Origin of the sequence: Streptomyces endophyticus (genome assembly GCF_035798155.1) — a bacterium.
GTDB lineage: Bacteria > Actinomycetota > Actinomycetes > Streptomycetales > Streptomycetaceae > Streptomyces > Streptomyces endophyticus.
Window position 1 is genome coordinate 1 of sequence record NZ_JAOZYC010000127.1, and the last position, 57,192, is coordinate 57,192.

Sequence of the window (57,192 nt, forward strand, 5' to 3'; positions counted from 1 at the left end):
TTGCCGCCGTCGACGACGATGTCGCCCTCGGAGAGCAGGTCACCGAGCTCGTCGACGGTCGACTGGGTCGCGGCACCAGCCGGCACCATCACCCACACCACACGCGGGCCCTTGAGCTTGCCCACAAGCTCCTCGAGGCTGTGGACGTCCGCGAGGTCCGGGTTGCGGTCGTAGCCGAAGACGGTGTGGCCCGCGCGGCGGATGCGCTCGCGCATGTTGCCGCCCATCTTGCCGAGGCCGACGAGACCGAGCTCCATCAGTGGTTCCTTACGTTGCGACGAGGCGTGAGGTGGTGCGGGGGCGGTACGAGAGCACGCGCGCGTGGCGTCTCGTACCTGCGTCCGAGCCTAAACCCGGACGCTCCCGCACACCTGTGGGCATAGTCGCTCGGGCGAACCCGGGCGGCCTGCCCCTCAAGCTCCTCAGCCGGAGAGCCGCACCGGCATGATCAGGTACTTGTACGCGTCGTCCGCCTCGGCGTCCACGGCCGGCTTGCCGGAGAGCAGCGCGGGCTTGGTGGACGTCGTGAACGACAGCTGGGCGACCGGGGAGTCGATCGCGCTCAGGCCGTCCAGCAGGAAGGTCGGGTTGAAGGCGATCGAGATGTCGTCGCCGTCCAGGTTGGCGTCGACCCTTTCCACAGCCTGTGCGTCGTCGCTGGAGCCGGCCTCCAGGATGAGCACGCCCTGCTCGAAGCTGAGCCGCACCGGGGTGTTGCGCTCGGCGACGAGGGCCACGCGCTTGACGGCCTCCACGAAGGGGGCGGTCTCGATGACGGCCACGGAGTTGAACTCCGTCGGGAACAGCGTGCGGTACTTCGGCAGGTCGCCCTCGAGAAGGCGGGTCGTGGTGCGGCGGCCCGCGCCCTCGAAGCCGATGAGGCCCTCGCCCGCACCGGAACCGGCGAGCGCCAGCGTGACCGTGTCACCGCTCGTGAGCGCCTTGGCGGTGTCCAGGAGCGTCTTGGCGGGCACCAGGGCGACCGCGGAGGCCTCCGGGTCCTCCGGCTTCCACAGGAACTCGCGGACGGCGAAGCGGTAGCGGTCGGTGGACGCCAGCGTCACCGTGTCGCCCTCGATCTCGATGCGCACACCGGTGAGGACGGGCAGCGTGTCGTCACGGCCGGCCGCGATGGCCACCTGGGAAGCGGCGGCCGCGAAGACCTCACCCGGGACGGTGCCCGTGGCGGTCGGCATCTGCGGCAGCGCCGGGTACTCCTCCACAGGAAGCGTGTGGAGTGTGAATCGCGAGGAACCGCAGACAACGGTCGCTCGTACACCGTCTGTGGAGATCTCCACCGGACGGTTGGGCAGAGCACGGCAGATGTCGGCGAGCAGGCGACCGGAGACGAGCACCGTGCCCTCCTCGTCGATCTCCGCGTCCACCGATACGCGTGCCGAGACTTCGTAGTCGAAGCTCGACAGGCTGAGTGCGCCCTCCTCGGCCTTCAGCAGAAGGCCCGCGAGGACGGGCGCAGGCGGTCGTGCCGGGAGGCTGCGAGCCGCCCAGGCCACTGCCTCCGCGAGTACGTCGCGTTCCACCCGGATCTTCACCGTAAGCCGCCTCCTGCTGTTGCTGGCTGCTCTCGCCCTGCTTGGTCTTCGGTCTGCCGTCTGCATCGGCAGACGTGGTGTCGCTCGGCCCACTGACGGGGAGGACACCGGGGACCAGTCTGACGCACGGCACTGACAGTCGTTGCCCGCCTCGGTCAAGTCACGCCGAACCGAGGTCGAGGTGCTGGAAGCGAGTTGTGCACAGCCCCGTCTTCGAAACGAATTCTCAGCTCTTACTAGTTGGACGTAGTAGTAGGGGCTGTGGAAAGCGTGGATAACCTCTAAATCGCAGGTCAGAGGCGGTTTTTTGTCCACCGAGGCTGTGGGCGGAGGCGGTGGACAACCGGCTCTCGCTGTGGACGGCGGAAAGTTCTGCACACTCGATGCACAGCCTTGGGCGACTTCTCCCCAACGCCGTCCCCAGCTTTACCCCGGTTCTCCCCAGCCCAACCGACCACCTTGGTGTGACGCCTTTCACTCGCGGAGGTGAGATGGCGCGTCGCGTTGCCGAACAGTGGACAGCCGTGTGGAGAAGCTCTTGATCGCTGTGCACAACAGCCGCGAGCCTGTGGGTTGCCGGTGGACAACGTCATGCACAGCCTGTGGAGAAAAAATCTGTCCACAGTCTGTGGAGATCACTTTTCCACGAATCCACAGGCCTCTGACCTGGCTTGATGTCCTGTCACCCGGGGGCGCTGTGGATGCAGTCTGGACAACTTTCCAGTCCCCAGGGTGTGGACCGCAAAAACCCGGCAGATCTGTGGAGAACACCCGTAACGCGGCGGGGAATCGAACACCGGCCGAGCGCACGGTGACCTTGGACCGGTGGACGGCTCGACGGCAAGCCCGTCCGCAGGCACGAAAAAGGGCGCTCCGGGAGTCGTTCCCGAAGCGCCCTGCGGGTCGTAACCGGTCTGCTGTCAGCCGTTCTTGATGCGGTTGGTGAGCTCGGTGACCTGGTTGTAGATGGAGCGCCGCTCGGCCATCAGCGCGCGGATCTTGCGGTCCGCGTGCATCACGGTCGTGTGGTCGCGGCCGCCGAACTGAGCGCCGATCTTCGGCAGCGAGAGGTCGGTCAGCTCGCGGCACAGGTACATCGCGATCTGCCGGGCCGTCACCAGGACGCGGCTGCGCGAGGATCCGCAGAGATCCTCCACGGTGAGCCCGAAGTAGTCCGCGGTCGCCGCCATGATGGCCGGAGCCGTGATCTCGGGAGCGGCGTCCTCGCCACCGGGGATCAGGTCCTTGAGGACGATCTCAGTCAGCCCCAGGTCCACAGGCTGTCGATTGAGCGACGCGAACGCCGTGACGCGGATCAACGCCCCTTCCAGCTCACGGATGTTGCGCGAGATGCGGGACGCGATGAACTCGAGCACTTCCGGAGGCGCGTTGAGCTGCTCCTGCACCGCCTTCTTACGAAGGATGGCGATACGGGTCTCCAGCTCCGGTGGCTGGACGTCCGTGATCAGGCCCCACTCGAACCGGTTGCGCAGCCGGTCCTCCAGGGTCACCAGCTGCTTGGGCGGCCGGTCACTGGAGAGCACGATCTGCTTGTTCGCGTTGTGGAGCGTGTTGAAGGTGTGGAAGAACTCCTCCTGCGTCGACTCCTTGTCCGCGAGGAACTGGATGTCGTCGACAAGAAGGATGTCCATCTCGCGGTACCGCTTGCGGAAGGAGTCGCCCTTGCCGTCACGGATCGAGTTGATGAACTCGTTGGTGAACTCCTCCGAGCTCACGTACCGCACACGCGTGCCCGGGTAGAGGCTGCGCGCGTAGTGCCCGATGGCGTGCAGAAGGTGCGTCTTGCCGAGGCCCGACTCCCCATAGATGAACAGGGGGTTGTACGCCTTGGCCGGCGCTTCGGCGACGGCGACCGCGGCCGCGTGTGCGAAGCGGTTCGACGCGCCGATGACGAACGTGTCGAAAAGGTACTTGGGGTTCAGACGTGCCGTCGGCTCACCAGGGCGGGTCGCCGGCGCGGGCTGGGCCGCCAGGGGGCCGGGCGCCCCACTGGGCACGCCACGACCGCCAGGGCCGTGCCCACCGTCCTGGTTCGGACGGCCGCCCATCCCCGGCTTGCCGGGCTCACGCCGCTGCTGCCGCTCGCGCGAAGGCTCGTAGGAACCGCGCTCCTCATAGGACGACCGCTCTTCATATGAAGAGCGGTCCTTGTAGGAACGGTCTTCATAAGGTCGCTCTTCGTAAGAAGAGCGGTCCTCGTAGGAGGAACGGTCCTCATACGAGGGGCGACCGTCCCCCTTCTGCTCGTACGGAGGGCGCTCCTGCTGCTGGTCGTAGCGACCGCGCTCCGGCTCGTACGGCTGCTGTTGGTCGTAGGGCGACCGCTCCTGCTGCCGGTAGTCGTGCTGCGGCTGCTGTGTGGGCGTCGCGTACGGGTCCCGCTCCGGGAAACCGAGCCGGGGCTGCTGCCAGTTGTACTCGTCCTGCTGCGGACGCGGCCAGGCGCCCGGCTCGGGGCGCTGGTAGTCCGGGTAGGCGGGACGGGCGGTCGGGAGCTGGTCGGGCCGGGGCGCCTGGGGCTGTTCGGCCCGCGGGCCCTGGCCGTGCTCGTCGGCGCCGCGGCGCTCGTAGCCCTCGTAGGTCTCCCGGTTCTCGTACGTCTCCCGGTTGTCGAACGCGTCGCGCGGCTGGCCGGGAGACGGCTGCGGCTCGGGGGCCTCGTAGCGGTGCTGCGGGGCCGGCGGGGGCGTGGGGGCGGGCGGCTCGCCCATGGAGTCGTCGACGGTGATCGCGATCCGGATGGGGCGGCCGCACTCGCGGCTGAGGGTCTCGCTGACGACCGGGGCCAGTCGGCCCTCGAGTACGCCCTTGGCGAATTCGTTCGGAACGGCGAGGAGCGCGGTGTCGGCGACGAGTGCCAACGGCTGACAGCGCCGGATCCAGTGCTCGTCCTTCGTCTCGACGCCCTGCCCGCGGTCTTCCCCGAGGAGTTGCTCCAGAACTCGTGGCCACACTGCGGCAAGATCGGCAGGTACGTCAGCCACAGGGCACGCTCTCTCGCTGGTCCCACGAACGTGTGATTCCTGGGACGGATCGGGAAGAAAATCGGGTGGGGCGGTGAGAAGGGAACGAATCGGAGTTCAGCCACGGTAGTCAGCGCGACCGCTGCGGTTCAAGTTGTTGTCCCCAGCCTGTGGACAGTGTCCCTCGCATGACGTCGGTTTGACCGGATGGCGTAGCCGCGCGTACCGTGACCAGGTCGAGTTGTCGATGGCTGCTGCCGCCTGCCTCCGATGGGCAAGGTCACGATCCACAGTTCTTGCGGACCGTGTAGCGGTGCACTCGGGCGTATTCGCGAGCTACTCGTGGGCGCACGGTGACAGCCAGACGATGTCCCGCCACCACACGTTTTTCAGGAGCCCCCGAGTGAGCAAGCGCACCTTCCAGCCGAACAACCGTCGTCGTGCCAAGACCCACGGCTTCCGCCTTCGCATGCGGACCCGCGCCGGTCGTGCGATTCTCGCCAACCGTCGTGGCAAGGGTCGCGCCAGCCTGTCCGCCTGATCTCGTAATCAGGTTATGACGTGCTGCCTACCGAGTATCGGCTGAGGCGGCGCGAAGATTTCGCGACCGCGGTACGCCGGGGACGTCGGGCCGGACGCCCGCTTCTCGTCGTTCACCTACGTAGCGGTTCAACGGACCCGCACGCGCCCAGGGAGACTCTCTCCCCGCCGCGTGCGGGTTTCGTCGTGAGCAAGGCAGTGGGTGGCGCCGTCGTACGGAACGCGGTGAAGCGCAGGCTTCGGCACCTCATGCGCGACCGGGTGGCTTTGTTGCCCCCAGGTAGCCTGGTAGTCGTACGCGCGTTGCCCGGAGCGGGCGACGCTACCCACGCACAGCTGGCCCAAGACCTGGATGCCGCCCTACAGCGGCTGCTGGGAGGGGGCGCGCGATGAAGTACCCACTGCTCGCCTTGATCAAGATCTATCAGTGGACCATCAGTCCATTGCTGGGTCCGGTGTGCAAGTACTACCCGTCGTGCTCCCACTATGGCTTCACGGCCATCGACCGGCACGGGGCAATCAAGGGAACAGCGCTTACCGCCTGGCGGATCCTTCGGTGCAATCCGTGGTCGCTGGGCGGCGTCGACTATGTTCCGCCACGCAAGCGTCCGCGCTGGCACGAGATGCTGCGCGAGGCATGGCGCGGGGACAAAAAAACGGCCCCCGCCGTTGAGGGCGACAGCCCCTCTGCACAGGACAATAAGTCCGGAGCGACTTCGCCCAACGCCCAAGGAGCCTGATCAGGGACATGATTTCCGATATCGTCAACGCTGTATCAGGCGTTTTCGCGTTCCTCACGACCCCGGTGTCGTGGGTCATCGTCCAGTTCCACACGGTCTACGGGGCGATCTTCGGCCCTGATACCGGCTGGGCCTGGGGCCTGTCGATCGTGTCCCTGGTGGTCCTGATCCGGATCTGCCTGATCCCGCTCTTCGTGAAGCAGATCAAGTCGACCCGGAACATGCAGCTGCTCCAGCCTCAGATGAAGGCGATCCAGGAGCGCTACAAGAACGACAAGCAGCGTCAGTCCGAAGAGATGATGAAGCTGTACAAGGAGACGGGTACCAACCCGCTCTCCTCGTGCCTTCCGATTCTCGTGCAGTCGCCGTTCTTCTTCGCCCTGTACCACGTGCTCGCGGCCATCGCCGAGGGCAACACCATCGGCGTGATCAACCAGTCGCTCCTGGACAGCGCCCAGAAGGCGCACATCTTCGGTGCCCCGCTGGCCGCCAAGTTCACGGACAGCGCCTCCGAGGTCCAGGCCATGGGCGCCTCGCTGACCGACGTCCGCGTGGTCACCGCGATCATGATCATCATGATGTCGGCGTCGCAGTTCTACACGCAGCGCCAGCTCATGACGAAGAACGTCGACCTGACGGTGAAGACGCCGTTCATGCAGCAGCAGAAGATGCTGATGTACGTCTTCCCGCTGATCTTCCTCTTCATGGGCATCAACTTCCCCGTCGGTGTCCTCGTCTACTGGCTGACCACCAACGTGTGGACCATGTGCCAGCAGATGTACGTGATCAACCGGAACCCCACGCCGGGTTCCAAGGCTCAGGCCAAGATGCTCGAGGGCCTGCAGAAGCACGTCGTCGAGCACAGCGCCACGAGGAACAAGCGCGAGCGGAACATCGTCAAGGCGATCGTTGCCAAGGGCCGCGACCGCAACGATTACGAGCGCAAGTTCATCAATGGGCTGAGCAAGGCCGGCCTCGCGGCTCAGACCGACGGCACCGTGGCCAAGGGCTCCGCGGCCGCGGAGGAACTGGACGAGGACGGCCTGCCGAAGGGTGCGAAGCGCCAGCAGCCCAAGCGCCAGTCCAAGTCGCAGCGCCAGTCCGGTGGCTCGACAGCCCAGGGCTCGGACAAGGACGACTCCCCCTCCTCGGAGAAGACCTCGCTGGAGAAGGAGGACGAGCCGCAGGACGCGAAGCCGCAGTCCAAGGCCAAGCAGTCCGGTGGCGCCAAGCCCGCGGGCGGCTCACAGCAGCGCAGCAAGGCCAAGTCCGGGCAGCGCAAGGGTGGCCCGCAGCGGCCGAAGTCCCCGTCCAAGAAGTAAGACCTCGACGTAAGACGTTGGCGCAAGCCTTGACGCAAGAAGGAGCCCATCCCGTGACGGAAGGCACCACCGCCGCTGCTGAGGGTGGCGACACCCTGACCCGCCTCGAGCAGGAGGGTGAGATCGCCGCGGATTACCTCGAGGGTCTGCTGGACATCGCTGACCTCGACGGCGACATCGACATGGACGTCGAAGCCGACCGGGCCGCCGTGTCCATCGTCAGCGATGTGAGCAGCCGCGATCTGCAGAAGCTGGTCGGTCGCGACGGAGAGGTCCTCGAGGCGCTCCAGGAGCTGACCCGCCTCGCGGTGCACCGGGAAACCGGGGACCGCAGCCGCCTGATGCTGGACATCGCCGGCTACCGCGCAAAGAAGCGCGCCGAGCTCACCGAGCAGGGCGCCAAGGCCGCGGCCGAGGTGAAGAACACCGGTGAGCCGGTCAAGATGAATCCGATGACGCCCTTCGAGCGCAAGGTCGTGCACGACGCCATCAAGGCGGCCGGCCTGCGCAGTGAGTCCGAGGGCGAGGAGCCGCAGCGCTTCGTCGTCGTGCTTCCTGCCTGAGCGGCAGCACGTCGCCTTCCGGCCCCGTCTGTTTCGCAGGCGGGGCCGATCTTTGTCAGCCTGTTAGTCAGCCACTTACTGCGGTAGAGCGGTACGGAAGGACGGTCCCCGTGACGGAGGCAGCAGAACTCCCCCCGGCCCCGGAGCAGGCCCGGGTGGTATTCGGCGAGCGCTTCGCGGACGCGGTCCGGTACGCGGAGCTTCTCGCTGACGCGGGAGTGCAGCGCGGCCTCATCGGCCCGCGCGAGGTGCCGCGTCTGTGGGAGCGGCACATCCTGAACTGCGCCGTGCTCTCTGAGGTGGTCCCCGAAGGCGTCACCGTGTGCGACGTCGGTTCGGGTGCGGGTCTACCGGGGATTCCGCTCGCCCTGGTCCGCCCGGACCTGAAGATCACTCTGCTGGAGCCGTTGCTCCGTCGTACGACCTTCCTGACCGAGGTCGTAGAACTGCTCGGGCTCGACCATGTGACCGTGGTGCGGGGACGGGCCGAAGAGGTCCTTGGCACGTTGACGCCCGTCCATGTCGTCACCGCTCGCGCCGTGGCTCCGCTGGACCGGCTGGCCGCGTGGGGCGTCCCGCTGCTCCGGCCGTACGGGGAGATGCTGGCGCTCAAGGGCGACACGGCCGAGGAAGAGCTGAAGAGCGCGGCTTCCGCCCTGAGCAAGCTCGGCGCGGTGGAAACGTCGGTCCTGCATGTCGGCGAGGGCATGGTGGATCCCCTGTCCACCGTCGTGCGCGTAGAGGTCGGGGAGAGCCCCGGCGGCGTGCGTTTCGCGGCGAAGCGCGCCAAGGCGGCCCGCACGGGGCGTGCCCGGCGCAGGCGCTGACGCACCCGCAGTACTGCACAAAAGCTGTCAAACGTACGCATCTCGGGGTGTCGCGCGGGAGCGCGTCGTGCTGCGGTGCATCGTGTTTCACGTGAAACGTCGCTCACTGCTGCAGGGCATCATCAGTCGCGGCCGCGCGGCGGCTGCTCCCCGCGACCAAAAACCCCTCGGATCCCTCGATACGGACACGGAGTTGTCCACAGAGGGGGATTCGTCCACAGAAGCACGGGCCTCGCTGGTTCTTGACCCCGAAGGCATGGGAGGCTCTGTTCATTGTGAGCCTGAAGTCGAGGAGAGTGAATCCTTGCGGTCCGACGCCAACATCGCGGGACCGATGACCGACCCGGTCCCCGGTCCCCGTACCGAATCGGCGGGGGAAGATGTTTCACGTGAAACACCGCCCCCGATGGACGACACACCCATCGGTCGCGCTGCCCAACTGGCAGTAGAAGCTCTTGGCCGTGCGGGCGAGGGCCTGCCACGTCCCGAGCAGACCCGCGTCATGGTGGTGGCCAACCAGAAGGGCGGGGTCGGTAAAACCACGACAACGGTCAACCTTGCCGCCTCACTTGCGCTGCACGGCGCACGTGTCCTGGTGGTGGACCTGGACCCACAGGGCAACGCCTCCACGGCTCTGGGCGTCGACCACCATTCGGAAGTGCCCTCCGTTTACGACGTGTTGGTCGACAGTAGGCCGCTCTCCGAAGTCGTCCAGCCCGTCCCTGACGTGGAAGGCCTCTTCTGCGCCCCGGCCACCATCGATCTCGCCGGTGCGGAGATCGAGCTGGTCTCTCTGGTCGCGCGGGAGAGTCGACTGCAGCGCGCCATCCAGGCGTACGAGCAGCCGCTGGACTACATCCTCATCGACTGCCCACCGTCGCTCGGGCTCCTGACGATCAACGCCATGGTTGCCGGTGCGGAGGTACTGATCCCGATCCAGTGCGAGTACTACGCACTGGAGGGCCTCGGACAGCTGCTGCGGAACGTGGACCTCGTGCGTGGGCACCTCAACCCCGCCCTGCACGTGTCCACGATCCTGCTCACGATGTACGACGGACGCACTCGGCTGGCGTCCCAGGTCGCAGATGAAGTCCGTACTCACTTCGCTGGCGAGGTCCTTCGAACGAGCATTCCGCGCTCGGTGCGTATTTCGGAGGCCCCGAGTTATGGGCAGACCGTGTTGACCTACGATCCAGGGTCGAGTGGGGCACTCTCCTACCTCGAAGCGGCGCGAGAGATGGCGCTGCGCGGGGTCGGGATTCACTACGAGGCCCAGAACGCCCACACGGGCACTCAACTTGACCAGCAGAGTACGTCGGAGGGGATTCAGTGAGCGATCGACGGAGGGGACTTGGCCGAGGACTCGGCGCGCTGATCCCGGCTGCCCCCACACCCGAGAGGACGGGCCCGGCCACGCAGGCGGGAGGCGCGTCGGCGTCTCCTGCTTCGGTGCCGGTGCTGACGACCGAGCGTGGAGTGGCGGCCGCGAAGGTGGCTGCGCTGTCACAGCCGCCTGTTTCACGGGAAACCGAGGAGCTGGCGGCCGCGACAACCGAGGACTTCGAGCGTCCGGCGGGAGCGCATTTCGCCGAGCTGCCGATCGACGACATCACGCCCAACCCGCGCCAGCCGCGTGAGGTGTTCGACGAGGACGCTCTTGCCGAGCTCGTCACGTCCATCAAGGAAGTCGGCCTGCTGCAACCTGTCGTCGTACGACAGGTGGGGTCCGGCAACTACGAGCTCATCATGGGCGAGCGGCGTTGGAGGGCCTGCCGAGAGGCGGGGCTCGAGCGCATCCCGGCCATCGTGCGTGCCACGGACGACGAGAAGCTCCTCCTCGACGCGCTCCTTGAGAACCTGCACCGTGCACAGCTGAACCCGCTGGAAGAGGCTGCCGCCTACGACCAGTTGCTCAAGGACTTCAACTGCACGCACGATCAGCTGGCCGACCGGATCGGCCGGTCCCGCCCGCAGGTGTCCAACACGCTGCGGCTGCTGAAGCTTTCGCCGGCCGTCCAGCGCCGCGTGGCCGCAGGTGTGCTGTCGGCGGGGCACGCGCGAGCGCTGCTCTCCGTCGAGGACTCCGAGGAGCAGGACCGGCTGGCCCATCGCATCGTTGCCGAAGGGCTCTCGGTGCGGGCCGTCGAGGAGATCGTGACCCTCATGGGGTCGGGGCCCAAGAGCAACGCACGGGCCAAGGGGCCGCGGGCCGGTGCCCGGGTCTCCCCGGCGCTGAGCGATCTCGCCACGCGGCTCTCGGACCGCTTCGAGACGCGGGTGAAGGTCGACCTGGGGCAGAAGAAGGGCAAGATCGTCGTCGAATTCGCCTCGATGGACGACCTGTCGCGCATCCTCGGCTCCCTCGCGCCCGGCGAGGGGCCGGTGCTCCAGAACGGTCTTCCGGAGGAGACCGACGGCGACGAACAGGACTGACCACCGCCCTGTGGCGACCCGAGAGCGGGCCGTGTTCCGGCATGTACCGGAACACGGCCCGCTCTTTGCTTATCTACGGTATCGAGCGAATCCCATCGTGGTTACGATGCGACGAAAGAGCGCATCCACCCGGCGGCACCTCATACAGGAGGCGGGTCATGCGATCGGTGAGTCGCACCGGATTGATGACCGCAGGTCTCGGCCTGGGAGCGGTCGGCGGATTCGTCGGCAGCTTGCTCAGGGAACGGAGCGTTCTGACGGCCGCCCGCGCAGCGGCGGGCGAAGGAAGCGAGGAACTGCCTTCATGGGGCGTCGGCTCGTACCGCTCACGCTGGACAACCTCCCGGACCTCCCCAAGCGTTGCCGTTCGTGTGTCTTCTGGGAGCTGGACGCGGTCAGCGGCCAGGCCGCGGTAAAGGCGGGCACGCCCGAACTGGAGAAGGAAGCGTGGATCTCCGCCGTCCTGCTGGAGTGGGGCTCCTGCGGACGCGTCGTCTATGTGGATGACGTTCCGGTCGGCTTCGTGCTCTACGCGCCCCCCGCGTACGTCCCACGCGCCACTGCCTTCCCGACAAGCCCGGTGTCCCCCGACGCCGTTCAGCTCATGACGGCCTGGATCTCTCCCGACTATCAGGGGCAGGGCCTGGGCCGGGTCATCGTGCAGACCGTCGCGAAGGATCTGTTGCGCCGGGGCTTCAAGGCGATCGAGGCCTTTGGGGACGCCCAGTGGAAGGAACCCGCCTGTCTGCTTCCCGCGGACCATCTGTTGGCGGTTGGGTTCAAGACCGTGCGGCCCCACCCCTCGCATCCGCGGCTGCGCCTGGAACTGCGGACGACGCTGTCCTGGAAGGAAGACGTCGAGATGGCCCTGGACAGGCTTCTGGGAGCCGTGCAGAAGGAACCGGCACTCCGGCCGCTGTGACAGGAGATGGGCCCTTACAACGGAAACGGGCCGACCCCGATAGGGTCGGCCCGTTCGTGTTTCACGTGAAACAACGACCGCCGTCTGTAAGACGGCGCCGCATGATTACTCGGCGATGAAGTCCTCGAGGTCGCGCACGATGGCGGCCTTGGGCTTGGCACCGACGATGGTCTTGGCGACCTCGCCACCCTGGTACACGTTCAGGGTCGGGATCGACATGACGCCGTACTTGGCGGCCGTGCCCGGGTTCTCGTCGATGTTGAGCTTGACGACCTCGATCTTGTCACCGTGCTCGGCGGCGATGGCCTCGAGCGACGGCGCGATCTGGCGGCACGGGCCGCACCAAGCGGCCCAGAAGTCCACCAGGACGGGCTTGTCGCTCTTGAGGACGTCCTTCTCGAAGGTGTCGTCCGTGACGTTCTTCAGGTTGCCGGCCACAGCAGGCTCCTCATTTCTTGGGGGATTACGTGAGTGGGAGTTCAGTTCAGACGCTGGCGGTCTGGGTCTTCTCGGGCTCGGCGGCCTCGCCGTCGGCGAGCGAGGCCAGGAAGCGCTCGGCGTCGAGAGCGGCGGAGCAGCCGGTGCCGGCCGCCGTGATCGCCTGCCGGTACGTGTGGTCCACGACGTCGCCGGCGCCGAAGACGCCAGTGAGGTTCGTGCGCGTCGAGGGCGCCTCGACCTTCAGGTAGCCCTCGTCGTCGAGCTCGAGCTGCCCCTTGAACAGCTCCGTGCGCGGGTCGTGGCCGATCGCGATGAACAGACCGGTGACCGGCAGCTCGGAGGTCTCGCCCGTCTTCAGGTTGCGCAGCGTCAGGCCCTCGAGCTTCGGGTCGCCCTTGACCTCGGCGACCTCGCTGTCCCAGATGAACTTGATCTTCGGGTCGGCGAAGGCGCGCTCCTGCATCGCCTTCGAGGCGCGCAGGGTGTCGCGGCGGTGCACGATCGTCACGGAATTGGCGAAGCGCGAAAGGAAGGTGGCCTCCTCCATCGCGGTGTCGCCGCCGCCGATCACGGCGATGTCCTGGCCCTTGAAGAAGAAGCCGTCACAGGTTGCGCACCAGGAGACGCCGCGGCCGGAGAGCGCGTCCTCGTTCGGGAGGCCGAGCTTGCGGTGCTGGGAGCCGGTGGTGACGATGACGGCCTTCGCGCGGTGCACGGTGCCCGCGGTGTCCGTCACGGTCTTGATCTCGCCGCTCAGGTCGACGGCCACGATGTCGTCGGGGACGAGCTCGGCGCCGAAGCGCTCGGCCTGGCCGCGCATGTTGTCCATGAGCTCGGGGCCCATGATGCCGTCCTGGAAACCGGGGAAGTTCTCCACCTCGGTCGTGTTCATCAGTGCGCCACCAGCGGTGACGGCACCCTCGAACACGAGCGGCTTCAGCGACGCGCGCGCGGTGTAGAGCGCCGCCGTGTAGCCGGCGGGCCCGGAGCCGATGATGATCACGTTACGGACGTCGCTCACGGCTTGATTCCTCGTCTCTGCGGGACTGCTGCGTACTGCCAGGGGAGGCCATTGGGAGGACTCTCACCCCACCCAACGGATCCTACGGGGCATGCATTCCCGACGTGCCCGGCCACACCTAGCGAGTGCTCTTGAGCGCCCCGGAGCCGTGGTCGTAATCGTGCTTGTACAGCAGCGTGCCGGCTGAGGAGGAGGACGAGTCGACACAGGAGGAATCGACGACGAAGGCCGTGACCTGGTGGGCCGGATCCGTCTTGTGGGGCAGCACGACGAGGTAGGCCTTCTTCCCTTCGTACGTGCCTGTCTGCGCGGCGAGGGGGTCCTCGTTCCGGTGGGTTCCGAGCTGGATGCACGGGGGCACCGAGACGGCGCGTTTCTGCATCGGAGCCTTCGTCCCCTGCGTACTGGGCCCTGCATCTTCCGTACTGAGCGTCGAGGAGCCGAGCAGCGTCGTGACCTTCGTCTCCAGAGTGTCCTTGGCGAAGGTCGACGCGCCATGGCTCTTCCCCACGACCGGTGAGCCGCCCTCGTCGTTCTGGATGAAGAGGGCTCCTACACCGATCGCGGTGACCGTCAGGACGGCCCCGAGGACGGCACCAGTCCGCCTCCGGTTGCCACGTGCCTTGCGTCCCGGGCCGGTGGCTCCGTGCGGGTGTCCGGCAGGACGGTCGGCCGCGGTCGTTGTTTCACGTGAAACGGGACCCGTTTCACGGTCCTCTTCGAAGGCCAGGGCGGCATTGATCCGGCTCGCGATCTCCTCCGGCATGCGCGGCGGGGCCGATACGGCACCGAGCGTGCCCCGAATCTCTTCCAGGGACGCGAGGACATCGGCGCAGAGCGCGCAGCCGTCGAGGTGCTGCTGGACGTCGGTCGTACGAGTGGGAGGCAACAGACCCTCGGCGAGTTCGGAGATCTCGGTGACCTCCGGGTGCTCTGCCGTGTCGGTCGTGGATGTCACGCTCGCCCACCTCCGCCCTTCACCGCAGCCGAATCGGCAGGTCCTGTCTCGTCACGAGGTCCCGCTGCGGGTGGGACGGATGTCCCCTGCGCCCGGTTCCTTCCAGGGGGCGGGTTCTCGCCACCTTCCTGGCTCCCGCTTTGCGGGCGGAGGTGTGTCAGCAGCGGAAGCAGTTTGGCTCGGCCGCGCGCGCAGCGGCTCTTGACCGTGCCGGTGGGCACGTCGAGGATCCGCGCGGCCTCGGCGACCGGGTAGCCCTGCATGTCGACGAGGACAAGGGCCGCGCGCTGATCGCTGGGCAGGACCGAGAGCGCCTCCAGGAGCTGACGGTGCAGATCGCCCCGCTCGACGGGGGCGTCCGCGGACTCGTGCGGCTCCAGGAGCTGATCCAGCCGGTCGGCGTCGTCCACGGGCGCGGTCTTGCGCGAGGCCATCTTGCGAGCCCGGTCCAGGCACGCGTTGACGGTGATGCGGTGCAGCCAGGTCGTCACCGCGGACTGGCCGCGGAAGGTGTGGGCGGCGCGATAGGCCGAGACCAGCGCATCCTGCACCGCGTCCGCGGCCTCCTCCCGGTCCCCCAGCGTCCGCAGGGCCACGGCCCAGAGGCGGTCGCGGTGGCGTCGGACGAGTTCACCAAAGGCGTCCTTGTCGCCGGCGACATGACGGGCGAGGAGGTCCTGATCGTTCGCTTCGCCGTAGGCGTCGTCCACTGCCGAACCCCCTCCCCGTGGTGAGCCGTGCCGTCAGCCGGTGAACTCCACATCGGTGATGCCCTGCTTGAAGCCCGCGCTGCTGTAGCCATCCTGGCCTGCGCGGGGCAGGGCGGTCAGCCAGACGAGCAGATAACGCGTCTTGACCGGGTCATTGGCCGTGATCTTGGCGGAGGTGGTCTTCGAATCCGTCGTGGATCCGATCTGCTTCAGGCCGGACACCGGGCCCGGATCGAGGGACGGCGAGGCGTACAGGGAAACAGTGGTGTGGTCACCGCCGTATCGGAGCCCTATCGATGCGGCCGAGACGTCCTTGGCGGAGCCGAGGTCGTAGACGATGCCGACGCCGGGCTTGATGACCATCTTCGGGCCGTCGACGAAGGACTTGGTCCGCCAGTACGTCGACGTGCTGTTGTCGTACGTCTTGTCGACTTCGCCCGGAGCCTGGGCGTCACCTTCGGCGACGAACTCCTTGGCGCTCTCGATGGAGATCGGCTTCGCGTCCTGCTTGCTGCCCTTGCCGCTGTCGTCCGAGGTGTCCGTGGATCCGGAGCTGCCCGCGGTGCCACGGTCCATGAGGGCGTCGGCGAGCTGCCAGCTGCCCAGGCCGAGGGCCGCGATGAGCAGCGCGGAGACGGCCCACTTGAGGGCCTTGCCGGTACGGCTGTGCAGCGGGGGCGGCGGCGTGGGGACCGGCTGGGTGGCGCGTGGGGCGGAGCGGCCGTAGTTCCCCTGCTGGTACGTGGTCCGCTGGTACTCCGGAGGTGCCGTGAAGGCGGGCTCCGGCGGCCGGATCCTGGGCATCTCGCCGATGGCCTTCACCAGGTCCTCCGGCATGGTGCACGGCGGCTCCTGGCGGGACGCGGTCGCCCCGTCGTTCGCGAGCGCGCGCATGGACAGCTCCGCCAGACCGCGGTGGACGCCGGCGCGCACCTGGTCGGGAGCGATGAGGCCGACGCCCTTGGGCAGACCGGAGAGGCCGTAGGCGTCGTCCTCGTACGGCCAGCGCTGGGTCAGGGAGGCGTACAGGAGCGCGCCGATCGCCTCGGTGTCGGCGCGCTGCGGGGTATCGCAGGTGATGCCGCGCAGCGCCGCGTTCACGGCGAGGCCGCGGATGCGCCACTGCCCGGAGGAGGTGCGCAGCACAGCGCTCGGCGTGAGGCGCAGATGGGCGAGGCCCTCACGGTGGGCGGCCGCCATGGCGTGGGAGACCTGGTTGACCATCTGGTACGCGTCGTGCGCCTCGAGAGGGCCGACGGCGAGCAGGGCGGTCAGTTCCGTGGCATCGGGCAGCCACTCGTGGACGACGTAGACGAGATCGTTCTCCTCGACCGCGTCCAGCACCTGCACGAAACGGGGGTCGCCCAGAAGGGCCGACGAGCGGGCGGCGGCGAGCACCGGACGCCCTCTGGGGTGATCGGCGGGGAGGATGTGCACGCCGACGGCGCGGCGGAGCTTCTCGTCCACCGCACGCCAGCTGCTGAAACCGTCCAGACGGGTGACGCACTCTTCGAGCCGGTAGCGTCTGGCGAGCTTGTGCCCGCTGTGCAGCTCGGGCGGTGACGCGGCGCCGGGGCTCAGATGAGTCCCCGTCTCCGCGGTGTCCACGGCCTCCTCGCGCTCCGGCGCGTCCTGCTCCCCGGTATCGACCACCCCGTCGGCCGTGGCCTGCCCCGCCTTGGCGGTCAGCGGCTCATCACCACTGTTGTCGGCCACGTCGACGGCAGCCGTGCTCCGTTCCGCCACCGTCGTTCCTGCCTCCCCATCCGTTGCACTCACTCCGACGCCAAAGCCAATTGTGCCCACAGTCCGGCGCTATGCACGACACGCGATGGCCACCGATGGTTGCACGCACTTCCGGCCGACTCAGCGGCCGAGACGACCGCGGACCATGCCGACCAGCGAATTCAGTTCTTCAATCCTCATCTTGCGGGCTGCCACGTAGAAGACGCCGAGCAGCGTCACACTGCCCACGACCAGCGCCGCGATCGAGCCGAGCACACCGTGGCCCAGTGCCTGCGTGACCGCGTACCCGATTCCGCCGCCGACGACCGTCGCCGGCAGCGACGCGAGGCAGAGCCGGGCGTAGGTACGGACGACGTGCGCGCCGTCCAGGTCGCCGCCGAGCCGGTTGCGCAGCCGCCGCCAGGCCACACCGACGCCGATCGCGTACGCGATGCCGTAGGCGAGGGCCATGCCGACCACGGCCCACTGAGCGGGCAGGATCAGGTAGCAGATGCCTGCTGCGGCGGCGTTGACCGCGGCGACGATGACCGTGTTGTAGAAGGGCGTGCGGGTGTCCTCGTAGGCGTAGAACCCGCGCAGCACGACGTACTGCACGGAGTACGGAATGAGGCCGAGACCGAAGGCCATGAGGATGTAGCCCATGGACTGGGCGGACTCGACGCCGCTGGAACCGAAGAGCAGGGTGCACATCGGGACGCCGAGCGCCACGAACATGAACGAGATCGGGACGATCGCCACGGCCGAGGTGCGCAGGCCGGAGGAGATGTCGTCGCGGACCGCGCCGGGGTCGCCGTCGTGGGCGGAGCGCGAGATGCGCGGCAGCAGCGCGGCCATGACCGAGACGGTGATGATCGCCTGCGGCATGCCCCAGATCAGTTGGGCGTTCGAGTAGCCCATGATGCCCGAGCCGGCCTGGCCGGACGCCTTACCAGCCGCCGTGGCGAGCTGGGTGACGACCAGGACGCCCGCCTGATTGGCGAGGACGAACAGGACGGTCCACTTGGCGAGCTTCATGGCCTTGCCGAGGCCGTGGCCCTTCCAGTCGAAGCGCAGGCGGAAGCGGAAGCCGGTCTCGCGCAGGTACGGGATCATCGCGAGGGACTGCACGACGAGGCCGAGCAGGGTGCCGATGCCGAGGAGGCGGATGCCCTCGTCCGGGATGGTCGTGACGCCCATCTGCGATTCGGCCGCGGTCCCGTAGACCCAGATGAACGTGCCGAACGTGACGATCATGACGATGTTGTTGAGGACCGGGGTCCACATCATCGCGCCGAACTTCCCGCGCGCGTTCAGGATCTGGCCCATCACCACGTGGATGCCCATGAAGAAGATCGTGGGCAGGCAGTAGCGGGCGAAGGCGATACCCACGCTGTTGGCGTCCGTGTCGCTGGCCACTGTGTTCGACATCAGGTGGATCAGCAGTGGGGCAGCGAAGACGACGACCGCGGTGATGGCGGCGAGCGCCACCATGACCAACGTGAGCAGGCGGTTGGCGAAGGCCTCGCCGCCGTCCTCGTCCTCCTTCATCGCGCGCACGAGCTGAGGTACGAACACCGAGTTCAGGCCGCCGCCGACGGTGAGGATGTAGATCATCGTCGGCAGTGTGTACGCGACGGTCCAGGTGTCACCCAGCAGTCCGGCGCCCAGCGCCGCGGTGATCACCATGGTGCGGACGAAGCCGGTGAGGCGTGAGACCAGCGTGCCCGCCGCCATCACCGCGCTCGACTTCATGATGTTGGAGGCGCGGCCGCCCTTCTTCGCCGCGGGCGCCGGTGCGGGGGTCGCGGCCGGTGGCGGCGGGGGCTGCGGAGGACCGAGCTGCGTGGTCGGGTTGTCGACGGGCTCGGCCGGCGGGCGACCCCCGCTGTGGCCGGGCTGCTGGTCGCGGAACAGGTGCGCGAAGGCGTCCGGTTCGTGGCTCTCCTCCGCGGAGTGCGTCACCAGGTCGTCGACGCCCACGAACTGTGTCGTGCGGGCATCGTCGCCGTACGGCAGATGCTGTGTGGGGCCCGCCGGCTCCGGCGCGGGCGTCTGCGCCCACACGCGGGGGTCGGGCTGGTACTGCTGCGCGGGCGGCGGCGCGTACAGGGGCTGGTGCGCCTGCTGCGTGCCCGGGGGCGGCGGAGGATGCGCGGCGCGGTCGTACAACGCCTCGGTCACCGGGTCTTGGGCGGTCAGGTCGTGCGCCCGGTACGGATCCTGCTCGTACGCGTCCTGAAGGTACGCGTCCTGCGGATACGCGTCGGGGGCAGGCTGCGGCGGCGGCACCTGTCCCTCGGGCTGTGGTGAACCGGCGTACGGCCGGCCATCGCCCGAGGCAGAGCCGCCCGAGCCGTGGCCACGCTCACCGTCGTACGGCGCGTTCATGGTTACCCCACCTCATCGTCCCCGGCCCAGCGGCCCCGACATCGCTCAACGGTCCACTCTCTCACCCGTTCCCGACGGGTCCGTGCTTTCCGGAGCGGTGTCAGCCGTCGGGTCACTCGGCTGCTGCGGAACGTCTGCCCGTGCGGTGTCGGCCGGGTCTCCGTCCGGCTCGTCGCCCGCTTCGTCGTCCGTGGCCACGGAATCGCCCTCAGGGGCGTCCTCGTCGGGCTGCGCGGCGGCGGCCCGCTTGCGCTGCTGGTACATCCGGTAGCCGGCCAGGACGAGCAGCAGGACACCGCCGGCGATGACGAGCATCACGGTCGGGGTGACCTCGGTGACGTCGACCTTGAAGGCGAGCGGTTCGCCGTAGGGCGCACCGTCCTGCGTGTACAGCTGGGCGTGCACCGTGATCGGGCCCGTCGCCTTGGCCGTGGTCGTGAACTTCACGGACTGGCTGTGCCCGCTGGCGATCTTCACTTCCTGGTCCTGGAAGGTGTCGCCGCCGATCTTGAGGCGGGTGCCGTTGCCCGAGGTGAGGCGGAGCGTGAGGTGGTCGACGTCCTGCCACAGGTTGTTCTGCACCGACACCGGGATCGTCGCGCTGCGCCCGGAGAGCTTCACCTCGGACTTGTCGATCAGCGCCACCTGTTCGGTGAGGCCCGACAGATACGAGGAGACGCCGTCGCGGAAGCTCCCCGACATGCCCGACTCGGCACGCCACGACGTGGACATCTCCCGGTCCATCGCGCGGCCGAACGGGGTCACCACGCGGGACTGGTCGGTGAGGACGACCTGGAAGTTCTCGAGGTCACGCTGGGTCGCCCGGATCTGCTCGAAGGCCGACCGCGACAGCTCCTGCTTGCGCAGTGACGAGGGGTACGCGTGCGGGACACGCGTGGTGGCGGCGGGGTCGGGCTTCGCCTTCGCGGCGGCCGACAAGGTCTGGGGCTGCGACCAGGTGCCGTCCTGCAGTGCATGCAGCGCCTTGGCCATGGTCTGGGCCTGGCTGGCGGTGGGCATGCGCTGCGGGGCCACGACGACGCTGCGCTGCTTGTCCGTCTGCTTGTTCAGCATCAGGGACTGCGCGAGGAACTTCTGGATGGCGAGCGTGGAGCCCTCGGCGCCCGTCATGTCGCCCTGGAAAGCGGTCGACAGGCGGCCGTCGGCGACCACGGCCGAGGCGCCGCCGCCGATCGGGCGGGCGGCGGACGGCGTGTACGTCAGGCCTGCGCTCTCCGGGAAGTGGTCGCTGCGCGCGATGATCTTGTCGGCGCCCGCGGACGTGGCGACCTTGACGATGTCCCGGTCGACGGCGCCTTCCGCGGGCCATGCGTAGGACGTGTCCGGCTTGGTGTGCAGGATCGTCTGCACGGTCAGGGTGGCGGCGTCCGTGGCGTCCTTGAGGTGACCGAGGGAGCCGGTGACCTTCGTGCCCGTGTGCGCGAGCGAGGCAAGATCCGGGTCGGCGAACGGAAGCGTTACCACCTTCTGGCCCTGCACGGCGGTCTCCAGGTCGCTCAGCCACTGCTTGGCGTCTGCCTGGTTCTTGCCCGGCCTGAGCTTTCCGTTGGCGCCCTTGACCTTGTACGGCTCCGTCATGGCGTCGACCGACGCCAGCAGGTCGGGGTCGATCACCCAGGTCACGTCGAGTTCGCTGCCGAGGGCCAGCATCTGCTGGAGGCGGCCGCCCGGACCGATCTGCTTCGCCAGGTCGTTGTCGTCAAAGACAGGCGTCTGCTGTTCGTTCGCGCCCGTCTCGGCGGTGAGATGGGAATCGGAGATCAGCGGCCACAGGGCCGTCGTCCGCATGCTCGTGTCGGCGTTGCTCGGCTGCCAGGGCAGGAAGGTCCGCTGGATGCCGAGTGTCTGCTGGTACGGCTGCGCGGCGGTCTGTCCCATCAGGGCGACGCTGAGCTGGTAGACGCCGTCGGCGCCGAGGTGCAGCGCCTTGACGGGGACGGACAGCTTGAAGTCCTGCGCGACGCCGGGCGCCAGCTTGGCGAACTTCTTGCCGTACTTGCGGGAGATCTCGCTGCCGTCCGCGGCGCCGCCCGTGCCGTTCTTCGCGGCCTGGTCGACGGCTGTGCGGCCGCTGTACGACGTGCCGACCCGCAGGCCCACGTGGGCGCCCGTGACCGGCTGCTTGCCCTTGTTCGTCACCGTGCCGCTGACCGAAACGGTGTCGCCGTCCGTCGGCGCGCTGGGTGAGAGAGAGTTCACGGCCACATCGACCGTGCTGGTCCCTGTCGAGCTCGAGGCGGCGGTGGCCGGGGTGGCGGCACCGGCCGGGGCCGCGGCAGGCAGCAGCGGCAGCGACGCCAGGAGCGGCGCGGCCGCGAGCAGGGCCCCGGTGCGCCGTAGCAGTCGCCGAGCAGGTGAGGGGCTCACCGTTGAGAAGTCTGCCGCCTCGGCCACGTGGTCGTCCGTCCCTCGTCGTCGTCGGTGGTCGCAGATGTGTCCACGCATGGTAACGAGGAGCACTGTGGCTGAGTGCCACGGTCTGCCCGGCATGATCGTGGGGGCAAGAGTAGGGGGCCGCCGATGTGCTCCTGTCGCGGGCCCGGCAAACGGTTCGGCCCCGGCGGCCCGGGCCACGTACCCTGTCCTGTTGTGCCGAACGCCAATGAAGACAACCCCAGCGCCCTGAGCCAGGTGCAGCACCGCGCGGTCAGCGAGCTGCTGCGGGTCTCGCCTGTCGCAGACGACCTCGCCCGCCGATTCCAGGAGGCCGGGTTCTCTCTCGCCCTGGTCGGCGGTTCGGTGCGGGACGCACTGCTCGGCCGGCTCGGCAACGACCTGGACTTCACCACTGATGCCCGCCCCGAGGACGTATTGAAGATCGTGCGTCCATGGGCCGACGCGGTCTGGGAGGTAGGGATCGCGTTCGGCACCGTCGGTTGCCAGAAGGATGGCTACCAGGTCGAGGTCACGACCTACCGCTCGGAGGCGTACGACCGCACCTCGCGCAAGCCCGAGGTGTCGTACGGCGACTCCATCGAGGAGGACCTGGTCCGCCGGGACTTCACCGTCAACGCGATGGCCGTGGCGCTCCCCGAGAAGGAATTCATCGATCCGTACGGCGGCATCAGCGACCTCTCCGAGCGCGTGCTGCGTACGCCCGGCACTCCGGAGGACTCCTTCTCCGACGACCCGCTGCGGATGATGCGGGCCGCCCGCTTCGCCGCTCAGCTCGACTTCGAGGTCGCTCCTGAGGTCGTCGACGCCATGAAGGCCATGGCGGGCCGCATCGAGATCGTCTCCGCGGAGCGAGTACGTGACGAGCTCAACAAACTGATCCTCTCCGCGCACCCGCGCAAGGGCCTGATGCTGCTCGTCGAGACCGGTCTGGCCGATTCCGTACTGCCCGAACTGCCCGCTCTGCGCCTGGAACGTGACGAGCACCACAGGCACAAGGACGTCTACGACCACACGCTGATCGTGCTCGAACAGGCGATGGCGTTGGAGACCGAAGGCCCCGATCTGACGCTGCGCCTCGCCGCGCTGCTCCACGACATCGGGAAGCCGCGCACTCGCCGCTTCGAGAAGGACGGCCGCGTCTCCTTCCACCACCACGAGGTGGTCGGCGCCAAGATGACGAAGAAGCGCATGACCGCGCTCAAGTACTCCAATGACTTGGTGAAGGACGTCTCGCGCCTCGTCGAGCTGCACCTGCGCTTCCACGGTTACGGCACCGGTGAGTGGACGGATTCCGCTGTACGTCGTTACGTACGGGACGCGGGGCCGCTCCTCGGCCGGCTGCACAAGCTGACCCGTTCCGACTGCACGACGCGCAACAAGCGGAAGGCCAACGCGCTTTCGCATGCGTACGACGGCCTTGAGGAGCGCATCGAGAGGCTTCAGGAGCAGGAGGAGCTGGACTCGATCCGGCCGGATCTCGACGGAAACCAGATCATGGAGATCCTCGGCGTCAGCCCGGGCCCGGAGATCGGGCAGGCATACAAGTTCCTGCTGGAACTGCGCCTCGAGAACGGGCCGATGGAGTACGACGCGGCCGTGTCGGCGCTCAAGGAATGGTGGGCCGAACGCTCTCAGGACTGATACGTGCGGAACGCGTCGGGCGCTGTTTCACGTGAAACAGCGCCCGACGCGTATCTGGAGACGCGTATGGGGAGAGGCAATGTTTCACGTGAAACGCCGCTGCCCGCGCAGTGTCAGAGCGGTCGCTCCGTAGAGGACCGACACCAGGACCACGAGAGGGACCGAGCGGCCGTCCGGAGGCAGCATCAGCGCCGCCACTCCGGCTGCGCCGACGAAGGAGACGTTGACCAGCACGTCGTAGACGGAGAAGATCCGGCCGCGGAAGCCGTCGTCGATGGAGGACTGCACGACCGTGTCGGTGGCGATCTTCGCGGCTTGTGTGGTCAGGCCCAGGACGAACGCGGCCACCACGATCGGCGCGGGTTCGAAGGTGAGTCCCAGGGCGAGTTCGAGTACGGATGCGGTGCCGGCGCAGAGGACGATCCATCCGGCCGCTCCGAACCGCCCCACGGCTGCCGGGGTGATGACTGCCGCGACGAAGAAGCCGGCCCCCGAGACGCCCATGGCGAGGCCGAGCAGGGCCAGGCCTTCGGACTCCGTGGACGACCATGCGTACCGGCACAGCATGAGCACCATGACGAGCAGGGCGCCGTAGCAGAACCGCATCACCGTCATCGCGGCAAGGGTGCGCGCGGCGGGCGGGCGTGAGGCGAGGTGCCGGACACCGGCGGCGAGATCCCGGGCGGTGCCGGTCACCGCGGCCCCCAGGCGCGGCTGGATCAACTCCGGGTCGGGGCCGAGGAGTTGTGCGTCCATGCGCAGAGAGGCGAGCGCGGCGCACAGGTACAGCAACGCCCCGATGAGCACCACCGCGGCATCCGAGTCGTCGGCGATCAGCCGCACGCCAAAGGCGAGGCCTCCGCCCAGCGTCGCCGCGAGTGTCCCTGCGGTGGGTGAGAGGGAGTTGGCCATGACGAGGCGCTCTGCGTCCACGACGCGGGGCAGTGCGGCCGAGAGCCCGGACAGAACAAAGCGGTTGACCGCGGTGACGCACAGCGCGGACGTGTAGAAGAGCCAGTCCGGGGCGTGGCTCAGCATGAGGGCGGCCGTCGCGGAGGCGAGCAGCACCCGCAGCAGGTTGCCGTAGAGGAAAACCTGGCGGCGTCGCCAGCGGTCGAGGAGGACGCCCGCGAAAGGGCCCACAAGGGAGTACGGGAGCAGCAGTACGGCCATGGCCGACGCGATCGCGGCGGGCGATGTCTGCTTCTCCGGCGAGAACACCACGTAGGTGGCGAGCGCCACCTGATACACGCCGTCCGCGCCCTGGGAGAGCAGCCGCAACGTCAACAGACGTCGGAAATCGCGCAGGCGCAGCAGTACGCGCAGGTCACGGACGACAGACATGGGGCACAGCCTCACATATGAGGCGGGCCCCCGGCGCGCACCATATGTGCGAGCCGGGGGCCTCAACAGCCTTCAGGAGGTGGGTGTTTCACGTGGAACACCCGGACCGTCCTTCAGAGCGAGGTCAGCGCTCGACCTCGCCCTTGATGAACTTCTCGACGTTGTCGTAGGCCTCGTCGTCGAAGTACTGCACCGGCGGGGACTTCATGAAGTACGAGGACGCGGAGAGGATCGGGCCACCGATGCCGCGGTCCTTGGCGATCTTCGCGGCGCGCACGGCGTCGATGATGACGCCCGCGGAGTTCGGGGAGTCCCAGACCTCGAGCTTGTACTCCAGGTTCAGCGGGACCTCGCCGAAGGCACGGCCCTCAAGGCGGACGTACGCCCACTTGCGGTCGTCGAGCCATGCGACGTAGTCGGACGGGCCGATGTGGACGTTGCTCTCGCCCAGCTCGCGGTCGCGGATCTGCGAGGTGACGGCCTGCGTCTTCGAGATCTTCTTCGACTCGAGGCGGTCGCGCTCCAACATGTTCTTGAAGTCCATGTTGCCGCCGACGTTGAGCTGCATCGTGCGCTCGAGGCGGACACCGCGGTCTTCGAAGAGCTTCGCCATCACGCGGTGCGTGATGGTCGCGCCGACCTGCGACTTGATGTCGTCACCGACGATCGGGACGCCGGCCTCGGTGAACTTGTCCGCCCACTCCTTGGTGCCGGCGATGAAGACCGGGAGGGCGTTGACGAACGCGACCTTGGCGTCGATGGCGCACTGGGCGTAGAACTTCGCCGCGTCGTCGGAGCCGACGGGCAGGTAGCAGACGAGAACGTCGACCTGCTTGTCCTTGAGGATCTGGACGATGTCGACCGGGGCCTCGGGGGACTCCTCGATCGTCTCGCGGTAGTAGCGGCCCAGGCCGTCGAGCGTGTGGCCACGCTGGACCTCGACGCCCTTGTTCGGAACGTCGGCGATCTTGATGGTGTTGTTCTCGGAGGCGCCGATGGCGTCCGAGAGGTCCAGGCCGACCTTCTTCGCGTCGACGTCGAACGCGGCGACGAACTCGACGTCACCGACGTGGTAGTCGCCGAACTGGACGTGCATCAGGCCCGGGACCTTGGTCTCCGGGTCGGCGTCCCTGTAGAACTCGACGCCCTGCACCAGCGAGGCGGCGCAGTTGCCCACGCCGACGATGGCTACGCGAACCGAACCCATTCCGGTTGCTCCCTGTGTGTACTCGGTGAAGCCCTGACCGGGCTTCACGTGGCGGTGTCGTCGGACGGATCCGGCCGGGTGCTGTCCCGGTGCCGGGGCAGGCCGCCCGTCTCTCCAGATGTGTCCTGCTGAGCCGCGTCCCCCGGGCCGGAGCCTCGTTGGTCACGGCCCGCGCGCTCGCTCTCGATGAGCTCGTTCAGCCAGCGCACTTCGCGCTCCACGGACTCCATGCCGTGCCGCTGCAGCTCGAGCGTGTAGTCGTCCAAGCGCTCGCGGGTGCGGGCGAAGGAGATGCGCATCTTCTCGAGGCGCTCCTCCAGACGGCTGCGACGGCCCTCGAGGACGCGCATACGCACGTCCCGCGACGTCTGCCCGAAGAAGGCGAAGCGCGCGGCGAAGTGCTCGTCCTCATATGCATCGGGGCCGGTCTGCGAGAGCAGGTCCTCGAAGTGCTCCTTACCTTCCGCCGTCAACCGATAGACGATCTTGGCGCGACGCCCTGCGAGTGGTGCCGCGGGGGTGTCGTCGGGTCCTGAGCCCGGTTCCTCGATCAACCAGCCGTTGGCGACCAGCGTCTTGAGGCAGGGGTACAGCGTTCCGTAACTGAAGGCGCGGAAGATTCCGAGTGAAGTGTTGAGTCGCTTGCGCAGCTCGTAGCCGTGCATCGGGGACTCGCGGAGCAGTCCGAGTACGGCGAACTCGAGGATGCCGGAGCGTCGGCTCATCGTCGCCTCCTCTCTGCCGCGGTCCCTTGTATCGACTCTTTATGTCGAGCTGATGTATCGACTCGATACATCTAGACGATAGAACTGCTCCTCGGCTGCGGCAAGTGCGATCACGGTGAACGGCGTCACATCACCGATTCGTAGGAATCGAGTTGCCTGATTTGGGGTGAAGTTCGGCCCTAGGAGGGTTTTGACGGTGCGTAGTCTGTCCGCCATGCAGACCACCGGGAACCGAGTGACGCCTGTGAGCGTCGTCGTCCCTGGTGTAGTGCGGGTGAGTGCCGAGAGAGGCGCATCCGTACTCCGGGGGGACCGGAAACCCGACGCCGTTTCCAGGCGCGCGACCTCGCGCCTGCCCGAGGAGTAGTCGTTCGATGAGCGAGCACCGTCGCAAACCGCCGCAGCCGCAGGGCGGTGGGCGCGCCGCGGCCCGTCGCGGAGCATCCGGAGCACCATCGGGCCGCCGCGCGGCACCGCGTGGGGGCTCCGCCTCGCCCGCCGCTTCCTATGACCCCCCGAGTTCAACGGGCCCGTACGGGAGTCCGGAGGAGGACCGCCCGTGGGGAGGCCGAGCCGAAGCCCGTAAGGCCGCCCAGCGCGGCGGCCGACGCAAGTCGTCCGATGGCGCCGCAGGCGGTGGCGGTGGTCGCCGCGGTGGCGGCGGCCCCGGTGGTGGCGGCCCGTACGGTGCGGGGCACGGCGGCCCGGAGAAGAAGAGGTTCGTCGACTACCCGCGTGCGTACAAGCACGGCTGGCGCCGCTGGGTGCCGTCCTGGCGCCTGGTGACCGGCATGTGCGTCGGACTGTTCGGCAGCATGATGGTCGTTGCCGGTGTCGCGTACGCGCTGGTGGGTGTGCCCGACCCGGCCAAGACGGCGACGGCGCAGAACAACGTCTACTACTGGTCCGACGGAACGCAGATGGTCGCCACCGGTGGCGAGACCAACCGGCAGATCATCAAGTACGAGGACATCCCGAAGTCCATGCGCTACGCCGTCATGTCGGCGGAGAACAAGACGTTCGAGACGGACAAGGGCGTTGACCCCATGGGTATCGCCCGTGCCGTGTTCAACATGGCCAAGGGCGGCGAGACGCAGGGCGGCTCGACCATCACCCAGCAGTACGTGAAGAACGCGATGCTGGACGACCAGTCGCAGACGGTGGCCCGAAAGTTCAAGGAGCTGTTCGTCTCCATAAAGGTCGGTCGGACGGTCGACAAGGACGACGTCATGGCCGGCTATCTGAACTCGGCGTACTACGGACGCGGTGCCTACGGCATCCAGGCCGCGGCCCGCGCCTACTTCGACGAGGACGCCACGAAGCTCGATGCGAGCCAGACCGCCTTCCTCGCATCGGTGCTGAAGGGCTCGACGTACTACGACCCGGCGGGCTCGCCCGGCATCGACCCGGTCAACGCGACGCCGGAGAAGAACCGTGAGCGTGCCACGAAGCGTTGGTCGTGGATCCTCGGCGAAGAGGTCAAGGACGGGCACCTGAGCCAGAGCAGGCGAGCCCAGTTCACGAACTTCCCCAAGCTGGAGAGCCCGCGCGCCAACGCGCAGCTCGGCGGCCAGACCGGCTATCTCGTCGACCTCGCCAAGTCGAACGCCGTCAAGGTCAGCAGCGGCGAGATCACCGAGGACGACCTGCAGAAGGGCGGCTTCGAGATCCACACCACGTTCAACAAGAACAAGGTGAAGAAGCTCGAGAACGCCGTGAAGAAGGTCCGCAAGGAGAACCTCGAGAAGAACCGCAAGGTCAACGGGAAGTACGTGGACCGGCACGTCCAGTTCGGTGGTGCCTCCGTCAGCCCCAAGACCGGTGCGATCGAGGCCATCTACGGCGGTGAGGACGCCACCAAGCACTTCACCAACAACGCCGATGTCACCGGCGCCCAGGTCGGCTCGACCTTCAAGCCCTTCGTCCTCGCGGCCGCCTTCAAGTACGGCGTCAGGAACCCGGAAGGGCCCGAGGTCCAGGACGAGACCCAGCGCAAGATCGCCTCCCCCAAGAGCCTGTACAGCGGCAAGAACGGGCTCAAGATCAAGGACTGGAAGGGGGACATCTGGACGAACGAGAAGGGCAAGCAGTGGAACCAGACCAACGACGGTAAGCAGTCGTACAACAAGCCCAGCTACCAGATCGATCTGCGCGAGGCCATGCGCGAGTCCGTGAACTCGGCCTATGTGCAGCTGGGCATGGATGTGGGTCTGGACAAGGTGCGTGCGTCCGCCAAGAGCGCGGGCATCCTGGACGACAGCTTCGCCGACTCCAACTACCCCTCGTTCTCCCTCGGTACCTCCGACCCGAGCGCGATCCGCATGGCGGGCGCCTATGGCACGTTCGCGACCAGTGGCCAGCAGAACGACCCGTACTCGGTGACATCCGTCGACCGTGAGGGTGAGAACGTCTTCCGGCACGAGACCAAGCCGAAGCGCGCCTTCGACACGAAGGTCGCCGACAACGTGACCGACGTCCTCAAGACCGTCGTCGACAAGGGCACGGGTACGGCGGCACGGCTGCCGGGCCGCGACGTGGCCGGCAAGACCGGTACCACCGACGGCAACAAGTCGGCCTGGTTCGTGGGCTACACCAAGCAGCTGTCCACCGCGATCACGATGTACCGGATGGACGACAACGAGAAGTCCCAGAACCGCAAGTTCCTGGAGATGTACGGAACCGGTGGTCAGGAGAAGATCCACGGTGCGTCGTTCCCGTCCGAGATCTGGCACGACTACATGGCGCAGGCTCTGAGGGGCCAGCCGAACGAGCCGTTCCCGACGCCGGAGCCCATCGGGACGCTCGTGGGCGCGACTCCGAGTCCCACGCCGACCCCGTCGGCCACGGCGACTCCGTCGGAGACCGCCTCGCCGTCCCCGTCGACCAGCGAGACCTCGTCGCCGTCCCCGTCGCCCACGGAGACGTGCAGCGACTGGGACTGGGCCTGCAAGAACGAAGACGGCGGGGCCACCGGGGGTGCGGACACCGGAGGCACGACCGATGGCGGTGCGTCGTCGACGCCGAGCGACGGGAGTACCGACGACACCGGAGGCCCGGGCAATGGAAATGGCGGCGGCCTTTTCGGAGGCCCCGACAAGTAGCCGAGCCGGTCTCAACGCAGCGTGTTTCACGTGAAACGCTGTGTGTTCCACGGCGACGAGGGCCGTCACACCCATCGGGTGTGGCGGCCCTCGCCCCGTTCTCAGCCTCGTACGGCAGGATGTGCCGCATGCCCAGTGCAGAGACGACGAGCGCGAATCCGCAGCAACCGGAACGGGATCCGGAGCCCGAGCAGGAGCAGGTACGGCCGACCAGAGAGGACGAGGTCGCGGCCGTCGGAGCCGAGTTCCTCGGCGGGCCCATCGGGCGACGGGCCCTGCTCGGGGCCTCGTGGTGGACGCCTGCCCGGGTGATCGCACTCGTCATGCTCGGCATGTTCGCGCTCGGCATGATCCAGAAGTTCCCCTGCTACGACGGTGCCTGGTTCTACGGCACCAGCTCCCAGTACACACACGCCTGTTACTCGGACATCCCGCACCTCTACCAGGGACGCGGCTTCGCCGATGGCCTCGTGCCGTACTTCGACAAGCTCTCCGGCGACATGGACTATCTCGAATACCCGGTGCTCACCGGTGTGTTCATGGAGGTCGCCGCGTGGCTGACGCCGGGCAGCGGCTCCATCCAGCACCAGGAACAGGTGTACTGGATGGTCAACGCCGGGATACTGATGATCTGCGCGGCGGTGATCGCCGTGTGTGTCACCCGCACGCACCGCAGGCGTCCCTGGGACGCGCTGCTGGTCGCCCTGGCGCCCGCCTTCGCGCTGACCGCCACCATCAACTGGGACCTCTTCGCGGTGGCGCTCACGGCGGCCGCGATGCTGATGTGGGCGCGGGGCAGGGCTTTCGCCTTCGGCATCCTGCTGGGGCTCGCGACGGCGGCCAAGCTGTATCCGGTGCTGCTGCTCGGACCGCTCTTCGTGCTGTGCTGGCGGGCGGGCAGGTGGCGGGAGTTCGGCAGGGCGGCCCTTGGCGCCGCCGTCTCGTGGCTGGCCGTGAACCTGCCGGTGATGATGCTGGCGCCCGAGGGCTGGTCGAAGTTCTACACGTTCAGCCAGGAGCGCGGAGTCGACTTCGGGTCCTTCTGGCTGATCATCTCCCAGCACCGGGACACGCCCCTCGACACCAACGTCGTCAACACCCTCGCCACGACGCTGATGGTGCTCGCCTGCCTGGGCGTCGCGGCGCTGACGCTCACCGCACCCCGCCGGCCACGCTTCTCACAGCTCGCGTTCCTGGTGGTCGCGGCCTTCATCCTCACCAACAAGGTCTACTCGCCGCAGTACGTCCTGTGGCTGATCCCGCTCGCCGCGCTCGCACGCCCCAAGTGGCGGGACTTCCTGATCTGGCAGGCATGCGAGGTCGCGTACTTCCTGGGGATCTGGCTGTACCTCGCGTACACGACGAGCGGGGACAAGCATCAAGGGCTGCCCGAGGACGGATACCAACTGGTCGTCGCGGCACACCTGTTGGGCACGCTCTACATCTGCGCGGTCATCGTGCGGGACATCTGGCTGCCGGAGCGGGATGTGGTGCGCCGCTCCGGCGAGGACGACCCCACGGGTGGTGTTCTGGACGGCGCCAAGGACGTCTTCGTACTGGGGCAGGCGGCCCGTCCGAGGCGGCATCGGCACGCCGCCCGTTCCGCGGAAGGGTCGGCCGCGGTCGATTGGGGTCGTTCGCCGGGGAGCTCACTCTGAGCGAACGCGCTCGTTGAAGGCAACGAAAAGCGGGTCGGGCACCTCATGGGTGCCCGACCCGCTTTTCGTAGTCCGTAGACCCGGCACACCCTCCGTAGAGGCGTGCTCAGTGGTCAGCGATCCACGATCCGGTCGAACTGCGTGGTGGTGTGCCGAAGATGGGCCACCAGTTCCTCGCCGACCTGCGGCTCGGCGGCGTCGGACGGCACGAACAGGATCGACACCTGCATGTGCGGCGGCTCGGCGAACCAGCGCTGCTTGCCCGCCCAGACGAACGGCGCCAGGTTCCGGTTCACCGTCGCCAGGCCGGCCCGTGCGACGCCCTTGGCGCGCGGCATCACGCCGTGCACGGCCTTCGGGGCCTCCAGGCCCACACCGTGCGACGTACCGCCGGCCACGACCACCAACCAGCCGTCCGAGGGGGCCTTCTGCTGGCGGTAGCCGAACCGGTCGCCCTTCGCCACGCGCGTGACGTCCAGGACGGCGCCGCGGTACTCGGTCGCCTCGTGGTCGCCCAGCCACAGCCGCGTACCGATACGCGCACGGAAGTGCGTCTGCGGGAACTGCTGCTGCAGGCGGGCCAGTTCGTCGGCCTTCAGGTGGCTGACGAACATGGTGTGCAGCGGCAGGCGGGCCGCGCGCAGCCGGTCCATCCAGCCGATGACCTCCTCGACGGCGTCCGTGCCGTCGGTGCGGTCGAGCGGCAGGTGGATCGCGAAGCCCTCGAGACGTACGTCCTGTATGGCGTGCGCGAGCTGCGGCAGGTCCTGCTCGGTGACGCCGTGCCGCTTCATCGAGGACATGACCTCGATGACGACGCGAGCGCCGACGAGGCCGTGCACGCCGTCGACGGAGGAGACGGAGCGGATGACGCGGTCGGGCAGCGGAACCGGTTCCTCGCCGCGCCGGAACGGAGTCAGGACCAGCAGGTCACCGCTGAACCAGTCCTTGATCCGGGCGGCCTCGTACGTGGTCCCGACGGCAAGGACGTCGGTACCGAAACGGGTCGCCTCCTCGGCCAGTCGTTCGTGGCCGAAGCCGTAGCCGTTGCCCTTGCAGACGGGGACGAGCCCCGGAAACTGCTCGAGCACCTGCTTGTGGTGTGCCCGCCAGCGCGCGGTGTCGACGTAGAGCGTGAGCGCCATGGCCGGTCCCGGAACCTTTCGTGGAGAGTACGGAGCTAGGTCAGATTGTGCCGGGCGCTCAGCGCCGCGACATGTAGATGTCGAGCGCCTTGTGCAGCAGCTTGTTGAGCGGGAAGTCCCACTCGCCCAGGTATTCGGCTGCCTGGCCGCCCGTACCGACCTTGAACTGGATCAGGCCGAAGAGGTGATCGGTCTCGTCCAGCGAGTCGGAGATGCCGCGCAGGTCGTAGACGGTGGCGCCGAGCGCGTAGGAGTCCCGCAGCATCCGCCACTGCATGGCATTGGACGGGCGCACCTCGCGGCCGATGTTGTCGGAGGCGCCGTAGGAGTACCAGACGTGCCCGCCGACGACGAGCATCGTCGCCGCCGCGAGGTTCACGCCGTTGTGCCGCGCGAAGTAGAGCCGCATCCGGTTGGGGTCCTCGGTGTTGAGGGCCGTCCACATGCGCTGGAAGTACGACAGCGGGCGCGGCCGGAAGTGGTCGCGCGTGGCCGTGATCTCGTACAGGCGCTGCCACTCGGCGAGGTCCTGGTAGCCGCCCTGGACGACCTCGACGCCGGCCTTCTCGGCCTTCTTGATGTTGCGCCGCCACAGCTGGTTGAACTGCTTGTGCACTTCTTCCAGGGAGCGGTTGGCGAGCGGCACCTGGAAGACGTAGCGCGGCTGTACGTCACCGAAGCCGGCGCCGCCGTCCTCGCCCTGCTGCCAGCCCATGCGGCGGAGCTTGTCGGCGACCTCGAAGGCGCGCGGCTCGATGTGGTCCGCCTCGATGTCGCGCAGGCGCTTCACATCCGCGTCCTGGATGCCCTTCTTGATGGAGGGCGCGTCCCAGCGGCGAATGATGACCGGCGGGCCCATCTTCACGGAGAAGGCGCCCTGCTGCTTCAGATGCGCGAGCATCGGGCGCAGCCACTCTTCGAGGTTCGGGGCGTACCAGTTGATGACCGGGCCCTCGGGCAGGTACGCGAGGTAGCGCTTGATCTTGGGGAGCTGGCGGTACAGCACCAGGCCCGCACCGACCATCTCGCTGGTGCGCTCGTCGAACCAGCCCAGGTGCTCGGAGCGCCACTCCGCCTTTACGTCTGCCCATGCGGGGACCTGCATGTGGCTGGCCGACGGCAGGCTCTGGATGTACGCCAGATGCTGCTCTCGGCTGATGGTCCTCAGGGTCAGGCTCATTCGGGGCGCTCCTCGGGCTGGTGTGTCCCCATGGGTACAGGGGCTCCGGCTCTCGCGCCGAAGCCTACTGCGCCCTGTGAGCGCCCCGACCGGCCGTATGGGAGGTCGGTGGTGAAGGCGGCCTTGTGGCGGCCTCCGAGGCGGACCGCCTCAGCCGATGACCCCGCCGAAGAGACCTCCATGGGCCATACCGATGAAGAAGCCGATGGCCGACGCTCCCAGGCCCAGGATCAGGCCGAACCGTTCACGGGTCGTCTCGGAGACGAACTGGCCGTAGGCCCCGGCCAGGATGCCGACGAGCCCGGCCCAGGAGCTGAGGAGATGGAGATCGGTCCAGAGCGAGGAGATGATCGCGATCGCTCCGAGCACCACGGTCACCCCGAGCAGGGTTTCCGGCAGCGGGTGGGGCTTGCCGTCCGTGGCGAAAAGGGAAGAGGAAGCGGTGCTGTTCGGACGCAATACTTGTGCCATGGGGCACCTCCTGCGGAAGCGGCGCACGGTAGCGCCGTACACACCCGATGTGTACAGATTGCGGTCTTCGGCTGCCGGATTTCAACCGGAAGCAGAGGTGCGGGTAGTCTGTACGGTCTGCACCGGTGTCTGTTAGCGCCCCCGACCAGGGGCTGAGCCGCTGATCAGCGTGGATCCGCTCGGCGGGGCCCGATTGTCAGTGGTGGCCGATACCGTTGCTTACGCATAACAACCCTCCTGCCACGGAACGACCGTGGCCGCTGAGTCCAAAGGAGGTGGGTTCCACATGCGTCACTACGAAGTGATGGTCATCCTCGACCCCGATCTGGAGGAGCGCGCTGTCGCCCCCCTGATCGAGAACTTCATGTCTGTCGTCCGTGAGGGCGACGGCAAGGTGGAGAAGGTCGACACCTGGGGCCGTCGTCGTCTCTCGTACGAGATCAAGAAGAAGCCCGAGGGCATCTACTCGGTCATCGACCTGCAGGCCGAGCCTGCGGTCGTCAAGGAGCTCGACCGCCAGATGAACCTGAACGAGTCGGTCCTCCGGACCAAGGTCCTCCGTCCCGAGACCCACTGAACTTCCTAGTTCAGCGGTACTCGGGATTCGAGTAGCAGCAAGCAGCCAGCAGCAAACCCGCCGAGAGGTTCCCCCATGGCAGGCGAGACCGTTATCACCGTCGTCGGAAACCTGACCGACGACCCCGAGCTGCGCTTCACCCCGTCCGGCGCGGCCGTCGCGAACTTCACGATCGCGTCGACGCCCCGGACGTTCGACCGTCAGACCAACGAGTGGAAGGACGGCGATGCGCTGTTCCTCCGCGCGTCGATCTGGCGTCAGGCCGCGGAGAACGTCGCCGAGTCGCTGACGCGCGGTATGCGCGTCGTCGCTCAGGGACGTCTGCGGCAGCGTTCGTACGAGACCCAGCAGGGCGAGAAGCGGACGGTCGTGGAGCTCGAGGTCGACGAGATCGGCCCCTCGCTGCGCTACGCCACCGCCAAGGTCACCAAGACCCCCGGTGGCGGTCGTGGCGGCCAGGGTGGCGGCGGCTTCGGCGGCGGCCAGCAGGGCGGCGGCGGTGGCGGTTGGGGCGGAAGCTCCGGCGGCTCCGGCGGCTCTGGCGGCGGCTACTCGGACGAGCCCCCCTTCTAGGGATCACTCCCTTTCAGGGTGGGGCTCGCATCCCACACTTCTTGATCACACAGGAGAAACACCATGGCGAAGCCGCCTGTGCGCAAGCCTAAGAAGAAGGTCTGCGCTTTCTGCAAGGACAAGGTCACGTACGTGGACTACAAGGACACGAACATGCTGCGGAAGTTCATTTCCGACCGCGGCAAGATCCGTGCCCGCCGCGTGACCGGCAACTGCACGCAGCACCAGCGTGACGTCGCCACGGCCGTGAAGAACAGCCGTGAGATGGCGCTGCTGCCCTACACGTCCACCGCGCGATAAGGAAAGGGTGACCGAAACATGAAGATCATCCTGACCCACGAGGTCTCTGGCCTCGGCACCGCCGGCGAGGTCGTCGACGTCAAGGACGGGTACGCCCGTAACTACCTGATCCCGCGGAAGTTCGCTATCCGCTGGACCAAGGGTGGCGAGCAGGACGTGGCGCAGATTCGCCGCGCCCGCAAGATCCACGAGATCGCCACCATCGAGCAGGCCAACGAGATCAAGGCCAAGCTCGAGGGCATCGCGGTCCGTCTGGCCGTCCGCTCCGGCGACGCCGGTCGTCTCTTCGGTTCCGTCACCCCGGCCGACGTCGCTTCGGCGATCGAGGCTGCCGGTGGCCCGAAGGTCGACAAGCGCCGCGTCGAGCTGGGCTCGCCGATCAAGTCGCTCGGTGGCCACGAGGCCTCCGTGCGTCTGCACCCCGAGGTTGCCGCCAAGGTCAACATCGAGGTCGTCTCTGCCTGAGCACTGCCCTGAGCAGAGCTGAAGCACATGTGGGGCCGCACCCTTCGGGGTGCGGCCCCACATGCTTGCTCTCTGCGTTTCACGTGAAACGGCGCCACGGCCTGCTTCGCGGTGGTTTCACGTGAAACAGGCCCCGCTTCGAGTCAGCGCGTCGCGCCCGTCACGGCCCAGCGTCCTGAGCGGTAGCGGATCCAGAGCGTGATCATGCGCACCGTCATCATCAGCGCCATCGCGCCCCATACCGCGGTGAGACCGCCGCCGAGGACGGGGACGAGCAGGGCCACAGGCGTGAAGACGGCGAACGTGACCAGCATGGCCCAGGCCAGATAGGGCCCGTCGCCCGCTCCCATGAGGACACCGTCCAGGACGTAGACGATCCCGCAAACGGGCTGGGACAGGGCCACGACGATGAGGGCGGGCAGGGCGGCGTCCTGTACGAGCTGATCGCTCGTGAACAGCGGGACGAACAGTGGCCTGGCGACGACGATCAGTACGCCAAGGACGATTCCTGCGGCGATCCCCCACTCCACCATCCGGCGGCAGACGGCCCGTGCGCCCGGAGCGTCGTCCGCTCCGAGGTAGCGGCCGATGATCGCCTGACCGGCAATGGCGATCGCGTCGAGGGCGAAGGCCGTCAGGCTCCACAGGGACAGGATGATCTGGTGCGCGGCCACATCGGCATCACCGAGCCGGGCCGCGACGGCTGTCGCGATCATCAGGATCGCCCGGAGCGAGATCGTACGGACAAGAAGCGGCGCGCCTGCCTGGGCACAGGCCCTGATGCCGGCCGCGTCCGGACGGAGCGAAGCTCCGTGGCGGCGGGCGCCGCGGATCACGACGACGAGGTAGACGGCGGCCATGCCGACCTGGGCGATGACGGTGCCCCAGGCCGAACCCGCGATGCCCAGGCCTGCGCCGTAGACGAGCCCGACGTTCAGCCCGGCGTTGGCGATGAAACCGGCGACTGCCACATAGAGGGGGGTCTTGGTGTTCTGCAGCCCTCGCAGTACGCCGGTGGCGGCGAGGACGATGAGCATCGGGGGAATGCCGAGCGAGGAGATGCGCAGGTAGGTGATCGCGTAGGGCGTCGCGGTGTCGGAAGCGCCGAAGAGTCCGACCAGCGCCGGGGCTGTGGGCAGGGCGACCGCGACGACCACGGCCCCGAGGAGCAAGGCGAGCCAGATGCCGTCCATGCCCTGCTGGATGGCGGACTTCAGATCGCCGGAGCCGACGCGGCGGGCAACCGCCGCGGTGGTCGCGTAGGCGAGGAAGACGAAGATGCTGACCGCGGTCTGCAGCAGGGCCGAGGCGACGGCAAGTCCCGCGAGTTGAGAGGTGCCGAGATGGCCGACGATGGCGCTGTCGGCCATGAGGAAAAGGGGCTCAGCGACGAGTGCGCCAAAGGCGGGAACGGCGAGGGCGACGATCTCTCGGTCGTGCCGGCGTCGGGCGGCTTTGGGTGTCGCGGGAGCCTGTGTCATGGGCACCAATCTAATCTTCCACAGGTAAGAGATGCAATGCGATAGTGACCCTTACGTGTGGAGGTCTTCCGCGTGTCGCGCGGCGGGGCCGACGGAGATCTTGGGCCGACTGGGAAAGTTTTTCTTCTGCACAGCCGGTGGATGGGAAAACGGCAGGTCAGACCCTGTGTATGGAATCTCTTGAGGGCTTGTTCACAGGCCTGTCCACCGTGTCGTGCACAGGTTTTCCCTGGTTCTCCACAGCGAGGGGCCCGTCATCCACACCACCTGTGGATAACCAGATTGGCTGACGGTGCCCACAGGCCTACCGTGGTGCGGCGCCCACCGTGTCCCGCGACCTCGGAAACCTCACAAATCCGACGCGTCAGAAGCGGAGTTGGGTCTCTTATTTGTCAGTGTCGTGCCGTAGGAATGAGGGGTACGGCGAGGTCCGCTCGGCGGACGGGAGGAGGCGGCCCGGTGAGTATCTCCGAGCCATTGGACGACCCCTGGGCCGACGACGGTCCCAGTGATCGCCTCCCCGCTTCCCGGCCGTTCCGGGGCAGTGGTCGAGGCCAGGGTGACCAGCACGAGCGGGGCAGTGAGGGCGGCAGCTGGGACGAGGGTCCCGCCACCTTCGAGCGCGTTCCGCCGCAGGATCTGGACGCCGAGCAGTCCGTGCTCGGTGGCATGCTCCTGTCGAAGGACGCGATCGCCGACGTCGTGGAGGTCATCAAGGGGGCCGACTTCTACAAGCCGGCCCACGAAACGATCTTCCAGGCGATCCTCGACATCTACGCCAAGGGCGAGCCCGCCGACCCGATCACCATCGCCGCGGAGCTGACCAAGCGCGGCGAGATCAACAAGGTCGGTGGCGCATCGTATCTGCACACCCTCGTGCAGACGGTCCCAACGGCGGCGAACGCCGAGTACTACGCGGAGATCGTCCATGAGCGCGCCGTACTGCGCCGTCTCGTCGAGGCGGGCACGCGGATCACGCAGATGGGATACGCGGGCGACGACGACGTCGACGAGATCGTCAACAGGGCGCAGGCCGAGGTCTACGCAGTCACCGAGCAGCGGACCAGCGAGGACTACCTCCCGCTCGGCGACATCATGGAGGGCGCGCTCGACGAGATCGAGGCGATCGGTTCGCGCAGCGGCGAGATGACCGGTGTGCCGACTGGCTTCACCGACTTCGACTCGCTCACCAACGGTCTGCACCCGGGCCAGATGATCGTCATCGCGGCCCGCCCCGCCATGGGTAAGTCCACGCTGGCGCTGGACTTCGCGCGCGCCGCGTCGATCAAGAACAACCTGCCCAGCGTCATCTTCTCCCTCGAAATGGGGCGCAACGAGATCGCGATGCGTCTGCTGTCGGCCGAGGCACGGGTGGCCCTGCACCACATGCGCTCCGGCACGATGACGGACGAGGACTGGACGCGGCTCGCGCGCCGGATGCCCGAGGTCTCGGCCGCGCCGCTGTACATCGACGACTCCCCGAACCTGTCGATGATGGAGATCCGCGCGAAGTGCCGCCGGCTCAAGCAGCGCAACGACATCAAGCTCGTGATCATCGACTATCTGCAGCTGATGCAGGCCGGTGGCTCGAAGCGCTCCGAGAGCCGTCAGCAGGAGGTCTCGGACATGTCCCGAAACCTGAAGCTGCTGGCCAAGGAGCTGGAGCTGCCGGTGATCGCGCTCTCCCAGCTGAACCGTGGTCCCGAGCAGCGCACGGACAAGAAGCCGATGGTCTCCGACCTGCGCGAGTCCGGCTCCATCGAGCAGGACGCCGACATGGTCATCCTTCTGCACCGCGAGGACGCGTACGAGAAGGAGTCTCCGCGCGCGGGCGAGGCGGACATCATCGTCGGCAAGCACCGAAACGGTCCGACGGCCACGATCACCGTCGCCTTCCAGGGCCACTACTCGCGCTTCGTGGACATGGCGCAGACCTGATCGGGAGGCGGCCGACGGCGCGGATCAGCTTCCGGTGAAATCCGCTCGACGTCGGTCGTCGGCCGGGATGGACTGGGCTCATGACGACTTCCCCGGAAGAGCTGTTGCCCACCACGCGTCGCGCCCTCTTGCACCGCATCGCCGTAGCCCAGAGCGAAGGGCGGGCGCCCTCACTCGTGGCCGCGGTCGCGCGGGACGGTGAGCTGGTGTGGACCGGGTCGCGTACCTCGGTGGACGGGCACGGGCCGGACGAGCACGTGCAGTACCGGATCGGCTCGATCACCAAGACGTTCACGGCCGTGCTGGTGCTACGGCTGCGTGACGAAGGGCTGCTCGACCTGGCGGACCCGCTGGAGAAGCATCTGTCCGGCACCGGTGCCGGCACGGTCACCGTCGCCGAACTGCTCGCCCATACCGGCGGGTTGGCGGCCGAGACGCCGGGGGAATGGTGGGAGCGGAGCCCCGCGAGCCGGCGCCCGACCCTCGCAGACGTCCTCGGCGAGCAGCCCTTCCGGCACCCCGTCGGCCGTCGCCACCACTACTCCAACCCTGGCTATACGCTCCTGGGCGCCCTGGTCGAGGCAGTGCGCGGGGTCTCCTGGGAGGAAGCCCTGCGCGATGAGGTCCTCGAACCCCTTGGCCTGACCCGCACCAGCGCCCAACCGCAGCAGCCGCATGCCGGGGGTTGGGCCGTGCACCCGTACGCAGATGTGCTGCTTCCGGAACCGAGCGAGGACCTGGGGCTGATGGCTCCCGCCGGTCAACTGTGGTCCACCACACGGGACTTGGCCGTCTTCGCGTCCTTCCTTGCGGTCGGAGATGACCGGGTGCTGAGCGCGGACTCCGTTCGGGAGCTGCGGACCCCCGCCGCGCCGACCCTGCCGGGCAACTGGGAGGCCTCGTACGGGCTCGGCATGCAGGTGGTGCGGGGCGGCGGCCTCACCTTGGCCGGACACACCGGCTCGTTGCCGGGGTTCGTGGCGGGGTTGTGGCTGTGCGAGGAGGAGGGGCTCGTGGCGGTCGCTCTCGCCAACTGCACGACGGGGGTGCCCGTGGCGACGCTGGCCGCCGAGCTGTTGGCGATCGTCGCCGAGGCCGAGCCGAGGTTGCCCGAGCCGTGGCGGCCGCTCCCCGAAGTGAAGGCGTCCGAACTGGAGCTGGTGGGGCCCTGGTACTGGGGGACACAGGTCGTGGTGCTGCGCCTGGCGGCCGACGGCGGGGTGGAGATGGGGCCGGCGGCCGAGGGCGGACGACGCTCCCGGTTCCGGACGAACGGCGACGGCACCTGGACCGGGCTCGACGGCTACTACGCGGGAGAGCTGCTCAGGGCCGTCCGGCGGGGCGATGGGGCGGTGAGCCACCTCGACCTCGGTTCCTTCGTCTTCACGCGGGAGCCGTACCCGGTGGACGGGCCGGTTCCTGGTGGGGTGGATCCGGAGGGGTGGCGGGGCATTCCGCGGTGATCCGCAGTTCTGTCGGTCGGCTGTTTCACGTGAAACAGCCGACCGAACGACTCCCCGGTCACAGTTGCAGCTTGAAGCCCATATGGGAGCCCACAAAGCCGAGCCGCTCATAGAAGCGGTGGGCATCGGTACGCGTGGCATCGGAGGTCAGCTGTACCAACTGGCAGCTCTGGCGCCGGGATTCGTCGATTGCCCACTCGATGAGCTGCGTGCCGAGGCCGCTGCCACGCTCGTCGGCGTGGATCCGGACGGCCTCGATGATCGAGCGGGTGGAGCCCTTCCGGGAGAGCCCGGGGATGATGCTGAGTTGCAGCGTGCCGACGACCCGGCCCTCGCGCGCGGCGACGACGAGGTGCTGATTCGTGTCGGCCATCAGGCGTGTGTGCGCGGCGAGATACGGCGTGAGGTCCTCCGGTGACTCCCGCTGAGCGCCCAGCGGGTCGTCCGCCAGCATGGCGACAATCTCCGGAATGTCCTCGGCCGCGGCCGGCCTGATCTCAAGATCTCCCATGGCCCGCAGCCTATGCGCGGCCTCCCGTCGACCGCGCTCGGCCCGGTCAGGCGACGGTGTGCAGTCCTTCGACCGCCTTGACCAGAGGGGCGAGGTCCGGGTTCTCGGCCGCGCTGTCGAGAGCTTCCCGCAGCGCCGTGGAGTTCGTGGGGCGGGCCTCTTCGAGGAGCTCGAACCCGGCTTCGGAGACATTCGTGTAGATGCCCCGCCGGTCGGTCGGGCACAGGTAGCGGGAGAGCAGGCCGCGCTCCTCGAGCCGGGTGACCAGGCGCGTGGTCGCGCTCTGGCTCAGGACGACGGCGTCGGCCACCTGCTTCATCTGGAGGTGGCCGCCTTCCCCGTCGTGCTGACGGCTGAGGACGTCAAGCAGCGAATACTCGCGCACGCTCAGCCCGTGTCGGGCCTGCAGCGCGCGCTCGATGTGGGACTCGATCTTCCCGTGCAGCAGCGAAAGCGCGCACCAGCCCTGTGAGAGGGCGGTCAGTGCGGGGTCTGTGGCGGTCATGGCTCGTGATTCCTCCGTCCCGGAGCGACTCAGCCCAGGGTAGTCGATGTTCGGGGTTGCCCGCGTTTGCAATTAACCAGCGTCTGCAATTATTGTGAGGTCTCGTAAAGCGCACCCGCAACAGTCTGGAAGGGATTCCTCCATGCCTCTCGCGCTTCTCGCCCTCGCGATCGGTGCCTTCGGTATCGGAACCACGGAATTCGTGATCATGGGATTGCTCCCAGAGGTCGCGGGTGACTTCGGCGTCTCCATCCCCACGGCCGGCTATCTGGTGACCGGCTACGCGCTCGGTGTGATGTTCGGCGCCCCGCTGATGACCGCCCTGGGCACGCGTATCCCGCGCAAGCGGATGCTGATGCTGCTGCTGGGCTTCTTCATCGTCGGCAACCTGTTGTCCGCCGTTGCGCCCGTCTTCGCCGTCATGCTGATCGGCCGCGTGGTCGCCTCGCTCGCCCACGGCGCGTTCTTCGGCATCGGCTCGGTTGTCGCGGCCGAGCTGGTGGCACCGGAGAAGAAGGCCGGCGCGATCGCCATGATGTTCACGGGCCTGACCGTCGCCAACGTCATCGGTGTCCCGCTCGGCACGTTCATCGGCCAGTCGGTCGGCTGGCGTGTGACGTTCACGGTCGTCGCCGCACTCGGCGTCATCGGCCTCGCCGGAATCGCCAAGCTCGTGCCCGACCTGCCCAAGCCGGAAGGCGTGCGGCTGCGCCACGAGCTGGCCGCGTTCAAGAACGTGCAGGTCGTGCTCGCGATGGCGATGACCGTGCTCGGCTTCGGCGGCGTCTTCGCGGCCGTCACCTACATCGCGCCGATGATGACGCACGTCGCCGGCTTCGCGGACGGCTCCGTCACCTGGCTCATGGTCCTCTTCGGCCTCGGCATGGTCGCCGGCAACCTCATCGGCGGAAAGTTCGCCGACCGCGCCCTGATGCCCATGCTGTACGTGTCGCTGGGCGTGCTCGCCCTCGTGCTCGCCCTGTTCACGGTCACCGCGCACAACCAGGTGCTGTCCGCGATCTCCATCATGTTGATCGGCGCGTTCGGCTTCGCGACGGTGCCGCCGCTGCAGAAGCGGGTTCTCGACCAGGCCTCCGGCGCCCCGACGCTCGCCTCGGCCGTCAACATCGGCGCCTTCAACCTCGGCAACGCCCTCTCCGCCTGGCTCGGCGGCATGGTGATCGCCGCGGGCCTCGGCTACACCTCCCCGAACTGGGTCGGCGCCGTGCTCGCCGCGGCCGCTCTCGTCCTGGCCGTGCTGTCCGCGGCCCTTGAACGCCGCTCGTCCGCTCCGAGCCTGCTCGTCGCGGCCGCCGAGCAGCCGCGCACCGAGCCCGCCCACCACTGACCCGCACCCCGGTCGACGGGCCGATGACACCGCCGCCCCGCAGCACCTCTCCGTACCACCCCGCAAGGAGCATCACCCTCATGAGCACCACCGCCGTCACCCCGCTCAGCACGCAGGACGCCGAGACCCTGGTCTCCGCCGCTCGCCTCGCCGCGGAAGCGGCCGGAGTCACCGTCAGCGTCACCGTCCTCGACGCGGGCGGACACCTCCTGGCCTTCCGCCGCGACGACCGCGCCGTCCTCATCTCCGGCGAGACCAGCACGCGCAAGGCGTACACCGCGCTCCAGCTGAACGCCCCCACCGCCGACCTCGTCGAGCTGGTCAAGCCCGAGGGCCCCTTCCACACGCTGCCCACCGCGCTGGACCGCCCGCTGCTGTTCATCGCCGGCGGCCTGCCGGTCCACCGCGACGGCCGGCTCATCGGCGCCATCGGTGTCGGTGGCGGTGCCCCCGAGCAGGACCACGGCTTCGCCACCGCGGCCGTGGAGGCCCTCGCGTAACAGCAGACGCGCACCCCGCATCCGCCCCAAGTCGCTGCAGCACAGCGGTACTTGGGGCGGACGTGTATTCAGCCCGCGGCCACGGTTAGCGGCGCGAATCGGCGGGTCCAGTCGCCGGGCAGATCCGAAGCCCCGTAATTCATCACTGAGTTGAGGCCGACGGCCTCGAGCCCGCGCTCCTTGAGCCACACCAGCAGCTCCTCATGACGCACGTCGATGTCGGTGCGCAGCGGCCGTTCCGTGCCTGCCGCCAGCGAGGCCACGAGGGCCTGCGCCGTCGCGGTGTCGCGGGCGACGAGAGGGCCGACGACGTGGGTGTCCTCGTTGGGCCAGGCGGCCGCGAAGCCAATGAGCCCGCCACCGGTCCTGTCGGCCTCACCTTCCACGGCCACCCGCAACTGGTCGGCAAAAGCCGGAAGTCGCGTGATGACATGCGTACGGTCCGGGCCGAAGACTTCCGCGTCCAGACGGAGGATCGACGGGAGGTCTCCCGCCGTGGCCGCACGTGTGGTGACGCCTGGCAGGGACCCGCCCGCGGCGAAGCGGCCGCGCACCGTCTCGGCGCGCCCTGTGACTTTGAAGCCCAACTCCTCGTAGAGCGGCCGCCCGTACGGCGTCGCGTGGAGGGTGAGCGGTGTCGTGCCCGCCCGCTCGACGACGTGGCGCATCAGGCGCCTGCCGATGCCCTGCCGTGCGTGCTGTTCGGCGACCAGGACCATGCCGATCGCGCCGAGTTCGGGCCGCTCCTGGGGGCCGTACTCGGTCACTACGCAGGCGCTGACGAGGCCGCCGTCGGGGTCGTCGATGCCGTAGCCGCTACCGGCCGAGAGCAGCAGCCGCCACTTGTGTTCCTCGCGGGGCCAGCCCCGGTTCTCGGACAGGTCGGCGCACGCGAGGACATCGCGAGGGGAGAGACGACGGATGGGCAGGCCGGAGAGGGAAGGTGTCGACACGCAGGTCAGGCTGTCGGACTTCGACCCGCGGCGTCCACCGCTTTGTGGAGAGTGCCCCGATGCTTTTGGTCTCGCCGGGAGTTTCACGTGAAACATGGCGCCGGGGGCGGCTCTCGCCCGCGTTCGATGGCGCGGGCACGCGAATTAGCGTGCCGAGACCGGTAATTGAGGAATTTACGAAGTGGCCGAGGTTCGCTTAATCCGCAGTTATGTCGGTAGGGGGTTGTCGACTTCGCGGCGGCCGGTATCGTCGGGTCGGGATCGCACCGGGTGGCCGAAGGGGGCCGAGGGGAAGCCCGTGGTGCGCGCAGGCCCAAGCAGCCTAACGGGACGGAGAGATCGAAGACCTGCACTTTCCGCTTTGCGTTCTGGGCAATGACACCGGGTGGCATGCTGCGGTGAGAGGACTGCGGACAATGTCACACTCTTACCTTACTTGTCAGTAGCCGCCCGGAATGCAGTGTTCAATGTGGACTGCATTGTTGTCGAGGCACGCGGGGGAAAGCCCACAGTTTCCGGGCGCGGAACAGCTCGGGAGTACGTTGACCGACCGAAATATGTTCGAGGCGAGGCACAGCATGGACGCTCCGACCACTACGCCGTCGGCCGATTCCGGTTCGGACGGTGGGGGTGGCTGGTTCACGCCGCACACAGGCCCGGCACCGCAACCGCCCACCACCGGTTCCGGCGAGGAGGCGACGCAGGAGGAGCACCGAATACCGGAGCCGCGTCAGGCGCCGGCCGCCCAGCAGGCGCAGCAGCCCGCCCCGCCGCGGGCCGCCGAGACGCCCGGCCCCATGGCCGCCTCCGCGCGCCCCGCTCCCACGCATGCCTCCCCCGACGCGATCCTCGTCCGCCGCACGATGGAAGAGATCGGTCCCGTCGCGGACAGGGTCACCTCGTACTTCTACGCGCTGCTCTTCGTGCGCCACCCGGAACTGCGCCCGCTCTTCCCCGCGGCGATGGACACCCAGCGCGACCGGCTCCTCAAGGCGCTGCTGACCGCCGCTGAGCACGTCGACAACAAGGACGTCCTGGTGGCGTACCTGAAGAACCTGGGCCGCGGTCACCGCAAGTACGGCACGCAGGCGGACCACTACCCGGCCGTCGGCGAGTGTCTGATCGCCGCACTCACCCAGTACGCCACGACCACGTGGAACGCGGAGACCGAGGCCGCCTGGGTCCGCACGTACACGACGATCTCCCAGGTCATGATCGACGCGGCGGCCGAGGACGAGCTGAGGGCGCCGGCCTGGTGGATGGCCGAGGTCGTCTCGCACGACCTGCGCACCCCCGACGTCGCCGTGGTGACCGTGCGGCCCGATCAGCCCTACCCGTTCCTGGCCGGGCAGTACACGACGCTGGAGACGCCCTGGTGGCCGCGGATCTGGCGGCACTACTCGTTCGCGTCCGCGCCCCGCTCGGACGGGCTGCTCTCGTTCCACGTGAAGGCCGTCCCAGCGGGCTGGGTCTCCAACGCCCTGGTGCACCGGGCCCGCCCCGGTGATGTGCTGCGCCTCGGCCCGCCCGCCGGCTCCATGACCGTCGACCACACCACCGACAGCGGGCTGCTCTGCCTCGGCGGCGGCACCGGCATCGCGCCCATCAAGGCGCTCGTCGAGGACGTGGCCGAGCACGGGGACCGGCGCTCGGTCGAGGTGTTCTACGGCGCCCGTACCAATCACGATCTGTACGACATCGACACGATGCTGCGCCTCTCGCAGAGCCACGCGTGGCTCTCGGTGCGGCCCATCGTGGACCAGCAGGCCCACCTCCAGCTGCCGGACGCGGTGCGGGAGTACGGCCCCTGGAACGAGTACGACGCGTATCTCTCCGGCCCGCCCGGCATGATCCGCAGCAGCATCGACACCCTGCGGCGCATCGGCATCCCCGGCAGCCGCATCCGGCACGACTCGGTCGAGGACCTGGTGGCGGCGGCGGACTGAGTCCCCGCGGCCAAACCCGTTGCCGCGAAGCGTCAGCCCAGATCGGGCGCGTGCATCGCCCGCACGCCCTCGATGTTGCCGTCCAGGTAGTGACGCAGCGAGAGCGGCACCAGATGGACCGAGGCGATGCCGACGCGGGTGAACGGGACCCGGACGATCTCGTAGCCGCCGCACGGGTCCTCGATCTCGGGCCCGTGCCGCTCGTCGGTGTCCATCGACTCCAGCCGACAGACGAAGAAGTGCTGGACCTTCACGCCGGTCGCGCCGCCGTCCTCGCCGATGTGCTCGACGGTGTCCACGAAGCAGGGCACCACATCGACGATCTTGGCGCCGAGTTCCTCGTGCACCTCGCGATGGAGGGCGTCCACGACGGTCATGTCCTCCGGCTCGACCCCGCCACCGGGAGTCACCCAGTACGGATCGACGCCGGGCTTGGTCCGCTTGATCAGGATCAGGTCGTCGCCATCCAGCAGGACGGCGCGTGCGGTGCGCTTGACCACGGGTCGGACGGTCATGGGAGAAATGTGGCCCGGCTGGTTCCACGTGAAACATCCCGCATCGCTCGGCGCCCCGATCACGACCAGTCGACGGCAGCACGCAGCAGCCACTCGTGCGCCCGCGCGATGTGCGGCATGGCGAGTGTGCCGGTGCGCACCACCAGGAAATACGTACGCAGCGGTGGCACGGGTGGGTCGAGCAGGGCGACGATCTCCCCGCGCTCCAGGCTCTCCTCGCACAGATAGCGCGGCAGAACGGCGAGGCCGGCTCCCGCGATCACACAGGCGAGGACCGCGCGCAGATCGGGCACGACGACCGTGGCGGAAACAGCGGGCCGGGAGTCGAAGACGGCGGCCCAGTAGCGGCTGACCAGGGGCAACGACTCGTGCACCTCGACCACAGGGAACTTCTCCAGGGACGGCGCCGCGTCACGGTGCAGCATGCCGCGGCCGATCCGGGCGGCCAAGCGCGGGGCGGCGGCCAGCACGTGCTCTTCGTCGCAGAGCGGAGTCGCCGTGAGTAGGGCACCGCGCGGACGGACCGTCGCGATGGCCAGATCGTGATGTCCCGCAGCGAGCCCCTCCAGGGTTTCCTCGGCCGTGCCGAAGCTCGCCCGCAACGCGATGCTCTGTCCGTCGTCCCGGGTCAGGGCCGTCAGCGCGGGGAGGGCGCGCTCCGCGGCGAACTCCGGAGGCCCCGCCAGATGCAGGGTGCGCATGGCGGACTCCTCGTCGAGCCCGGCCTCGGCGATCTCCACGAGGGCGTCGAGATGCGGAGCCGCCTTGTGGGCCAGTTCGTCGCCGATCGTCGTGGCCGTCACACCGCGCGCCTGGCGCAGGAAGAGGGGGCTTCCCAGCTGCCGTTCCAGCGTGCGGATCTGGGAGGTGACCGCCGGCTGGGACAGGCCGAGCAGCGCGGCGGCGCGGGTGAACGAACCGGCGCGATGCACCGTCACAAAGGTGCGCAGCAACGCGAGATCCATCGCGGCACGCCTCCCTCCCCAAACCCCCGCCGCGCTCAACTATAAATAAGTCGATAGGTCTCTGTCGCTACGGTGATTGGACACTGACACAGAGTCAACTAGCCTTGTTCGCGCGGTTCTTCGCGCACGGGAACCGGGACGGTCCGAGCCACGAGGGGGGAGGCTCGGACCGTCCGTTGTGCGTAGCGCGGTACTAGGGCCCTTCTGACGGATCTTGCTGGAGTCGCGGGGCCTGGTGCGCACATGGCGGCCGTCGGCATCCAGCCTGACCCGTCAGAAGGGCCCTAGCAGCCAGGCAACATCACAGGTCGCGGGCCTCGTCCAGCGCCCGAAGCACGTCCGCCACCAGGTCCTCGGTGTTCTCGGCGCCCGCTGAGAAGCGGATGAAGCCCTCGGCGACGGCGTCCCCGCCCCAGCGCCCGCGTCGCTCGGCGGTGGACCGTACGCCGCCGAAGCTCGTCGCGTCGTCCACCAGGGTCAGGGCGTCGAGGAACCGCTCGGCCTGTGCGCGCGAGGGCAGCTCGAAGGCGACCACGCATCCGAACCGACGCATCTGACCTGCGGCGACGCCATGGGACGGATCGTCGGGCAGCCCAGGATGGCGCACCCCGGAGACACCCGCGCGCGCCAGCAGGGCGCGCGCCACGGCCAGCGCGTTGGCGCTCTGCCGCTCGGCGCGCAGCTCGAGCGTGGCGAGTGACCGGTGTGCGAGCCAGGCCTCCATCGGACCCGGAATCGCCCCGACGATCTTGCGCCAGCGCTTCACCGAGGCGATCAACTCGGCGTCGGCGCACGCGACGTAGCCGAGCAGGACGTCGCCGTGGCCCGTGAGCTGCTTTGTGCCGCTGGCCACCGCGAAGTCCGCGCCGAGCTCCAGCGGGCGCTGCCCGAGCGGCGTCGCGAGCGTGTTGTCCACGGCGACGAGCGCCCCGCGCGCGTGGGCCGCGTCGGCGAGGCGCCGGATGTCGCAGACGTCGAGGCCGGGGTTGGACGGCGTCTCCAGCCACAGCAGGCGCGCCCCGTCGAGCACGTCGAGCTGCGCGTCACCGCCGGTCGGCGCGGTGCGCACCTCGATCCCGTACGCCGTGAGCTGCTCGCGAACGAGCGGGAAGACCTGGTAGCCATCGGCCGGCAGGACCACCACGTCGCCCGCGCGAAGCTGCGAGAAGAGGACCGCGGAGATCGCGGCCATGCCGGAGGCGAAGGCCAGCGTCTCCACGCCGGAGCTCCCCGGAGCCTCCAACTCGCTGATGGCACGCTCGAGATGTGTCCACGTCGGATTCTCGTCGCGGCCGTACGCATAGGGCCCCGACACATCGCCGGGCAGATGGAAGTGTGCGGCGAACACCGGCCCTGGCAGGGTCGGTTCGTTCTTGACCGGGTCGGGCAGACCCGCCCGGACCGCCCGCGTGCCGTCTCCCGGTTCCTGTGTCGAGGGCTCCGTCATGCGACCTGTCCTCCCACTGCTTCGCGCACGGATACGAGAAGGCCGTCGGAGGCCGCCTCGACCAGCTTCAGGCACTCCTCGAAGCCGCCCAGATCGCCGTAGTACGGATCGGGGACCTCCAGGTCCGAGGCAGCGGCCCCGGCGTCGTAGGAACGCAGCAGGCGCACCTTCTCGGCGTCCTCGGGCGTCGACGCCAGGCGGCGCAGGGTGCGCAGATGGCCGTGGTCGAGCGCGACGACCAGATCGAGGCGGGCGAACCAGTCGCGGTGGAACCGGCGGGCCGTGTGCTCGGAGGTGTAGCCGTTCTCGGTGAGGACGCGGACGGTGCGCGGGTCGGCGCCGTCGCCCTCGTGCCAGCCGTCCGTGCCCGCGCTGTCGACCTCGACGAGGCCGTCGAGCCCCGCCTCCTCGACGCGGGCGCGGAAGACGTGCTCGGCCATGGGCGAGCGGCAGATGTTGCCGGTGCAGACGAAACAGACGCGGTAGGTCATTCTCGGCCGCTCTCAGTCCTTGCCGTCGGGCAGTACGACGTTCAGCGCCCAGGAGACGATCGACACGATCAGGCCACCGAGGATCGCGGTCCACAGGCCGTCGACGTGGAAGCTCAGGTCCACCTGGTCGGCCAGCCACGAGGTCAGCAGCAGCATCAGGGCGTTCACGATCAGCGTGATCAGGCCGAGCGTGAGGATGAACAGCGGGAGGGTCAGGAGTTTCACGATCGGCTTCACGATCACGTTGACCAGGCCGAAGATGAGGGCGACGAGGATCAGCGTGCCGATCTTCTTGCCGGTGCTGTCGCCGGTGAGGGTGATCTTGTCGAGCACCCAGACGGCGACGGCCAGGGCTCCCGCGTTGGCGAGCGTCTTGACGAGGAAATTCTTCATGTGTCTGATCGTTGCAGACATGACTGGTGACAGGGGTGGAGAGGCGATGAAGGCGTTCCGGTTGGATGAGCTCGAGGCGGAGAGAGCCGCCAACGACGGGGCGTATCTGCAGTTCCTGCGGGAGCGCAATATGTCGGTCGGGCTGTACGCGCTCGACGCGGGTACGCAGGACCCGCAGCAGCCGCACCACCAGGACGAGGTCTACCTGGTGGTCAGCGGCCGCGGTTCGATCACGGTCGGCATGGAAACCACTCAGGTGGCCCGGGGCAGTGTGGTGTACGTGCCGGCTGGTGTCGCGCACAAGTTCCACCACATCAGTGAGGACCTGCGTGTCCTGGTCGTCTTCTCGCCTCCGGAGGGCTGACGGGTCGGCCCCGCGGACGGGCCCCACCTCGGGGTTCCCTAGGGGGCGGGTCAGGGGAGGACAAGGGATCGGAAGGCCCCGCACGGGCCTTCGACGTGCCAGCATTTAGTCAGAAGCATCGAAGCAGAAGCTCGAAGCAGAGCATCGAAGAGACAACGAAGGAGCGATGGCAGTGCGAGAGATATTCGCGGACATGCCGTGGTGGGTGAAGTGGGTCGCGGTGCCGGTCATCGCCATCGTCGTGTTCGGCGGTCTGATCGCCAGCGTCGTCGGCTTTGTGATCGGCCTGCTGTTCAAGGTGCTCGTGTTCGCCGCTCTGGTGGGTGGACTCATCTACGTCGTGCGGAAGTTCATGGTCGGCTCGTCATCACGGAGCCGCGATTGGTGAAGCCGCACGCACTTGTGTGCGGGTCCCGGTCGTTGCGTTGCGCGACCTTTCGCACGACCGGGGGAAGTTTCCTTGCGCGGCAGGCGCCAATCGGTGGCCAAGGGTTAGAGTCCGGAATTCGATGGCTTTAGCCCCCTGCGAGCCTCGAACACGCGGGGGTTCCCCACGCGCATCGGGAGTGAACCTTGGCCACGGTCGATACCGCACCCGCCGCCCCGCAGACACTCATCGGCTCCGTACAGCGGGCCATGCGACTGCTCGAGGCGGTCGCTTCCCATGACGACGGGGCGCCGGCCAAGCAACTCGCGCGGGAAGCCGGCCTTGCCCTTCCCACCGCGTACCACCTGCTGCGCACGCTGGCTCATGAGGGATATCTCCGCCGGGAGAACGGCGTCTTCGTTTTCGGTGACGCCGCCGAGCGTCTGAGCAGCAGCGGAGCACAGCAGAATCGTCGCAGCATGATCACCGATGCGCTGCGGCACTGGCGCGACACCATCGGTGTCCCGGTCTATTTCGCGGTCTACCGAGACGGCGAGATCGAGCTCGTCGCCGTCGCCGACACCCCGGCCAATCCGGCCGTCGAGGAGTGGGCCGACTTCCGGGAGACCGGCCATGCCCACGCCATCGGCCAGTGCCTGCTCTCCCAGCTCGACGAGGAGGCCCGCATGGACCACCTCGACCGCTATCCCGCGCAGTCCATCACCCCGTACTCGGTCCGGGACGATCGCGCGCTGCTACGGAAGCTGAGCCGGGTGGGCCGCATGGAACCGATCGTCGAGCGTCAGGAGTACGCGCTGGGAACGGCCTGTGCCGCGTTTCCGTTGACGATCGGGTCGACCGCGGCAACTTTGGCCATTTCTCTCCCTTCCCATCAGGCGGAGAAACTGCTGCCCACAGCCCGTCAGCTGCAGCACGAGATCGGCAGGCTGGTAGGAACACTCGCCTTCTCTATCAGCATTTGAAAACTCACTCCTTGTGATCCTGTGTGTACGTTGAGCAAGATGCCAGCAGTGTCAGGGAGATAATTCCTGGCCAATCGACGGCAAGTTGACGGGGTAGGCGATGCGCGAGTCGGTACAAGCAGTTCAAGCAGAGGTCATGATGAGCTTCCTCGTCTCCGAGGAGCTCTCGTTCCGCATTCCGGTGGAGCTCCGGTACGAGTCCACCGATCCGTACGCCGTGCGGCTGACCTTCCATCTGCCCGGAGACGCGCCCGTGACCTGGGCGTTCGGCCGGGAGCTCCTCGTCGACGGGGTCAACGGGGCCAGTGGCGAAGGAGATGTACAGGTCACACCGGTGGAGCGAGTGGGCGGCGCTGTCGGCGAGATGCCGGGAGAGGTGCACATCAGGCTCCAGGTCGGGGCGGACCAGGCCCTGTTCCGAGCCGGGGTCGCACCGCTCATCGCGTTCCTGGACCGGACGGACAAGCTCGTCCCACTGGGCCAGGAGGAGACAGGCGCGGACTTCGAGTCCGACCTCGACGAGGCTCTCGACCGGATCCTCGCCGAGGAACAGAGCGCGGGCTGACTCCCCATCGGCTCGTACGGCAGCAGACGGCTCACGCGACACCAGATGGTTTGTACGACACCGGACCAGACGTAACGCTTCAGCAGCGCGGTGCACCCGAGCAGTTCCGCGCCTTTCAGCGTTTACGCCGCCGGCCTCCGCCACCGCGTCCAGGCACGGGAGCGGCCTTCGCGGGCTCCCGGGTCTCCGGGCGGTCGGCGGAGACCACGAGTGCGGCCAGTGCGGTGGTCACCGGCACCGAGGCGACGAGGCCGATCGAGCCGACCAGCGTACGCACGATCTCCTCGGCCACCAGCTCGCTGTTGGCCACGTCGGCGACGCTGCTCTGCGCGATCGAGAAGAGCAGCAGCAGCGGCAGCGCGGCACCCGCGTAAGCCAGGACGAGCGTGTTGACGACGGACGCGATGTGGTCGCGGCCGATGCGGATCGCCGCCCGGTACAGGGCGCGCCGGCCCAGCGTCGGGTTCGCCTCGTGCAGCTCCCACACGGCAGAGGTCTGCGTGACCGTCACGTCGTCGAGCACACCGAGCGAGCCGATGATGACGCCGGCGAGCAGCAGACCGCTCATGTCGATGTCCGGGTACAGGCCGTGGATAAGACCCGTGTTGTCGTCGGTGTTGCCCGTCAGGGCCGCCCAGCCGATGAACAGCGAGCCCAACAGGCCGATCAGCAGCAGAGAGACGAGGGTGCCGAGCACGGCGACAGAGGTTCTGGCCGTCAGGCCGTGACACATGTAGAGCGCGATCAACATGATCGCGCTGGCCCCGACCACCGCGACGACCAGGGGGTTCGACCCCTGCAGAATCGCGGGCAGGATGAAGAACGTCAGCACCATAAAGCTGATCGCGAGCGCGACGAGTGCCATGACGCCGCGCATCCGGCCCACCACGACCACGGCCAGGGCGAAGATTCCGGCCAGCAGCACCATCGGAACCTTGCGGTTCACATCGGTGACCGAGTACTGCAGGTCCTTCGGTGCGTCCGGCGCGTAGGCGGCGATCACCTTCTGGCCCTCGTGCAACTGCCGCGGTGAATCCGGCTGGACGACCTCGGTGAACGTACGGCCTTTGTCCTTGCCGCTGTCGATCCGGATCGTCGCGTTCTCGCAGGTGCCACTGGTCTTCTGCTCGCCTGTGGTGCCCTGCTGCGCCGTGGGATCCCCGGTCGGGCTCTGCCCCTGGGCGTGCACGGAGGAGCAGTCGACCTGCTCGACCCGGGTGACCGTGGCCTGCTGTGTCTGCCGGTCGAAGCCGACGCCGCTGCGTTCGTGCGGCGGTGCGCCGCCCGGCCAGAGCACTGCGAGACCCACGACGACCGCGACCGAGAACGGGATCAGGACGGCCGCGATCACTTTGCGCAGGTGCCGCGAGACAGGTGCCGCCGGACCGTGGCTGTGGGAGTGCCCATGCGGCGGGTGGGACGGCGGAGCTGGGGGCTGTTGGCTGGTGGTCACCGCCAGATCATCGCAAGAACGGAGGGGGCCCTCTGGTCAACGCGGCGTGCGTCACGTTAGCGTGGAGGCGCTTTTGCCATCGCGGGAGCTCGGAGCACCGGGCTGAGAGGGCGCTGACCTTCGTCCCAGCGCGTTTCACGTGAAACAGCGTGGAACTGCGTGACCAGGAGACGAATATCGCTGCGTCGACCGCTGAACCTGTTACCGGGTAATGCCGGCGTAGGGAGTAGGTCTCATGACCACAACGGACGCGCACACGCCTGCCTCCAGCTCGACCGAGGAGGCCGGCCAGTCCATCGGCTGGCACAAGGGGTACATCAGGGGCTCGCGCCCCGACCTCCAGGTGCCGGTCCGCCAAGTGCACCTCACCAATGGGCAGTCGGTGACGCTGTACGACACCTCAGGTCCGTACACCGACCCGACCGTCGACACCGATGTCCGCCGCGGTCTCGCGCCGCTGCGAGAGAACTGGATCATCGCCCGCGGCGACACCGAGGAGTACGCGGGACGCCCCGCCCGTCCCGAGGACGACGGCATCAAGCACACGTCGCCGCGCGGCGGCCTGCGCAACCTCGACGCGGTCTTCCCCGGCCGCCCGCGCCAGCCGCGGCGCGGCCGGGGCGGCCAGGCCGTGACCCAACTCGCGTACGCGCGCCGGGGTGAGATCACCCCGGAGATGGAGTACGTGGCGATCCGGGAGAACGTCGCGCCGGAGGTCGTGCGCGAGGAGATCGCGGCTGGCCGGGCCGTGCTGCCCGCGAACGTCAACCACCCGGAGATCGAGCCGATGATCATCGGCAAGCGTTTCCTGGTGAAGGTCAACGCCAATATCGGCAACTCGGCCGTGACGAGCTCCATCGAGGAGGAGGTGGACAAGATGACCTGGGCGACCAAGTGGGGCGCCGACACGGTCATGGACCTCTCCACCGGTCGCAACATCCACACCACGCGCGAGTGGTTGCTGCGCAACTCCCCCGTCCCGATCGGCACCGTGCCGCTCTATCAGGCGCTCGAAAAGGTCGACGGCAAGGCCGAGGACCTGACCTGGGAGGTCTACAAGGACACGGTCATCGAACAGGCCGAGCAGGGCGTGGACTACATGACGGTTCACGCGGGCGTCCGCCTCCCGTTCGTCCCGCTGACCGCCGACCGCAAGACCGGCATCGTCTCCCGCGGCGGCTCGATCATGGCCGCGTGGTGCCTCGCGCACCACAAGGAGAGCTTCCTCTACGAGCACTTCGAGGAGCTCTGCGAGATCCTCGCGGCGTACGACGTCACGTACTCGCTCGGCGACGGACTGCGCCCCGGTTCCATCGCGGACGCCAACGACGAGGCACAGTTCGCGGAGCTGCGGACGCTCGGCGAGCTGAACTCCATCGCCAAGCGCCACAACGTGCAGACGATGATCGAGGGCCCGGGACACGTCCCGATGCACAAGATCAAGGAGAACATCGACCTTCAGCAGGAGATCTGCGAGGAGGCGCCGTTCTACACGCTCGGCCCGCTGACCACCGACGTCGCCCCGGCGTACGACCACATCACGTCCGGGATCGGCGCCGCGATGATCGCCTGGTGGGGCACGGCGATGCTCTGCTACGTCACGCCGAAGGAGCACCTGGGCCTGCCCAACCGCGACGACGTGAAGACCGGCGTCATCACGTACAAGATCGCGGCGCATGCGGCGGACCTCGCCAAGGGGCACCCGGACGCGCAGGCCTGGGACGACGCGCTCTCCGACGCCCGCTTCGAGTTCCGCTGGGAGGACCAGTTCAACCTGGCCCTCGATCCGGACACGGCGCGGGCGTTCCACGACGAGACGCTGCCGGCGGAGCCCGCGAAGACGGCGCACTTCTGCTCGATGTGCGGGCCGAAGTTCTGCTCGATGAAGATCTCGCAGGACATCCGGCGCGAACACGGCACCACCTCCTCGGAGATCGAGGAGGGCATGGAGCAGAAGTCCAAGGAGTTCGCGCAGGCCGGCAACCGCGTGTATCTGCCGATCGCCGACTGACGGCATGACGGTGAGGCCCCTCGTGTGCGAGGGGCCTTGTCGTCGGGCACGGCCCGGGGGCCGCCGGAGGGTCAGTCCGGCTGGTGGTCCGGGCCGCCGAAGTCAGGGCTGGAGAAGTCCGGGCTCGAATAGCCGGCGCGCTGGCCCGTGGCCGTGCCGCCACCGTCGGGGCTGCTGAACCCCGGCCTGTTGTAGCCGAGTTGCGGCATGCGCCCGCCGGAGCCGCCGCGGCCCCCGAGGGGCGAGCCACCGCCCGCCGAGGGGTCCGCCAGGGCGTCCCGCAGGAACGGCAGGATGCCCCGGTCCAGGAGCGCGACGCGCCAGGCTTCCCTGGCCTGCTTCACTTCCTCGCTCGCCTCGCCGTGCGCGCTTGCCTGGAGCGACGTCGACCCATTGCGCAACGCCGCGAGCAGCAGGCAGACCGCCGCGACGAGAATGCTGGCCGCGGTGATCGCGCCGAAGACCCAGCCGAAGGTGCGCAGGGTCCTGGCGAAGCCCGGCACCGGATTGAGCATGCTCAGGACGTAGCCGACGATCAGGAAGATCATGGCTGCGGTCCCGGCCAGGACCGGGGCGAGCACGACGGCGACCGCGGCGATGCCCGGTCCCTTGCTCTCCCCGCTGGAGTTGCCTCCTTCACGTAGCGGACGCAGGAGCCGCGGTGTGGAGCGCAGTTCCTCACGGACCTTGACGTAGCGCTGGTACTCGTCGGCGGCCGCCGTGTTGATCAGTGCGGCGGCGCCGAGCGCCATCGTGCGCAGCTGTTCGGGGTTGAGCCGCTGGCCCACGGCGGCGAGTTCAGGCCGATTCGGTGCGGTACGCAGCGCGTCATCGAGGAGCCGCTCGAACTCTGGACGGTCCTCGTTCAGCAAATGCGGAGCGCTGTTCATGTGCATCCCCCGATGCTCCGTAGGGCTTGGTGGCCCGCATGGGTGCGAGCCGTCGGGCAGAAACGGAGGGGAGCCTGCTACGGATAAGCCGATGGTAGAGCTGTCACGGCACGCGGTGACAGGGGGTTTCCGGAAATTGGCCCTGCGGCCGGTCGGATCCTCCGCTTTCGC

General features: G+C 68.2%; 53 protein-coding genes. 26 read left to right on the plus strand and 27 right to left on the minus strand.

All coding sequences use genetic code 11. The features are described 5' to 3' along the window. The 3 genes from OKJ99_RS20810 to dnaA all read right to left on the minus strand — a co-directional run. The coding region (locus OKJ99_RS20810; protein ID WP_326018481.1) for an NAD(P)-binding domain-containing protein at positions 1-257 on the minus strand (257 nt) is incomplete at its 3' end. A gap of 165 nt (positions 258-422) precedes the next feature. Then, on the minus strand, positions 423-1,553 hold the full coding sequence (gene dnaN, locus OKJ99_RS20815) for a DNA polymerase III subunit beta (protein WP_326018482.1): 1,131 nt from the start codon (positions 1,551-1,553) through the stop codon (positions 423-425). Between the two features lie 920 nt (positions 1,554-2,473). After that, a complete protein-coding gene (gene dnaA / locus OKJ99_RS20820) occupies positions 2,474-4,558 on the minus strand; it encodes a chromosomal replication initiator protein DnaA (RefSeq protein WP_326018484.1) in 2,085 nt (694 codons plus the stop codon). A 382-nt stretch (positions 4,559-4,940) separates the two neighbouring features. Here dnaA and rpmH point away from each other — a divergent pair, with 382 nt between their 5' ends. From rpmH to OKJ99_RS20865, 9 genes are all read left to right on the plus strand, one after another. Continuing rightward, positions 4,941-5,078 carry a 50S ribosomal protein L34 gene (gene rpmH, locus OKJ99_RS20825; RefSeq protein ID WP_006381191.1) on the plus strand — a complete coding sequence of 46 codons (138 nt, stop codon included), beginning with the start codon at positions 4,941-4,943 and terminating at the stop codon, positions 5,076-5,078. Between the two features lie 20 nt (positions 5,079-5,098). After that, positions 5,099-5,470, plus strand: coding sequence for a ribonuclease P protein component (gene rnpA, locus OKJ99_RS20830; protein ID WP_326018486.1), 372 nt, complete (start codon positions 5,099-5,101; stop codon positions 5,468-5,470). Beyond that, the gene (gene yidD / locus OKJ99_RS20835) at positions 5,467-5,817 is read left to right on the plus strand and encodes a membrane protein insertion efficiency factor YidD (protein ID WP_326018488.1); all 351 of its coding nucleotides are present in this window, start codon (positions 5,467-5,469) and stop codon (positions 5,815-5,817) included. Before rnpA ends, yidD begins: the two co-directional genes overlap by 4 nt. 8 nt (positions 5,818-5,825) lie before the next feature. After that, positions 5,826-7,139: a membrane protein insertase YidC gene (yidC, locus tag OKJ99_RS20840; protein WP_326018489.1), complete on the plus strand. Its 1,314-nt coding sequence runs from the start codon at positions 5,826-5,828 to the stop codon at positions 7,137-7,139. Between the two features lie 53 nt (positions 7,140-7,192). Continuing rightward, positions 7,193-7,702 carry a Jag family protein gene (locus tag OKJ99_RS20845; protein WP_326018491.1) on the plus strand — a complete coding sequence of 170 codons (510 nt, stop codon included), beginning with the start codon at positions 7,193-7,195 and terminating at the stop codon, positions 7,700-7,702. A gap of 110 nt (positions 7,703-7,812) precedes the next feature. After that, on the plus strand, positions 7,813-8,529 hold the full coding sequence (gene rsmG / locus OKJ99_RS20850) for a 16S rRNA (guanine(527)-N(7))-methyltransferase RsmG (RefSeq protein WP_326018492.1): 717 nt from the start codon (positions 7,813-7,815) through the stop codon (positions 8,527-8,529). Between the two features lie 256 nt (positions 8,530-8,785). Next, a complete protein-coding gene (locus OKJ99_RS20855; RefSeq protein WP_326018609.1) occupies positions 8,786-9,862 on the plus strand; it encodes a ParA family protein in 1,077 nt (358 codons plus the stop codon). After that, positions 9,859-10,962, plus strand: coding sequence for a ParB/RepB/Spo0J family partition protein (locus OKJ99_RS20860; RefSeq protein WP_326018493.1), 1,104 nt, complete (start codon positions 9,859-9,861; stop codon positions 10,960-10,962). Before OKJ99_RS20855 ends, OKJ99_RS20860 begins: the two co-directional genes overlap by 4 nt. Positions 10,963-11,266: 304 nt before the next feature. Further along, positions 11,267-11,884 (plus strand): GNAT family N-acetyltransferase, encoded by a 618-nt coding sequence (locus OKJ99_RS20865; RefSeq protein WP_326018494.1) that lies wholly within the window; start codon positions 11,267-11,269, stop codon positions 11,882-11,884. Between the two features lie 105 nt (positions 11,885-11,989). On the opposite strand, the gene trxA is transcribed toward OKJ99_RS20865, so the two are convergent. From trxA to OKJ99_RS20900, 7 genes are all read right to left on the minus strand, one after another. Next, the gene (gene trxA, locus OKJ99_RS20870) at positions 11,990-12,322 is read right to left on the minus strand and encodes a thioredoxin (RefSeq protein WP_326018496.1); all 333 of its coding nucleotides are present in this window, start codon (positions 12,320-12,322) and stop codon (positions 11,990-11,992) included. A gap of 46 nt (positions 12,323-12,368) precedes the next feature. After that, positions 12,369-13,346, minus strand: a complete 978-nt coding sequence (gene trxB, locus OKJ99_RS20875; RefSeq protein ID WP_326018498.1) for a thioredoxin-disulfide reductase — start codon at positions 13,344-13,346, stop codon at positions 12,369-12,371. 118 nt (positions 13,347-13,464) lie between these two features. Continuing rightward, a complete protein-coding gene (locus tag OKJ99_RS20880; RefSeq protein WP_326018500.1) occupies positions 13,465-14,304 on the minus strand; it encodes an anti-sigma factor family protein in 840 nt (279 codons plus the stop codon). Next, positions 14,301-15,014: an RNA polymerase sigma factor SigM gene (gene sigM / locus OKJ99_RS20885; protein WP_326018502.1), complete on the minus strand. Its 714-nt coding sequence runs from the start codon at positions 15,012-15,014 to the stop codon at positions 14,301-14,303. Before sigM ends, OKJ99_RS20880 begins: the two co-directional genes overlap by 4 nt. A gap of 33 nt (positions 15,015-15,047) precedes the next feature. Then, entirely contained in the window at positions 15,048-16,760 is a 1,713-nt protein-coding gene (locus OKJ99_RS20890; protein ID WP_326018503.1) for a protein kinase family protein, read from the minus strand. A gap of 120 nt (positions 16,761-16,880) precedes the next feature. Beyond that, entirely contained in the window at positions 16,881-19,127 is a 2,247-nt protein-coding gene (gene murJ, locus OKJ99_RS20895; protein ID WP_326018505.1) for a murein biosynthesis integral membrane protein MurJ, read from the minus strand. Between the two features lie 45 nt (positions 19,128-19,172). After that, a complete protein-coding gene (locus tag OKJ99_RS20900; RefSeq protein ID WP_326018507.1) occupies positions 19,173-21,542 on the minus strand; it encodes a DUF6049 family protein in 2,370 nt (789 codons plus the stop codon). Positions 21,543-21,737: 195 nt separating this feature from the next. On the opposite strand from OKJ99_RS20900, the gene OKJ99_RS20905 reads away from it, so the two are divergent. After that, complete coding sequence (locus OKJ99_RS20905; protein ID WP_326018509.1) at positions 21,738-23,186, plus strand: CCA tRNA nucleotidyltransferase; 1,449 nt, start codon at positions 21,738-21,740, stop codon at positions 23,184-23,186. Between the two features lie 84 nt (positions 23,187-23,270). Here OKJ99_RS20905 and OKJ99_RS20910 read toward each other — a convergent pair whose 3' ends face one another. The 3 genes from OKJ99_RS20910 to OKJ99_RS20920 all read right to left on the minus strand — a co-directional run bounded on the left by OKJ99_RS20910 (position 23,271) and on the right by OKJ99_RS20920 (position 26,462). Further along, on the minus strand, positions 23,271-24,530 hold the full coding sequence (locus OKJ99_RS20910; RefSeq protein ID WP_326018511.1) for an MFS transporter: 1,260 nt from the start codon (positions 24,528-24,530) through the stop codon (positions 23,271-23,273). Between the two features lie 124 nt (positions 24,531-24,654). After that, positions 24,655-25,737 (minus strand): inositol-3-phosphate synthase, encoded by a 1,083-nt coding sequence (locus tag OKJ99_RS20915; RefSeq protein WP_326018512.1) that lies wholly within the window; start codon positions 25,735-25,737, stop codon positions 24,655-24,657. 44 nt (positions 25,738-25,781) lie between these two features. Further along, on the minus strand, positions 25,782-26,462 hold the full coding sequence (locus tag OKJ99_RS20920; protein ID WP_326018514.1) for a PadR family transcriptional regulator: 681 nt from the start codon (positions 26,460-26,462) through the stop codon (positions 25,782-25,784). A 374-nt stretch (positions 26,463-26,836) separates the two neighbouring features. Between OKJ99_RS20920 and OKJ99_RS20925 the strand changes: the two genes are divergently transcribed. Together OKJ99_RS20925 and OKJ99_RS20930 are read left to right on the plus strand one after the other, a co-directional pair. Next, complete coding sequence (locus OKJ99_RS20925) at positions 26,837-29,563, plus strand: transglycosylase domain-containing protein (RefSeq protein WP_326018515.1); 2,727 nt, start codon at positions 26,837-26,839, stop codon at positions 29,561-29,563. A gap of 128 nt (positions 29,564-29,691) precedes the next feature. Then, positions 29,692-31,221, plus strand: a complete 1,530-nt coding sequence (locus tag OKJ99_RS20930) for a glycosyltransferase family 87 protein (RefSeq protein ID WP_326018517.1) — start codon at positions 29,692-29,694, stop codon at positions 31,219-31,221. A gap of 113 nt (positions 31,222-31,334) precedes the next feature. Here OKJ99_RS20930 and OKJ99_RS20935 read toward each other — a convergent pair whose 3' ends face one another. From OKJ99_RS20935 to OKJ99_RS20945, 3 genes are all read right to left on the minus strand, one after another. Further along, complete coding sequence (locus tag OKJ99_RS20935; protein WP_326018519.1) at positions 31,335-32,366, minus strand: alanine racemase; 1,032 nt, start codon at positions 32,364-32,366, stop codon at positions 31,335-31,337. 58 nt (positions 32,367-32,424) lie between these two features. After that, the gene (gene femX / locus OKJ99_RS20940; protein WP_326018521.1) at positions 32,425-33,546 is read right to left on the minus strand and encodes a peptidoglycan bridge formation glycyltransferase FemX; all 1,122 of its coding nucleotides are present in this window, start codon (positions 33,544-33,546) and stop codon (positions 32,425-32,427) included. 150 nt (positions 33,547-33,696) lie between these two features. Beyond that, a complete protein-coding gene (locus tag OKJ99_RS20945) occupies positions 33,697-34,017 on the minus strand; it encodes a hypothetical protein (protein ID WP_326018522.1) in 321 nt (106 codons plus the stop codon). Positions 34,018-34,303: 286 nt separating this feature from the next. Here OKJ99_RS20945 and rpsF point away from each other — a divergent pair, with 286 nt between their 5' ends. From rpsF to rplI, 4 genes are all read left to right on the plus strand, one after another. Continuing rightward, on the plus strand, positions 34,304-34,594 hold the full coding sequence (gene rpsF, locus OKJ99_RS20950; RefSeq protein ID WP_326018524.1) for a 30S ribosomal protein S6: 291 nt from the start codon (positions 34,304-34,306) through the stop codon (positions 34,592-34,594). Positions 34,595-34,669: 75 nt separating this feature from the next. Next, positions 34,670-35,167: a single-stranded DNA-binding protein gene (locus tag OKJ99_RS20955; protein ID WP_326018525.1), complete on the plus strand. Its 498-nt coding sequence runs from the start codon at positions 34,670-34,672 to the stop codon at positions 35,165-35,167. Positions 35,168-35,230: 63 nt separating this feature from the next. Beyond that, positions 35,231-35,467 carry a 30S ribosomal protein S18 gene (gene rpsR / locus OKJ99_RS20960; RefSeq protein ID WP_003949403.1) on the plus strand — a complete coding sequence of 79 codons (237 nt, stop codon included), beginning with the start codon at positions 35,231-35,233 and terminating at the stop codon, positions 35,465-35,467. An 18-nt stretch (positions 35,468-35,485) separates the two neighbouring features. Beyond that, positions 35,486-35,932 carry a 50S ribosomal protein L9 gene (gene rplI / locus OKJ99_RS20965; RefSeq protein ID WP_326018527.1) on the plus strand — a complete coding sequence of 149 codons (447 nt, stop codon included), beginning with the start codon at positions 35,486-35,488 and terminating at the stop codon, positions 35,930-35,932. Between the two features lie 143 nt (positions 35,933-36,075). Here rplI and OKJ99_RS20970 read toward each other — a convergent pair whose 3' ends face one another. After that, the gene (locus OKJ99_RS20970; protein ID WP_326018528.1) at positions 36,076-37,413 is read right to left on the minus strand and encodes an MATE family efflux transporter; all 1,338 of its coding nucleotides are present in this window, start codon (positions 37,411-37,413) and stop codon (positions 36,076-36,078) included. Between the two features lie 459 nt (positions 37,414-37,872). Here OKJ99_RS20970 and dnaB point away from each other — a divergent pair, with 459 nt between their 5' ends. Next, positions 37,873-39,351 carry a replicative DNA helicase gene (gene dnaB / locus OKJ99_RS20975; RefSeq protein ID WP_326018530.1) on the plus strand — a complete coding sequence of 493 codons (1,479 nt, stop codon included), beginning with the start codon at positions 37,873-37,875 and terminating at the stop codon, positions 39,349-39,351. Positions 39,352-39,431: 80 nt separating this feature from the next. After that, entirely contained in the window at positions 39,432-40,814 is a 1,383-nt protein-coding gene (locus tag OKJ99_RS20980) for a serine hydrolase domain-containing protein (protein ID WP_326018531.1), read from the plus strand. Positions 40,815-40,872: 58 nt separating this feature from the next. On the opposite strand, the gene OKJ99_RS20985 is transcribed toward OKJ99_RS20980, so the two are convergent. Both OKJ99_RS20985 and OKJ99_RS20990 read right to left on the minus strand, forming a co-directional pair. Next, positions 40,873-41,325, minus strand: coding sequence for a GNAT family N-acetyltransferase (locus OKJ99_RS20985; RefSeq protein WP_326018533.1), 453 nt, complete (start codon positions 41,323-41,325; stop codon positions 40,873-40,875). Positions 41,326-41,371: 46 nt separating this feature from the next. Beyond that, positions 41,372-41,830: a MarR family winged helix-turn-helix transcriptional regulator gene (locus OKJ99_RS20990; RefSeq protein WP_326018535.1), complete on the minus strand. Its 459-nt coding sequence runs from the start codon at positions 41,828-41,830 to the stop codon at positions 41,372-41,374. 142 nt (positions 41,831-41,972) lie between these two features. Between OKJ99_RS20990 and OKJ99_RS20995 the strand changes: the two genes are divergently transcribed. Together OKJ99_RS20995 and OKJ99_RS21000 are read left to right on the plus strand one after the other, a co-directional pair. Then, positions 41,973-43,178: an MFS transporter gene (locus OKJ99_RS20995; protein ID WP_326018537.1), complete on the plus strand. Its 1,206-nt coding sequence runs from the start codon at positions 41,973-41,975 to the stop codon at positions 43,176-43,178. 80 nt (positions 43,179-43,258) lie between these two features. Then, positions 43,259-43,678, plus strand: a complete 420-nt coding sequence (locus tag OKJ99_RS21000) for a GlcG/HbpS family heme-binding protein (protein ID WP_326018539.1) — start codon at positions 43,259-43,261, stop codon at positions 43,676-43,678. Positions 43,679-43,746: 68 nt separating this feature from the next. Here OKJ99_RS21000 and OKJ99_RS21005 read toward each other — a convergent pair whose 3' ends face one another. Next, a complete protein-coding gene (locus OKJ99_RS21005) occupies positions 43,747-44,631 on the minus strand; it encodes a GNAT family N-acetyltransferase (RefSeq protein ID WP_326018540.1) in 885 nt (294 codons plus the stop codon). A gap of 578 nt (positions 44,632-45,209) precedes the next feature. Here OKJ99_RS21005 and OKJ99_RS21010 point away from each other — a divergent pair. Then, positions 45,210-46,577 (plus strand): globin domain-containing protein, encoded by a 1,368-nt coding sequence (locus tag OKJ99_RS21010; RefSeq protein WP_407700732.1) that lies wholly within the window; start codon positions 45,210-45,212, stop codon positions 46,575-46,577. Between the two features lie 32 nt (positions 46,578-46,609). Here OKJ99_RS21010 and OKJ99_RS21015 read toward each other — a convergent pair whose 3' ends face one another. The 5 genes from OKJ99_RS21015 to OKJ99_RS21035 form a co-directional block, all read right to left on the minus strand. Beyond that, positions 46,610-47,092 carry an NUDIX hydrolase gene (locus OKJ99_RS21015; protein ID WP_326018541.1) on the minus strand — a complete coding sequence of 161 codons (483 nt, stop codon included), beginning with the start codon at positions 47,090-47,092 and terminating at the stop codon, positions 46,610-46,612. A 59-nt stretch (positions 47,093-47,151) separates the two neighbouring features. Beyond that, on the minus strand, positions 47,152-48,057 hold the full coding sequence (locus tag OKJ99_RS21020) for a LysR family transcriptional regulator (protein ID WP_326018542.1): 906 nt from the start codon (positions 48,055-48,057) through the stop codon (positions 47,152-47,154). A gap of 301 nt (positions 48,058-48,358) precedes the next feature. Then, entirely contained in the window at positions 48,359-49,504 is a 1,146-nt protein-coding gene (locus tag OKJ99_RS21025; RefSeq protein ID WP_326018543.1) for a cystathionine gamma-lyase, read from the minus strand. Next, entirely contained in the window at positions 49,501-49,995 is a 495-nt protein-coding gene (locus tag OKJ99_RS21030) for a low molecular weight protein-tyrosine-phosphatase (protein WP_326018544.1), read from the minus strand. Before OKJ99_RS21030 ends, OKJ99_RS21025 begins: the two co-directional genes overlap by 4 nt. A 12-nt stretch (positions 49,996-50,007) precedes the next feature. After that, a complete protein-coding gene (locus OKJ99_RS21035; RefSeq protein ID WP_326018546.1) occupies positions 50,008-50,388 on the minus strand; it encodes a phage holin family protein in 381 nt (126 codons plus the stop codon). Between the two features lie 46 nt (positions 50,389-50,434). Here OKJ99_RS21035 and OKJ99_RS21040 point away from each other — a divergent pair, with 46 nt between their 5' ends. From OKJ99_RS21040 to OKJ99_RS21055, 4 genes are all read left to right on the plus strand, one after another. Beyond that, positions 50,435-50,752 (plus strand): cupin domain-containing protein, encoded by a 318-nt coding sequence (locus tag OKJ99_RS21040; protein ID WP_326018612.1) that lies wholly within the window; start codon positions 50,435-50,437, stop codon positions 50,750-50,752. 172 nt (positions 50,753-50,924) lie between these two features. After that, positions 50,925-51,140 (plus strand): DUF5326 family protein, encoded by a 216-nt coding sequence (locus OKJ99_RS21045; protein WP_266718729.1) that lies wholly within the window; start codon positions 50,925-50,927, stop codon positions 51,138-51,140. 185 nt (positions 51,141-51,325) lie between these two features. Beyond that, complete coding sequence (locus tag OKJ99_RS21050; RefSeq protein WP_326018549.1) at positions 51,326-52,102, plus strand: IclR family transcriptional regulator; 777 nt, start codon at positions 51,326-51,328, stop codon at positions 52,100-52,102. 100 nt (positions 52,103-52,202) lie between these two features. Further along, the gene (locus tag OKJ99_RS21055) at positions 52,203-52,667 is read left to right on the plus strand and encodes an SsgA family sporulation/cell division regulator (protein WP_326018551.1); all 465 of its coding nucleotides are present in this window, start codon (positions 52,203-52,205) and stop codon (positions 52,665-52,667) included. A 115-nt stretch (positions 52,668-52,782) separates the two neighbouring features. Here the strand turns inward: OKJ99_RS21055 and OKJ99_RS21060 are convergent, their stop codons facing one another. Further along, a complete protein-coding gene (locus tag OKJ99_RS21060) occupies positions 52,783-54,120 on the minus strand; it encodes a YibE/F family protein (protein ID WP_326018552.1) in 1,338 nt (445 codons plus the stop codon). 235 nt (positions 54,121-54,355) lie between these two features. Here OKJ99_RS21060 and thiC point away from each other — a divergent pair, with 235 nt between their 5' ends. Beyond that, entirely contained in the window at positions 54,356-56,131 is a 1,776-nt protein-coding gene (gene thiC / locus OKJ99_RS21065; RefSeq protein WP_326018554.1) for a phosphomethylpyrimidine synthase ThiC, read from the plus strand. A 71-nt stretch (positions 56,132-56,202) separates the two neighbouring features. Here thiC and OKJ99_RS21070 read toward each other — a convergent pair whose 3' ends face one another. Then, entirely contained in the window at positions 56,203-57,027 is an 825-nt protein-coding gene (locus tag OKJ99_RS21070; protein WP_326018556.1) for a hypothetical protein, read from the minus strand. Positions 57,028-57,192: the final 165 nt, after the last annotated feature.

Coding starts and splice junctions, on each gene's coding strand:
- yidD (WP_326018488.1), top strand. CDS start 5,467: ATGAAGTACCCACTGCTCGCCTTGATCAAGATCTATCAGTGGACCATC.
- yidC (WP_326018489.1), top strand. CDS start 5,826: ATGATTTCCGATATCGTCAACGCTGTATCAGGCGTTTTCGCGTTCCTC.
- OKJ99_RS20855 (WP_326018609.1), top strand. CDS start 8,786: ATGGGAGGCTCTGTTCATTGTGAGCCTGAAGTCGAGGAGAGTGAATCC.
- OKJ99_RS20865 (WP_326018494.1), top strand. CDS start 11,267: ATGGGGCGTCGGCTCGTACCGCTCACGCTGGACAACCTCCCGGACCTC.
- murJ (WP_326018505.1), bottom strand. CDS start 19,127: ATGAACGCGCCGTACGACGGTGAGCGTGGCCACGGCTCGGGCGGCTCT.
- OKJ99_RS20910 (WP_326018511.1), bottom strand. CDS start 24,530: ATGTCTGTCGTCCGTGACCTGCGCGTACTGCTGCGCCTGCGCGATTTC.
- OKJ99_RS20915 (WP_326018512.1), bottom strand. CDS start 25,737: ATGGGTTCGGTTCGCGTAGCCATCGTCGGCGTGGGCAACTGCGCCGCC.
- OKJ99_RS20920 (WP_326018514.1), bottom strand. CDS start 26,462: ATGAGCCGACGCTCCGGCATCCTCGAGTTCGCCGTACTCGGACTGCTC.
- OKJ99_RS20925 (WP_326018515.1), top strand. CDS start 26,837: ATGAGCGAGCACCGTCGCAAACCGCCGCAGCCGCAGGGCGGTGGGCGC.
- OKJ99_RS20930 (WP_326018517.1), top strand. CDS start 29,692: ATGCCCAGTGCAGAGACGACGAGCGCGAATCCGCAGCAACCGGAACGG.
- OKJ99_RS20935 (WP_326018519.1), bottom strand. CDS start 32,366: ATGGCGCTCACGCTCTACGTCGACACCGCGCGCTGGCGGGCACACCAC.
- femX (WP_326018521.1), bottom strand. CDS start 33,546: ATGAGCCTGACCCTGAGGACCATCAGCCGAGAGCAGCATCTGGCGTAC.
- OKJ99_RS20945 (WP_326018522.1), bottom strand. CDS start 34,017: ATGGCACAAGTATTGCGTCCGAACAGCACCGCTTCCTCTTCCCTTTTC.
- rpsF (WP_326018524.1), top strand. CDS start 34,304: ATGCGTCACTACGAAGTGATGGTCATCCTCGACCCCGATCTGGAGGAG.
- OKJ99_RS20955 (WP_326018525.1), top strand. CDS start 34,670: ATGGCAGGCGAGACCGTTATCACCGTCGTCGGAAACCTGACCGACGAC.
- rpsR (WP_003949403.1), top strand. CDS start 35,231: ATGGCGAAGCCGCCTGTGCGCAAGCCTAAGAAGAAGGTCTGCGCTTTC.
- rplI (WP_326018527.1), top strand. CDS start 35,486: ATGAAGATCATCCTGACCCACGAGGTCTCTGGCCTCGGCACCGCCGGC.
- OKJ99_RS20970 (WP_326018528.1), bottom strand. CDS start 37,413: ATGACACAGGCTCCCGCGACACCCAAAGCCGCCCGACGCCGGCACGAC.
- OKJ99_RS20980 (WP_326018531.1), top strand. CDS start 39,432: ATGACGACTTCCCCGGAAGAGCTGTTGCCCACCACGCGTCGCGCCCTC.
- OKJ99_RS20985 (WP_326018533.1), bottom strand. CDS start 41,325: ATGGGAGATCTTGAGATCAGGCCGGCCGCGGCCGAGGACATTCCGGAG.
- OKJ99_RS20990 (WP_326018535.1), bottom strand. CDS start 41,830: ATGACCGCCACAGACCCCGCACTGACCGCCCTCTCACAGGGCTGGTGC.
- OKJ99_RS20995 (WP_326018537.1), top strand. CDS start 41,973: ATGCCTCTCGCGCTTCTCGCCCTCGCGATCGGTGCCTTCGGTATCGGA.
- OKJ99_RS21000 (WP_326018539.1), top strand. CDS start 43,259: ATGAGCACCACCGCCGTCACCCCGCTCAGCACGCAGGACGCCGAGACC.
- OKJ99_RS21010 (WP_407700732.1), top strand. CDS start 45,210: ATGGACGCTCCGACCACTACGCCGTCGGCCGATTCCGGTTCGGACGGT.
- OKJ99_RS21015 (WP_326018541.1), bottom strand. CDS start 47,092: ATGACCGTCCGACCCGTGGTCAAGCGCACCGCACGCGCCGTCCTGCTG.
- OKJ99_RS21020 (WP_326018542.1), bottom strand. CDS start 48,057: ATGGATCTCGCGTTGCTGCGCACCTTTGTGACGGTGCATCGCGCCGGT.
- OKJ99_RS21025 (WP_326018543.1), bottom strand. CDS start 49,504: ATGACGGAGCCCTCGACACAGGAACCGGGAGACGGCACGCGGGCGGTC.
- OKJ99_RS21030 (WP_326018544.1), bottom strand. CDS start 49,995: ATGACCTACCGCGTCTGTTTCGTCTGCACCGGCAACATCTGCCGCTCG.
- OKJ99_RS21035 (WP_326018546.1), bottom strand. CDS start 50,388: ATGAAGAATTTCCTCGTCAAGACGCTCGCCAACGCGGGAGCCCTGGCC.
- OKJ99_RS21040 (WP_326018612.1), top strand. CDS start 50,435: ATGAAGGCGTTCCGGTTGGATGAGCTCGAGGCGGAGAGAGCCGCCAAC.
- OKJ99_RS21055 (WP_326018551.1), top strand. CDS start 52,203: ATGCGCGAGTCGGTACAAGCAGTTCAAGCAGAGGTCATGATGAGCTTC.
- thiC (WP_326018554.1), top strand. CDS start 54,356: ATGACCACAACGGACGCGCACACGCCTGCCTCCAGCTCGACCGAGGAG.
- OKJ99_RS21070 (WP_326018556.1), bottom strand. CDS start 57,027: ATGCACATGAACAGCGCTCCGCATTTGCTGAACGAGGACCGTCCAGAG.